The 57,671-nt window shown below is 47.8% G+C and carries 49 protein-coding genes (2 of these 49 only partly in view); 21 read left to right on the top strand and 28 right to left on the bottom strand.

Annotated features, from left to right (window positions below; all coding sequences use genetic code 11):
• Nucleotides 1-2,681, top strand: partial view of a TonB-dependent receptor domain-containing protein gene (locus F569_RS0103725; RefSeq protein WP_233353584.1) — the 3' portion only. 160 nt of this gene lie to the left of the window's left edge; the window shows 2,681 of its 2,841 coding nt (coding positions 161-2,841); its start codon lies off the left edge, out of view; it ends in the stop codon at nt 2,679-2,681.
• A gap of 143 nt (nt 2,682-2,824) precedes the next feature.
• On the opposite strand, the gene F569_RS0103720 is transcribed toward F569_RS0103725, so the two are convergent.
• Nucleotides 2,825-3,823, bottom strand: coding sequence for a class I SAM-dependent methyltransferase (locus F569_RS0103720; protein ID WP_162143736.1), 999 nt, complete (start codon nt 3,821-3,823; stop codon nt 2,825-2,827).
• 100 nt (nt 3,824-3,923) lie between these two features.
• Nucleotides 3,924-4,478, bottom strand: a complete 555-nt coding sequence (locus tag F569_RS0103715; protein WP_026941102.1) for a hypothetical protein — start codon at nt 4,476-4,478, stop codon at nt 3,924-3,926.
• A gap of 306 nt (nt 4,479-4,784) precedes the next feature.
• On the opposite strand from F569_RS0103715, the gene F569_RS0103710 reads away from it, so the two are divergent.
• From F569_RS0103710 to F569_RS0103675, 7 genes are all read left to right on the top strand, one after another.
• Nucleotides 4,785-5,342 (top strand): F0F1 ATP synthase subunit delta, encoded by a 558-nt coding sequence (locus F569_RS0103710; protein ID WP_162143735.1) that lies wholly within the window; start codon nt 4,785-4,787, stop codon nt 5,340-5,342.
• Nucleotides 5,343-5,354: 12 nt separating this feature from the next.
• Nucleotides 5,355-6,887, top strand: a complete 1,533-nt coding sequence (atpA, locus tag F569_RS0103705; protein WP_026941100.1) for a F0F1 ATP synthase subunit alpha — start codon at nt 5,355-5,357, stop codon at nt 6,885-6,887.
• A 12-nt stretch (nt 6,888-6,899) separates the two neighbouring features.
• The gene (locus F569_RS0103700; protein ID WP_026941099.1) at nt 6,900-7,820 is read left to right on the top strand and encodes a F0F1 ATP synthase subunit gamma; all 921 of its coding nucleotides are present in this window, start codon (nt 6,900-6,902) and stop codon (nt 7,818-7,820) included.
• Between the two features lie 416 nt (nt 7,821-8,236).
• Nucleotides 8,237-9,751, top strand: coding sequence for a F0F1 ATP synthase subunit beta (gene atpD, locus F569_RS0103690; protein ID WP_026941097.1), 1,515 nt, complete (start codon nt 8,237-8,239; stop codon nt 9,749-9,751).
• On the top strand, nt 9,752-9,940 hold the full coding sequence (locus F569_RS0103685) for a hypothetical protein (RefSeq protein WP_026941096.1): 189 nt from the start codon (nt 9,752-9,754) through the stop codon (nt 9,938-9,940).
• Entirely contained in the window at nt 9,933-10,322 is a 390-nt protein-coding gene (locus tag F569_RS0103680) for an ATP synthase F1 subunit epsilon (protein WP_026941095.1), read from the top strand. Before F569_RS0103685 ends, F569_RS0103680 begins: the two co-directional genes overlap by 8 nt.
• Before the next feature lie 2 nt (nt 10,323-10,324).
• Complete coding sequence (locus F569_RS0103675) at nt 10,325-10,870, top strand: MOSC domain-containing protein (RefSeq protein WP_026941094.1); 546 nt, start codon at nt 10,325-10,327, stop codon at nt 10,868-10,870.
• Here the strand turns inward: F569_RS0103675 and F569_RS0103670 are convergent, their stop codons facing one another.
• From F569_RS0103670 to F569_RS0103585, 18 genes are all read right to left on the bottom strand, one after another.
• Nucleotides 10,871-11,572 carry a hypothetical protein gene (locus tag F569_RS0103670; protein ID WP_026941093.1) on the bottom strand — a complete coding sequence of 234 codons (702 nt, stop codon included), beginning with the start codon at nt 11,570-11,572 and terminating at the stop codon, nt 10,871-10,873.
• Between the two features lie 58 nt (nt 11,573-11,630).
• Nucleotides 11,631-12,965 (bottom strand): TCR/Tet family MFS transporter, encoded by a 1,335-nt coding sequence (locus F569_RS16325; protein WP_051279233.1) that lies wholly within the window; start codon nt 12,963-12,965, stop codon nt 11,631-11,633.
• A gap of 13 nt (nt 12,966-12,978) precedes the next feature.
• Nucleotides 12,979-13,479, bottom strand: coding sequence for an RNA pyrophosphohydrolase (locus F569_RS0103660; protein ID WP_026941092.1), 501 nt, complete (start codon nt 13,477-13,479; stop codon nt 12,979-12,981).
• Entirely contained in the window at nt 13,479-14,705 is a 1,227-nt protein-coding gene (locus F569_RS18730) for a divergent polysaccharide deacetylase family protein (RefSeq protein ID WP_051279231.1), read from the bottom strand. Before F569_RS18730 ends, F569_RS0103660 begins: the two co-directional genes overlap by 1 nt.
• Nucleotides 14,706-14,758: 53 nt before the next feature.
• Complete coding sequence (locus F569_RS16315; protein WP_051279229.1) at nt 14,759-16,099, bottom strand: S41 family peptidase; 1,341 nt, start codon at nt 16,097-16,099, stop codon at nt 14,759-14,761.
• 7 nt (nt 16,100-16,106) lie between these two features.
• Entirely contained in the window at nt 16,107-17,432 is a 1,326-nt protein-coding gene (locus F569_RS0103645; RefSeq protein ID WP_026941091.1) for a S41 family peptidase, read from the bottom strand.
• A gap of 139 nt (nt 17,433-17,571) precedes the next feature.
• Nucleotides 17,572-18,750: a murein hydrolase activator EnvC family protein gene (locus F569_RS0103640; protein ID WP_026941090.1), complete on the bottom strand. Its 1,179-nt coding sequence runs from the start codon at nt 18,748-18,750 to the stop codon at nt 17,572-17,574.
• Between the two features lie 20 nt (nt 18,751-18,770).
• Entirely contained in the window at nt 18,771-19,241 is a 471-nt protein-coding gene (locus F569_RS0103635) for a 23S rRNA (pseudouridine(1915)-N(3))-methyltransferase RlmH (protein WP_026941089.1), read from the bottom strand.
• Entirely contained in the window at nt 19,242-19,670 is a 429-nt protein-coding gene (rsfS, locus tag F569_RS16310) for a ribosome silencing factor (RefSeq protein ID WP_154813628.1), read from the bottom strand. It abuts the gene before it with no gap.
• Nucleotides 19,671-19,698: 28 nt separating this feature from the next.
• Nucleotides 19,699-20,286 (bottom strand): nicotinate-nucleotide adenylyltransferase, encoded by a 588-nt coding sequence (locus tag F569_RS0103625; RefSeq protein ID WP_034387157.1) that lies wholly within the window; start codon nt 20,284-20,286, stop codon nt 19,699-19,701.
• A complete protein-coding gene (locus tag F569_RS0103620) occupies nt 20,286-21,575 on the bottom strand; it encodes a glutamate-5-semialdehyde dehydrogenase (protein ID WP_026941087.1) in 1,290 nt (429 codons plus the stop codon). The genes F569_RS0103625 and F569_RS0103620 overlap by 1 nt, the downstream gene beginning before the upstream one ends.
• A complete protein-coding gene (proB, locus tag F569_RS0103615; RefSeq protein WP_026941086.1) occupies nt 21,575-22,693 on the bottom strand; it encodes a glutamate 5-kinase in 1,119 nt (372 codons plus the stop codon). Before proB ends, F569_RS0103620 begins: the two co-directional genes overlap by 1 nt.
• On the bottom strand, nt 22,681-23,763 hold the full coding sequence (obgE, locus tag F569_RS0103610; RefSeq protein WP_026941085.1) for a GTPase ObgE: 1,083 nt from the start codon (nt 23,761-23,763) through the stop codon (nt 22,681-22,683). The genes proB and obgE overlap by 13 nt, the downstream gene beginning before the upstream one ends.
• A gap of 16 nt (nt 23,764-23,779) precedes the next feature.
• The gene (locus F569_RS16305; RefSeq protein ID WP_162143734.1) at nt 23,780-24,361 is read right to left on the bottom strand and encodes a GNAT family N-acetyltransferase; all 582 of its coding nucleotides are present in this window, start codon (nt 24,359-24,361) and stop codon (nt 23,780-23,782) included.
• A 125-nt stretch (nt 24,362-24,486) separates the two neighbouring features.
• The gene (rpmA, locus tag F569_RS0103600; protein ID WP_026941084.1) at nt 24,487-24,756 is read right to left on the bottom strand and encodes a 50S ribosomal protein L27; all 270 of its coding nucleotides are present in this window, start codon (nt 24,754-24,756) and stop codon (nt 24,487-24,489) included.
• A 22-nt stretch (nt 24,757-24,778) separates the two neighbouring features.
• Nucleotides 24,779-25,090 carry a 50S ribosomal protein L21 gene (rplU, locus tag F569_RS0103595; protein ID WP_026941083.1) on the bottom strand — a complete coding sequence of 104 codons (312 nt, stop codon included), beginning with the start codon at nt 25,088-25,090 and terminating at the stop codon, nt 24,779-24,781.
• Between the two features lie 228 nt (nt 25,091-25,318).
• A complete protein-coding gene (locus tag F569_RS0103590) occupies nt 25,319-33,232 on the bottom strand; it encodes a peptidoglycan-binding protein (RefSeq protein WP_026941082.1) in 7,914 nt (2,637 codons plus the stop codon).
• A gap of 137 nt (nt 33,233-33,369) precedes the next feature.
• Nucleotides 33,370-33,984, bottom strand: a complete 615-nt coding sequence (locus F569_RS0103585) for an HAD-IB family phosphatase (RefSeq protein ID WP_026941081.1) — start codon at nt 33,982-33,984, stop codon at nt 33,370-33,372.
• A 323-nt stretch (nt 33,985-34,307) separates the two neighbouring features.
• On the opposite strand from F569_RS0103585, the gene F569_RS0103580 reads away from it, so the two are divergent.
• The 7 genes from F569_RS0103580 to F569_RS19465 all read left to right on the top strand — a co-directional run bounded on the left by F569_RS0103580 (nt 34,308) and on the right by F569_RS19465 (nt 43,565).
• On the top strand, nt 34,308-37,109 hold the full coding sequence (locus F569_RS0103580; protein WP_162143733.1) for a M16 family metallopeptidase: 2,802 nt from the start codon (nt 34,308-34,310) through the stop codon (nt 37,107-37,109).
• A gap of 182 nt (nt 37,110-37,291) precedes the next feature.
• Nucleotides 37,292-38,530, top strand: coding sequence for a vWA domain-containing protein (locus F569_RS0103575; RefSeq protein ID WP_026941079.1), 1,239 nt, complete (start codon nt 37,292-37,294; stop codon nt 38,528-38,530).
• A gap of 144 nt (nt 38,531-38,674) precedes the next feature.
• A complete protein-coding gene (locus F569_RS0103570; RefSeq protein ID WP_026941078.1) occupies nt 38,675-39,112 on the top strand; it encodes a hypothetical protein in 438 nt (145 codons plus the stop codon).
• A 74-nt stretch (nt 39,113-39,186) separates the two neighbouring features.
• Complete coding sequence (locus F569_RS0103565; RefSeq protein WP_026941077.1) at nt 39,187-39,510, top strand: hypothetical protein; 324 nt, start codon at nt 39,187-39,189, stop codon at nt 39,508-39,510.
• 230 nt (nt 39,511-39,740) lie between these two features.
• The gene (ettA, locus tag F569_RS0103555) at nt 39,741-41,399 is read left to right on the top strand and encodes an energy-dependent translational throttle protein EttA (protein ID WP_026941076.1); all 1,659 of its coding nucleotides are present in this window, start codon (nt 39,741-39,743) and stop codon (nt 41,397-41,399) included.
• 39 nt (nt 41,400-41,438) lie between these two features.
• Nucleotides 41,439-43,343, top strand: a complete 1,905-nt coding sequence (locus F569_RS16300) for a glycoside hydrolase family 9 protein (RefSeq protein WP_162143732.1) — start codon at nt 41,439-41,441, stop codon at nt 43,341-43,343.
• 75 nt (nt 43,344-43,418) lie between these two features.
• Nucleotides 43,419-43,565 carry a hypothetical protein gene (locus F569_RS19465; RefSeq protein ID WP_154813627.1) on the top strand — a complete coding sequence of 49 codons (147 nt, stop codon included), beginning with the start codon at nt 43,419-43,421 and terminating at the stop codon, nt 43,563-43,565.
• A gap of 347 nt (nt 43,566-43,912) precedes the next feature.
• On the opposite strand, the gene F569_RS0103545 is transcribed toward F569_RS19465, so the two are convergent.
• Nucleotides 43,913-44,986 (bottom strand): mandelate racemase/muconate lactonizing enzyme family protein, encoded by a 1,074-nt coding sequence (locus F569_RS0103545; RefSeq protein WP_026941075.1) that lies wholly within the window; start codon nt 44,984-44,986, stop codon nt 43,913-43,915.
• On the bottom strand, nt 44,983-45,837 hold the full coding sequence (locus tag F569_RS0103540) for a LysR family transcriptional regulator (RefSeq protein ID WP_026941074.1): 855 nt from the start codon (nt 45,835-45,837) through the stop codon (nt 44,983-44,985). Before F569_RS0103540 ends, F569_RS0103545 begins: the two co-directional genes overlap by 4 nt.
• 135 nt (nt 45,838-45,972) lie before the next feature.
• Between F569_RS0103540 and F569_RS0103535 the strand changes: the two genes are divergently transcribed.
• The 5 genes from F569_RS0103535 to F569_RS0103515 are packed head-to-tail and all read left to right on the top strand — an operon-like array spanning nt 45,973 to nt 50,590.
• On the top strand, nt 45,973-46,917 hold the full coding sequence (locus F569_RS0103535; protein WP_026941073.1) for a 2-hydroxyacid dehydrogenase: 945 nt from the start codon (nt 45,973-45,975) through the stop codon (nt 46,915-46,917).
• Entirely contained in the window at nt 46,914-48,020 is a 1,107-nt protein-coding gene (locus F569_RS0103530; RefSeq protein WP_026941072.1) for a mandelate racemase/muconate lactonizing enzyme family protein, read from the top strand. Before F569_RS0103535 ends, F569_RS0103530 begins: the two co-directional genes overlap by 4 nt.
• Nucleotides 48,021-48,031: 11 nt before the next feature.
• On the top strand, nt 48,032-48,763 hold the full coding sequence (locus tag F569_RS0103525) for a class II aldolase/adducin family protein (RefSeq protein WP_026941071.1): 732 nt from the start codon (nt 48,032-48,034) through the stop codon (nt 48,761-48,763).
• Nucleotides 48,764-48,776: 13 nt separating this feature from the next.
• On the top strand, nt 48,777-49,685 hold the full coding sequence (locus tag F569_RS0103520) for a HalD/BesD family halogenase (protein WP_051279221.1): 909 nt from the start codon (nt 48,777-48,779) through the stop codon (nt 49,683-49,685).
• Nucleotides 49,686-49,696: 11 nt separating this feature from the next.
• On the top strand, nt 49,697-50,590 hold the full coding sequence (locus F569_RS0103515) for an NAD(P)-dependent oxidoreductase (RefSeq protein WP_026941069.1): 894 nt from the start codon (nt 49,697-49,699) through the stop codon (nt 50,588-50,590).
• A 37-nt stretch (nt 50,591-50,627) separates the two neighbouring features.
• Here the strand turns inward: F569_RS0103515 and F569_RS18725 are convergent, their stop codons facing one another.
• Nucleotides 50,628-52,007 (bottom strand): DUF3363 domain-containing protein, encoded by a 1,380-nt coding sequence (locus tag F569_RS18725; protein ID WP_051279219.1) that lies wholly within the window; start codon nt 52,005-52,007, stop codon nt 50,628-50,630.
• A gap of 305 nt (nt 52,008-52,312) precedes the next feature.
• Here F569_RS18725 and F569_RS0103505 point away from each other — a divergent pair, with 305 nt between their 5' ends.
• Nucleotides 52,313-53,518 (top strand): tyrosine-type recombinase/integrase, encoded by a 1,206-nt coding sequence (locus F569_RS0103505; protein ID WP_026941068.1) that lies wholly within the window; start codon nt 52,313-52,315, stop codon nt 53,516-53,518.
• A gap of 370 nt (nt 53,519-53,888) precedes the next feature.
• Here F569_RS0103505 and F569_RS0103500 read toward each other — a convergent pair whose 3' ends face one another.
• The 5 genes in view from F569_RS0103500 to F569_RS0103480 are tightly spaced (at most 51 nt apart) and all read right to left on the bottom strand, a layout consistent with a single transcriptional unit that may run on beyond the window.
• Complete coding sequence (locus F569_RS0103500; protein ID WP_026941067.1) at nt 53,889-54,308, bottom strand: PaaI family thioesterase; 420 nt, start codon at nt 54,306-54,308, stop codon at nt 53,889-53,891.
• A gap of 12 nt (nt 54,309-54,320) precedes the next feature.
• Nucleotides 54,321-54,725 carry a carboxymuconolactone decarboxylase family protein gene (locus F569_RS16290; RefSeq protein ID WP_051279217.1) on the bottom strand — a complete coding sequence of 135 codons (405 nt, stop codon included), beginning with the start codon at nt 54,723-54,725 and terminating at the stop codon, nt 54,321-54,323.
• Between the two features lie 51 nt (nt 54,726-54,776).
• A complete protein-coding gene (locus F569_RS0103490) occupies nt 54,777-57,023 on the bottom strand; it encodes a TonB-dependent receptor (RefSeq protein ID WP_026941066.1) in 2,247 nt (748 codons plus the stop codon).
• 45 nt (nt 57,024-57,068) lie between these two features.
• A complete protein-coding gene (gene rraA, locus F569_RS0103485; protein ID WP_026941065.1) occupies nt 57,069-57,545 on the bottom strand; it encodes a ribonuclease E activity regulator RraA in 477 nt (158 codons plus the stop codon).
• A gap of 7 nt (nt 57,546-57,552) precedes the next feature.
• Nucleotides 57,553-57,671, bottom strand: the 3' portion of a protein-coding gene (locus F569_RS0103480) for a hypothetical protein (RefSeq protein ID WP_026941064.1). Its footprint extends 115 nt past the window's final position; 119 of the gene's 234 nt are visible here — the last part of the coding sequence; its start codon lies beyond the right edge, outside the window — the gene reads right to left on this strand; it ends in the stop codon at nt 57,553-57,555.

Here is a 57,671-nt window from a genome sequence, read left to right as displayed (position 1 = left end):
ACTTGCTTAACACGCTTCCGCAAACAGTACCAGGTCTTGACAGAACATCTAACAACCCTGGTAACGGTACAGCAACTGTTGATCTCCGTGGTTTAGGTCCGAACCGTACTCTCGTCCTCGTAAATGGACGTCGCGCTATGCCAAACGGTCAGGCTGGTATCGTTGATATCAATACGATTGCTCCTGCAATGATTAAAAATGTTGAAGTTCTTACTGGTGGTGCATCATCGGTTTATGGTGCTGATGCTGTTGCGGGTGTTGTTAACTTCATTCTTAAAGATGATTTTGAGGGTGTTGAAGCTAACGTTGGTTACTCATCTACTCAAAAAGGCGATGCAGAAACAATTAACGCTAATGTAACACTTGGTGCCAACACATCTGATGGCCGCGGTAATGCGACAGTCAACGTTGGTTGGACGGATCGTAGTGCACTGTTCCAAGGTGATCGTGATTTCTCAGAAACGGCGTTCTTTGATAATATTGATAACACAGGCCTAGAACCTGGCGGTTCATCAGGCGTACCGGGAACTTCTATATTCGCTGGTGGTCTTGGTTCGTTCTCTGATAGCTTTGGTGTTGTTTTTGAGCCAAATGGAGCGGCACGTCCGTTCGTAACAAGCGGTGATGTTAACGACTTTTATAACTATGCGCCTGTTAACTTTATTCAATTGCCTCAAGAACGCTTCACAATAAGTGGCTCAGCGCATTATGAAATTAGTGATCATTTTGAAATCTATGGTGAAGGTCGTTTCGCTAATAACACTGTGTCTTCGCAGCTTGCTCCGACTCCGATTTTCCAAACACCTGCAAATGGTTTCTCGCTTGATGGAAACCCTTTTATCCCCGTTGAAACTCAGCGTGTTTTGTCTGATGCAATAGGATCTGGTGTAGATACAGATGGAGATGGGATCGATGATACAGCAAGTGCCCTTCTTCGTCGCCGTCTCGTCGAAGTTGGTCCACGTTTCAACTCAGATTCACGCAACACATTCCAGATTGTGACGGGGCTTCGTGGCGATTTGTTTGAAAGTGGTTGGAATTATGACTTGTCTTATTCAGAAGGTCGTACGCAATCTTCTACATTCCAGAATGGTAACGTAAACCGTGGACGCTTCGACCAAGCCCTGCTTCTCGCTGATGCTGACGGTGACGGAAATGTTGATCTTGATGCTAATGGTAACCCGAGCTGTGCTGATCCGTCTGCAAACGGTTCTACGGTAGGATGTTCTCCGTTAAACCTTTTTGGTGCCGGTAACATTTCAGCTGAGGCGGCTGCATTCCTTCAAACAGCAGCGTCTACGACTGACGAGACTGTGCAGCGTGTTTTACAAGCTAACTTTTCAGGTGATTTAGGGAATTTGAAGATTTCTGAAGATCCGATTGGCGTTGCTGTTGGTGCTGAATATATCGAAAATGGATTTGTATTCCGTCCGTCACAAGATGTCGCCGCGAGTACAATCGCAGGCTTCAACGGTGCAGCGGCGCTACAAGGTGATTATGATGTATACTCAGCATATGGTGAGGCTTCAATTCCTGTTGGTTTTGGCATCACACTTGACGTTGCGGGCCGTGTCTCTGATTTCAGCACCGCCGGAACACATTACAACTATAAAATTGGTGGTGACTGGGCGATAAACGACCAAATTCGTATTCGTGGTAACTATAACACAGCGGTTCGTGCTCCTAATATTGGTGAGCTTTTCTCACCAGTTAATGAGGGTTTCCCTGGTGGTCAGGACCCATGTTCTGCTGCATATGCAAGTCAGTTCGGCGCTATTGACAGTACGGCAGTCTCGATTTGTCAGGCAACTGGAGCTCCGGCAGGTGTGATTGGTACGGCTGCTCTTGATACGGCTTCAGGACAAGTTCGCGCTCTTAGCGGTGGTAACGATGCTTTGAATGTTGAGAAAGCAGACACCTTTACAATTGGTGCCGTTCTGAACCCAAGCTTTATTGAGGGATTGACTCTTTCTGTTGACTACTTCGATATCTCGATTGAAGACGCTATCGGAGCAATTGGTGCCCAGACAATCCTAAATAATTGTTACATCACTGCGGACACACGTGGTGCGGGAAGTAATTTCTGTGGCGCTGTAGTTCGTCGTGCAGATGGAACAATCTTGTCTGTATCAACACAATCAGCTAACTTGTCTGCATTAGACAATGAAGGTATCGACATTGCTGCACAATACAGCTTCGATACATCTGATCTTGGTTTTGATATAGGACAACTCTCTTTGAACTATCTTGGTACTTATACTATCGCTAACGATTTCCAAGTTTCCGCAGATGCGCCTGTTCTAGGCTGTGCTGGCTACTTTAGTGGTTGTGGCGAACCAGATCCGACATATCGTCACCGCGTAACGGCTGGTCTTGCTAAGAATGAGTGGAATGGTCAGCTTACATGGCAGTTAATCGGCTCTGTAAGAAACGGAAACGAAGTTGATGGTGAGTATACAGCACCTGGTAACTTTGTTGATGAAATCGGAACGAAGCATTACTTCAATGGTTCTGTCTCTCGTTCATTCAATGATAATTTGACCCTAACATTAGGTGCCAACAATCTCTTGAACTCAGGACCACCCGTAATTGGTGATAATGATGAACAGGCGAACACATATCCTGCTACATATGATGTCTTTGGACGTACATTCTTTGCAAACGCGAAGATCAACTTCTAAAAACAAACTTGAATTCACTAAGGAACCGACCCTATTTGGGGTCGGTTTTTTTATGGAAATTTGATGTGTGTCTTAAATGACACTTGATATAGCATTTAACTTTAAAAAAGAGTTTTTACTCGCGAATCAAATTCATTAAATTGCTAAGGCTTAGAAGCGCGAATAACCCAGGCCGCCGGTTTTGTATTTGAATTAAAATGCAGTGTTTTTAATTCCTCAAAGTCTAATTTCGAAGGGCCGTATTCTGCGGCAAGCTTTTCTTTCAAGTCTGAAATATCCTGAGATGAAAGCGCAGCTTTTGTCATGCTTAACATGCGGCCCTTATATGCTTCTAATTCTTCTTTCATGCCCTCGAACCAATTCAGCGCATCTGTTTCTGAATAATTTGTATGATGTGTTATAAGGCGATGCGAAGATTCTAGAAGGTGATAAGCAAACCTCATGAATTCGTTCTTTGTTTTTTCAGCCTCTAATTCTGGGTATGACTTAAGCCATTCCATAATAGGTTGTGCAGTATCGTTAAGTTTTTGGGTGAGCTCATAAAATGCTTCACCATTAGTTTTTTCGGATGGTTCTTTAAGTGCTGTGAAGACCTGCTGCGATCTTTCTATAAACCCACTTTCTTTAATCAAATTGATTTGCTTTAAGGAAGCAAGGCACCCTTCCATAATTACGCCATCTGTTGTGTGCGCAATTATAACAATTTTGCCTCCAAACCTTAATGTTCGATATATTTCTTTGAAAGCTTTGAAAAGGCTATCTTTGTCACCCGCATACTCAATTCCGAATTGACTCACTGCCAAATCATATGCCTCTGATTCCAGACCTGTCAGGTTGACAGGAGCACATATTGTCTTGGCACCTGCAATTTTTTGACTCATCACCTCTAAGGCTTTTTCCGAAACATCTAAGCCTGACAAATCTGAAAACCCAAGATTATTTGCGTGTTCCAAAACCGACCCTGCGCCGCAGGCAAAGTCTATTACCTTGGTTGATTTAACTTCATTTGAGAATACTTTGGTCCAGAATTTTTTTAATTCGTGATTGCGCTCAATGCCGACTTCAATAAGTGCATTGCCGCTTTGTTGAGAAGCACGGCCTTGCCAATAATTATCCCAATTTTTTGCATTTGTATTCGTCACAAAAGACACATCCTATTTTGTGATTGTGAAGTTGTTCACCATATCTCTCAAGCAGATGTTTTACTAAAGTAAATCTATATGATGTTTGCCGAGGAATATGTTATTTGATACGCCTTACGCGTATCATTTTTGACCTTGCTTTATCAGTGGAAAGTTTCATTAAAAAACTTCCAAATGCAGCGGTTTTTATTCTGGCTTCAATAGTGCCCTTTTTCGGTATGTAACCGTAATTTGAATCTAGGGATTGCCATATTTGACCATTTTCCATAACTACTGTTAACTTTCTCCCTGAAGTTTTAATTGATTTTACGGTTAGTAAAACGTTCTTAGTTTCATCAGAGGGGTTCGCTGAGCCTAACAAGTCGATTTTTGGAAGCGAAAGCCCAAAAGATTTTCTCTTAAAATCTTTGGCGGATTTTTCATCAAAAACGACAAGTGATTTTGACTCAGTGGCATCTTTAAGTTTTAAAATTTCAGCATCTTGGCAGGTAAGTCGTTCCGCATCTAATATGATATCAGTGCAATTAAAAAGGGCAGACAGACTCTCGTTAGCTGTACTCGACATTTCATCATTCTGAGCAAAAGAGACTGAGGGAGCACAAAAAAGTGACGCCAAAACCACAGTAATGCAGGTTGTTTTTAGATTACGTTTCATGACTACCTCTATTTATATCATAATGATAAGATGTTTTTGTTTACTTTGAAAGTCTGCAACAGTTTAACATGCATAACTATTCGAAACTGTAAAGTTATTCATAGCTATAGTGTTGTGGTATGACGGGCTTTTTTGGTTCGAAATCACCTTGCCACATTGCCGCAGTCTATTGAGGCTTGGCTTTTGAAAATGCGCGTGTTAAAGCCCGCGGGAATTGGCGGAAATAGACCTGTGTCTGCTTTCGCTTTCTGCATGTTTAAGCGGCTATTTTTCAAAATTAGTCTGCGCAAATACGGGCTCTATATAGTGTCAAAACCAGACGTCATTACCGGTGAAGCGCCAAAGCGTTATGCGCAGGCCCTGCTTGAGCTTGCGGAAGGGGCTAAATCTCTGAAAACAGTCGAAAAAGACGTGAAAACCCTTAAGAGCATTTTCGCAAAAACAGACGATATGGACCGCATGGTCAGCAGCCCTGTGATTTCTCTGGAAGACAAAGTTGCAGCGCTTACGGCGGTTGCGACAAAGGCTAAAGTCAGCAAGCTTTCGACTCAGTTCATCGGCACGGTGGCGCAGAATCGCCGTGCCCATGAAATTCCGGCAATGCTCGCCTCATTTGAAGGTATGGTCGCGCGACGTAAAGGCTCTCAGGTCGCGAGGGTCACAAGTGCGAAAAAGCTCACAGCGGCGCAGTTGGCCTCGCTGAAATCAAATTTAAAGAAAAATCTCGGCCGTCCGGTCGATGTTGAAACAAGTGTCGATCCTGACCTGCTCGGTGGCTTCATCGTGCGTATCGGGTCCCGACTTTATGATAGCTCCCTCAAGACCAAACTTGAGGATCTTAAAATAGCGCTCAAAGAAGCATAGAAGGAACATCTCATGGATATTCGTGCTGCGGAAATTTCCAATATTCTCAAGAAGCAGATCAAAGGCTTTGGCACCGAAGCCAAGGTCTCCGATGTCGGCCAGGTTTTGTCCGTTGGTGACGGTATCGCCCGTATTTACGGTCTCGACAATGTCGGCGCTGGTGAAATGGTTGAATTCCCGGGCGGCATCAAAGGCATGGCGCTGAACCTTGAGAGCGATAATGTCGGTGCCGTTATCTTTGGTGATGACCGCGGCATTAAAGAAGGCGACACCGTTAAGCGTCTTGGTGAAATCGTTGACGTGCCTGTTGGCAAAGGTCTTCTGGGCCGCGTTGTAAACCCGCTGGGCGAGCCGATTGACGGGAAGGGGCCGATTAAGTCCTCTGAGCGCCGCCGCGTTGACGTGAAAGCGCCAGGCATCATGCCGCGTAAAGGCGTTCACGAGCCTGTGCAGACCGGTATCAAAGCGATTGATGCGCTTATCCCTGTAGGCCGTGGTCAGCGTGAGCTTATCATTGGTGACCGCCAAACAGGTAAAACAGCCGTCGCCGTTGATGCGATCCTGAACCAAAAAGCGGCTTTCGACGAAGATCGTGAAAACGACAAATTATACTGTATTTATGTTGTTGTCGGCCAAAAGCGCTCAACTGTGGCGCAGCTTGTTAAGACACTCGAAGAAAATGGCGCGATGGACTATTCCATCATTGTCGCCGCGACAGCTTCAGAACCTGCGCCTCTTCAGTTCTTAGCCCCGTTTGCAGGTTGCGCAATGGGTGAGTACTTCCGCGACAATGGCATGCACGGCCTGATCATATATGATGACTTGTCTAAGCAAGCTGTGGCTTATCGCCAAATGTCACTGTTGTTGCGTCGTCCTCCGGGCCGCGAAGCTTATCCAGGTGATGTTTTCTATCTTCACTCTCGTTTGCTCGAACGCGCGGCGAAACTCAATGAAGAGAATGGCAGCGGATCGCTAACAGCGCTTCCGATTATTGAAACCCAAGGCAATGACGTGTCGGCCTTTATTCCGACCAACGTTATTTCGATTACAGATGGCCAAATTTTCTTGGAAACTGATTTGTTCTTCCAGGGTATTCGTCCTGCTCTAAACGTTGGCCTCTCAGTGTCACGTGTTGGGTCATCTGCTCAAATTAAAGCGATGAAACAGGTTGCGGGCCCGATTAAAGGAGAATTGGCTCAATATCGCGAAATGGCGGCCTTTGCGCAGTTCGGTTCAGATCTTGACGCATCAACACAAGCACTTCTAGCGCGTGGTGAGCGCCTCACAGAACTTCTTAAGCAACCACAATTCTCTCCGCTACAAGTGGAAGAGCAAGTAGCCGTTATCTATGCCGGTACGCGCGGCTATCTTGATGGCGTAGACGTCAAAGCGGTTCAGAAATATGAGAAAGAATTTCTCGCGCATCTTCACGCCGATCACAGCTCTATCCTCTCTGACATCGCGTCTGAAAAGAAGTTGACAGACGACATTGAAGGCCGCTTGAAATCTGCGCTGGATAATTTCACGAAGAATTTCGCGGCTTAAGGATTTAGACCGATGGCGTCTTTAAAAGAGCTCCAGAACAGGATCAAAAGCGTTAAAAATACGCAGAAGATCACCAAAGCCATGCAGATGGTGGCAGCGGCTAAATTGCGTAAGGCGCAAGAAGCAGCTGAAAAGTCACGTCCTTATTCCGACCGTATTGGCGCGGTGATTCAGAACCTCGCCAATTCAATGTCAGGCGCGGGTGATGCGCCTGAGCTCTTGGTGGGTAATGGCAAGTCCGACACAGTCTTACTCGTAGTAGCAACTGCAGATCGTGGTCTTTGCGGCGGTTTTAATACCAATATCGTCCGTAAAGCGCGTGAAGAAATTGTAGCGCTCGAAAAAGCCGGTAAGACAGTCAAACTCTTCCTGATCGGGAAGAAGGGCTATGATCAGCTGAACCGACTTTATGATGATCAGGTTGTTGAATATATCTCGCTCAAAGAAGAGCGTAAGCTTCACGCGGGTATCGCGCAACGCATTGGTGAGCAAATCACAGGCATGTTTGAGCGCGGCGAATTTGACGTTTGCAAGCTGGTCTTTTCAGAATTTGAAAATGTTATGACGCAAAATGCCGTCTCTCGCACGCTTATTCCTGCCATTGCAGGTATGGGCGTCGAAGACGATACGCCGGGCGAACACGCTGCTGATAAAGTTTTTGCACCAGACTTAAATGGCGCGATTTACACTTATGAGCCAGATGAGGCGGGTATTCTGCGAGTGCTCCTTCCGCGCAATATCAATACTCAAGTCTTCACCGCTCTGCTTGAAAATCAAGCAGGCGAGATGGGTTCTAAAATGACAGCGATGGATAACGCCACACGAAATGCTGGCGATATGATTGATAAGCTAACACTCACATTTAACAGAACACGTCAGGCGCAGATTACATCTGAACTGATTGAAATTATTTCAGGCGCGGAAGCGCTTTAGTGCGCAGGGTAATGGTAATAGTGGCATTAACTTCAATCATATCCGGTTGCTCAGACGCAGGCATCAATTACGAAACGCCTGAATATACATTTGAGAAGCCTAATCAAAAACCTGTGAGCGGGTGCGATATGATTAATCGTAGGGAATATGCCAAGTCTAGGTTGAGAATGGAAGCAATTCACCTGAATAAGCGAACTGTATATTATAAGTCCAAAAGCGTTCTGGCCGCTGTTGATGGTGCGAGTTGTTCCTTAAAGAAATGCTCCGTAATTTTCAATGAGCCTGTCATGGCTCACCTTTGGGACTTAAGTGGCTCGTACTATATTAAAACTGAAACTAAAACTCGGATAGATATGAATAACCGAGAAATAACTTGTAAAGCGGCCTAAGGGCCAAGAAGCTAGAGGAAAACACCCATGGCTAAAGCAGCAGTAAAAAAGAAGGCTCCTGTCAAAAAGACAGTCGCCAAAAAGCCAGCCGCCAAGCGCGCGCCAGCAAAGAAAAAAGTCGTTGCCTCAAAAGCAACAGGCCGTATCAGCCAAGTCATCGGCGCGGTTGTTGATGTGGAATTTGAGGGCGCATTGCCATCAATCCTAAACGCGCTGGAAACAGATAACCAAGGCAATCGTCTGGTTCTCGAAGTCGCTCAGCATTTGGGACAAAACACAGTTCGTACCATCGCGATGGACGCCACAGAAGGCCTCGTGCGCGGACAGGCTGTGACTGACCTTAAAGCGCCGATCACAGTACCTGTTGGTCCTGAAACACTTGGCCGTATCATGAACGTCATTGGTGAGCCGATTGACGAGCGCGGCCCACTTAAGACCAAAGCGTCAGCCTCTATCCATAAAGAAGCTCCGCCCTTCGTCGATCAGTCCACAGAAACTGAAGTTCTCGCGACAGGTATTAAAGTTATCGACCTTCTTTGCCCCTATTCAAAAGGTGGTAAAATTGGCCTCTTTGGCGGTGCCGGTGTTGGAAAAACAGTTCTCATCATGGAACTCATCAACAATATCGCTAAGCTTTTCGGGGGTTACTCTGTTTTCGCGGGTGTCGGTGAGCGGACACGTGAAGGCAATGACCTTTACCACGAAATGATCGAATCCAACGTGATCAATCTTGAGGGTGAATCTCGTGCGACCCTCGTTTATGGACAAATGAATGAGCCTCCTGGAGCCCGTGCGCGTGTGGCTTTGACAGGTCTGTCACAAGCTGAATATTTCCGTGATGAAGAAGGTAAGGACGTGTTATTCTTCGTCGATAACATCTTCCGCTTCACACAAGCGGGTTCCGAAGTGTCAGCGCTTCTTGGCCGAATTCCGTCTGCTGTGGGTTATCAGCCTACATTGGCGACAGAAATGGGCGCTATGCAGGAACGTATTACCTCAACAAATAAAGGCTCTATTACCTCTGTTCAGGCGATTTACGTGCCAGCCGATGACTTGACGGATCCAGCGCCAGCGACATCATTTGCCCATTTGGACGCGACAACAGTTCTGAACCGCGCGATTTCCGAAAAAGGTATTTACCCTGCGGTTGACCCGCTTGACTCCACATCTCGTATCCTCGAGCCACGCACTGTTGGTGTCGAGCATTACGAAGTGGCGCGTCAGGTGCAAGAAATCCTACAGCGTTATAAGTCACTCCAAGACATCATCGCCATTCTCGGTATGGATGAGCTTTCTGAAGAGGACAAAACGACTGTTGCGCGTGCGCGCAAAGTTGAGAAGTTCCTTTCGCAGCCATTCGACGTTGCTGAAATCTTCACGGGTTCTCCAGGCATTCAGGTGCCGCTCGAAGACACTGTCCGCTCCTTTAAAGGCCTTGTCGAAGGTGAATATGACCACCTGCCAGAACAAGCCTTCTACATGGTCGGCGGTATTGAAGATGTGATTGAAAAAGCCGCCAAAATGGCAGCTGAGGCAGCTTAATTGGTTAGTACACTTGATATCAAGGACTGTATCAATGATATATGTCCTTGGTCGGGTGATGCGGTTAGTGCAGATGCGCTAACGATTTATAACGGAAATGTTGTTGGCTTCTGTAATACAGGCTGTCGCGACAAGTTTGAAAAAGCGACGAAGCTTTTTGAAAAGAGTTTAGGAGCCTCTCATGGCTGATAAATTACAGTTTTCACTCGTGTCTCCCGAAGTTGAACTCTTCACGGGTGAAGTTGATCAAGTTGATATTCCGGGTTCAGAAGGTGATTTAGGTATTTTGCCAAACCACAGCCCGCTTATGGCGGCTATACGCACAGGCGCAATTACGGTCTATGCTGATGGTGCCGAGACACAATATTTCGTTCAAGGCGGTTTTGCAGATGTGACACCTGCTGGCCTAACAGTATTGGCGGAAAGGGCGGCTTTATTATCTGAGGTGACGCCAGATGCGCTGCAAGGTGACATTGACGCTGCAACACAAGCCCTTGAAAGCTTAGAAGGCGAAGCGGCTCTAGCGATGCAACAAAATCTAGACGGCCTTAAAGCCGTAGCAGGCGCTTAGAAATGAGCACAGCAACCGTCATCGCGGTTGCTTCAGACTCCAATCATAATTTTTCTAAAATAACTCGACCCGTAATCACTTTGATTGCGGATTTTGGTGTTGAGGGTGACGCGCATGGCGGTAAAACCGTGCAGCATCTTTCTGACAAAAAGAAAAACCCAAAAGCTCTAAATCTACGCCAAGTCCATCTTATGCATGCTGAGCTATTTGATGAACTCGGTGAGCAGGGTATTAATGTACTCGCGGGTCAAATGGGTGAGAATATTGTGACGCGCGGTATTGATGTTTTGAATTTACCTCATGGCGCGGAATTTCATTTCCCGAGCGGTGCGATTATTCAAATTACAGGTCTGCGGAGTCCCTGCAAGAAGCTCAATACTATTCACCCTGACCTTCTAAAAGCGGTTGTTGAAAAGCGAGCTGATGGCAGCGTGAATAAGAAGACAGGTGTTATGTCAATAGTCCTTGCCGGAGGCGGGGTTTATGAAGGCGATAACATTAAAGTTGTTCTGCCCCAAGGTGCACATAAACCTCTGGAATGTGTTTGATTATTCTTTCGGTGCGCTATCGATTTTCGCATGAGGTTGTTTTGAGTCTATTTTCGGACGATATTTATTTTTGTCTCTATAAACAATGTCCCACCAGCGCGGAAATGTTTCTCTTTCAATAACTCTCGAAATATCAATCATAGTTTCTTCTTCAGCATAAAGAAAATCCATGAAGGATACTGATAGAAATCTTGCAAATTTTTTATCACCCATGTTGTCATCAAGAACAGCAGTGAAAGCTGTGGAAGAGTATCGACGATGCAAGTCTTCAAGTCCTTTAAGAGAAGTGTAAGCAGAGACAATTTTTTTAGCATCATTAAGCGGTATATCTGATAGAACAGCACGCTGAATTCCTATCTCGTATGCAGCTGTTTGAATTTGTGGGGGGCGAGTGCCTCGAAATTTTTTCTGCTGGAATTCACCCATGTCACCCTCATCTTTTAAAATCGCTTGGATGTCCGGATATAGGTCCAAATGGTAATTGCGAGCTGTCATTACCCTTTCATAATTTTCACGCAGTTCATCTTGAATGGAGACCAAGCTTTTTTCTATGAATGTATTTTGTTTAACAGTGAGTCGCCATTCATTCAGAAGAAAGGCTAAAAGTACTCCAAAAGTTACGGCGAAAATCTCAAAGAAAGTTTTCTTCCAACTAATTGTGTTAGAATTTTGTTCTGATTTCAACGAAGTTTCCTGAGGCATTGCTAATTATAAACTCCGAATTTGTAAAATAACAAGAGACTCTCTATTTAAGTCAGATCTAGCCACTATCATTTTCAGCCCTATATCTAGCCTGTCTATCAACTTTATTAGTGATCAAGAGAAATGTAACAAAAGCGATGGTTGCTAATAATGACGCCATCAAGAATGGCGCACCAGGAATATAAGGAATTGTGACCTTCGTGAAAATATGCTCAGCTATTCGCACAATATTGCCTGGAAACGTCTCAAGGCCATTTGCTAATTTATTGTCCTCACTACCGAAGTACCAAAACATACCTGCCATTAAGAAAGGGCCAATCATTAATGCGAGCCCTTGAGCGGCCCCAATAGCGCCTTGAAGTTCACCTTGTTCAGACTCAGATACGCGGCTGCTCATCATATTCGTTAGGGCAGGGCCGTAGAGACCTGCAAAGGCTGCAAAGGGACCAGCGGCGTAGATAATCCACCCCTTATCAGCGCTGCCCATCATTGTGTATGCAATAATAGCGGAGACCATTCCAATTGTTCCGGCCCAGAAAAGGCCAACTTTAGGAATAATAATGCGTATAAGTCCGCCTTGCACAATCATACTGGCTATCCCAAATGCCCCGAGTGAATAGCCAATATCTCCTGGCGTCCATCCAAGGCCCTCTTGCGTTGAGAAGGCAAATGTTGTCGGATAAACAGTGTGAGCTGTTGCCAATAGAAACAATACAAAGATAAGGCTCTTGACCCCTTTAATACGGCCTAACGATTTCAACGACCCGAGCGGGTTCGCGCGCCGCCAATCAAAAGGACGGCGTTTATCTTTAGAGAGTGTTTCGGGAAGAAATATTATCCCGTAAACCACATTGAGCAGTGATAGGATACCCGCAGCTATGAAAGGGGCGCGCGGCCCAAGGCTATCTCCAATAAGTCCGCCAACTACGGGGCCGAGCATAAAGCCGACACCAAAGGAGGCCCCGACTAGACCAAAGTTCTGTGCGCGTGTCTCAGGAGGGCTTATATCCGCGATATAAGCGTTTGCAGTGGAAAATGTGGCACCGAATGCACCAGCAATTATCCGTCCTAAAAAGAGAAAGGCGACGGTCGGTGCGAAACCCATAATAAAATAATCTATACCCAAACCAAAGAGCGATAATAGCATGATAGGTCTGCGTCCAAACCGATCAGATAGGCCGCCGACAATCGGCATGCAGATAAATTGGAAGAGCGCAAAGACAAAAGTCAGCCACATACCATAAAGCGCGGCTTCATTATTCGGAAGGTTCGTGAGTTCCTTAAGCAAATCCGGCAAAACCGGGATCATAATGCCAAAGCCGATTGAGTTGATCATCACAGTGATCAAAACAAAGAGCATTGCATTTTTGCCATTTTTGGGGAGCTCAGCCATAGCTTCGCTTACGCTATCTTATGGGCCGCGCAAAGTGTTCAAATTCGGATACTAGCCGTTCATAGACTTTACGTTTAAAAGGAACAATCAGAGACGGGGCTTCGGAAAGCTCTGCCCATTTCCATTTTGAAAACTCTTGGGGGCCATGCGACTTAAGGTCAATTGTCTTTTCATTACCATGAAAGCGAAATGCATACCATTTTTGGCGTTGCCCCGACCACCCCTTGGTCGCTTTTGCACCTCGATATTCAAGCGGAAAATCATAAAAAAGCCAATCTTGAACCTCTCCAAGGGGGGTCACATCGTGAAGGCGTATACCTGTTTCTTCCCATAATTCCCGTGCCGCTGCGGTCTCAGTAGCTTCGCCTTTATCAATGCCTCCTTGGGGCATTTGCCATGTGTGCGGGCCTTTTTCACCAAAGCGTTTGCCAAGCCAGACTTGGCCCTGCGAATTAAAAACGGCAATACCCACAGCAGGGCGGTAGTTTGAAATCTTTGTTGTTGGCCGCGGCATTAACGTAATGCACTCGACGCAGGTGCAAGTGTAAGCCCTTGGGCTCCCAAACCAAGGGTCCATCTATTAACGGCTGTGATGGTTTCAGGATAAGCAAAACCGACACCTATGGTGCCATTTGCGGATTTGGCTTGTGTTGCTAGACGGGAAAGTTCGCTTTCTATCAAGGCCGTATTCTGCTGCGGGTCAATAATGTTATATCCTCGGGCAAATGGTAGCTTCGCACTTGTTGAAAGAGCCGACAAGCTTGGGGCATTTATAGAACCGTCAAAGACAAAGCCTAACCCAGACTTTGAAATCTTATCCAATATAGGCGCCGCTACATCCATACGGGTTAGGAAAATGTCACCATTATAATTTGTAACGCCAAAATATCCTTGGGCACGTGATAATAGCCAGTCCAGATTGCGGATATTCGAGGCGCTGTTGCGGCTCGCCATCAAAGCCCTGTCCGCGCCGGGTTCTGCTGGGTTGAATTCAGCCGACTCCATTGGAAGCTCAATGAGAACTTCATGTCCTTTGGCGCGAGCTTGATTGATCCAGTTTTGTAATCCGGGTGCGTGGGCCGCAAAGGCAAGGGTCACTTCGGCCGGCAGCTCATTAATGGCTTGGCGTGTCAGGCTGCGATTAACGCCTAAGCCGCCAATAATTAACGAAACAGAGCGTTGGCTAGATATTGCATTGTAAGGTCTTTTATAGGCTGACAGAGGAGTTATTCCTGTAGAGCTAATTGCGGGTATGCGGCCATAAGTGCCGGGTGTTGTAAGTCCTGAAATAGGGGCCGGAACCAGAGGAGACCTATCGCCATTAATGGGCGCACCATCAATGGTGATTGTGCGAAGTCCTGTTCTAGATGGATTTTGAGGCGTAGCTGAAATGGGCGCCGTGTTTTGGGAAAAAGAGCTTCCTACAGGGTTCCCTAATGCATCAACAGAAGGGGTGATAATCGCCGTTGGATTTACATTTTCGGGAACTTCACCGGCCAAGAGATCAGGAAGTGTATCACTCTCACCACCAAGCGTATCAGATGAGGGTGGAAGCGGCATAGGTGTAATAGAAACTGTGCCTTTCACTTTTGCATCATTGGCGTTTCCGACAAAGCTCGTTAGAAAGTAACCCAGTGCGATAATGACCGTAAGAAAAGAGATTACGAGCAAAGCATGCTTCTTGCGTGAAGGAAGGGGCTCCATCACACGACGTCTTGTATTAGGCGAAAAACCACTCATGGTTTCGCGTCTAAGGCAATTCGGTCTGCAGGTCTATGGGGCGATGTATTGCTTTAAGGAAATTTATAACGTGCTGATTGTTCGGCCAACAATGTCTTATGTTTCGAGGTTTTTAAAACTTCTATAGCTTTTTCTAGTTGGAAGTCTTTTGTCTCGGCCCAATCTTCTGGCGGGTAAATTACCTCGTCGTGATCTTCTTCGTAATCTGTATCATCCGGATTTAAAAGCGAGTTAGGTAGGCTGTCTTCGCGGAAGCGTTTGCGAATTTCGCCCGTATCTGGCGCAACAGCCACCAACATGTCTGGCATAATACCACGGCCTTGAATAGAGGAGCCAGAAGGCGTGTAGTAGCGTTGAGTCGTCATGCGAAGCGCGCCGCCATGTTTGACGAGCGGTATAACGGATTGAACAGATCCTTTGCCGAAAGTCCGTCGTCCAATAACAACAGCGCGGCCTCGGTCTTGCAAAGCTCCTGCGAGAATTTCAGCAGCTGATGCCGAGCCGGAATTCACTAAGACCACTATAGGCATGTTTGGATATAGTTCAGTCGGTTCTGCATGATAGCGTTCCGTGTCCTCGGCTGTGCGGCCTCGGGAGGACAGCACTTCTCCGCCATCTAAAAACAAGCCTGATACACTTACGGACTGATCCAGAAGTCCGCCGCGATTACTGCGCACATCAATAACAAGGCCTGGCAACTTGCCGCCTAAGTCTCTTTCAAGAGACTTTAGGGCTTTTGTCAAATCTTCTGTTAGTCGTGTGTTGTTGAAGGTTTCGATGAAAACATAACCAAGGCCGCTTTCGATGCGGTGACGTACCGCGCGTCCGCGCACAACCTCTCGGACAACAACAACATCACGCGGAGCCATATTTGGGCTCAAGACCGTTACAGTGATGGGATCCCCTGCCAAACCTCTCATGCCCTTGACGGCGTCATCCAAAGTTTTACCCCTTGTCTTCTCACCGGCAACAGCGGTTATATAATCTCCGCCTCTGATGCCTGCCGCATAAGCGGGGCCGTCCTCTATCGCGTGATTGACTTTTACAAGTCCCGCCTCAGATGTAACTTCGATGCCTAATCCGCCATATTCCCGTTTGACAGCTTCGCGCTGTTCTTCAAATTCAGCCGGTGGACTATATGATGAATGCGGGTCAAGTGCAGATAACGCGCCGTTGAGGGCGGCTTCTATAAGCTCTTTATCACTGACATCTTCAACGTAATTATCCCGTACCCGCGCAAAAATATCAGCGAAAAGCTCCAACTTTTCAAGAGCGGCTTTATCTTCTTCGGGCTGGCTTTTGGCAGACAGGGTCGGTGACCATAAGGCAAAGCCCGAAGCCAGAAGTGCAATTGTTATGCCGCGCTTCAAATATGATGTCAGAGCTGAATTCATTTAACCTTTAACCTGCCTCGGCGAGTTTTTGCGAATAATTTCCATTCTTCAAAAGCTCAATAGCCTTTTGCAGTTGGTAATCATCTTCAATTTCAAAGCCTTCGGGTGGGTAATCCATTACGATTTCAGCTTTTGTGTCTTCAGAAGCGTCCTCACCATCCTCATTTTCGTTGGGGATTGTGTTTGGTAAATCTGCCTCGCGGCGCATCTTTTGCTCTTTTCCATCATCAGGGACAGCCGAGACATAAATGTCAGGGTCGATACCAGTACCCTGTATGGAACGACCAGAAGGTGTATAATAGCGTTGCGTCGTGAGACGAAGAGCTCCATCTCGGCCTCCGCGCAAAGGAATAACGGATTGGACAGAGCCCTTACCAAATGAAGTCATGCCCATAACCAAGCCGCGGCCACGATCCTGTACCGCACCTGCCACAATTTCAGAGGCTGAGGCAGAGGCGCCGTCAATCAAAACGATAAGAGGAATGCCTTTAGCCAGTTCGCCGCGCTCGCCATTATAGCGCTCTGTGTCAGATGACGTGCGGCCACGCGTTGAGACGACTTCGCCGCCATCCAGAAAAGCTGAACTCACTTTGATAGATTGATCAAGTAACCCGCCGGGATTGCCGCGTAAGTCGAGAACTATACCAGGGATTTTTCCGCCAATTTCTTTTTTAAGGCCGGCCACAGCTTCGGCTAGGCCTTCACTGGCTTTTTCATTGAACTGTGAAATTCTGATATAGCCGATGCCGTCCTTGATTTCATATTTGACGACTTGGCGTTTGATGACTTCACGTACCATAGTGATTTCAAGCGGCTCTTCATTTTCTCTGGCCACAGTAATTGTGATGGGCTCGCCAGGCTTACCCCTCATACGCTTCACTGCATCATTCAGGGAGACACCCATAATCGTTTCGCCCTCGATTTCAGTAATGTAATCGCCAGCTTTAACACCAGCCCGTTTCGCGGGCGTATCGTCAATAGGCGCGATAACTTTTACAAAGCCCTCTTCTGTCGTAACTTCCATGCCAAGGCCGCCATATTCACCGGATGTTGAGACTTGTAGGTCTCTAAAATCATCAGGGCTGACATAGGAGGAGTGAGGGTCAAGAGATTGCAACATGCCGTTAATCGCATCTTCTATAAGTTCACCGTCATTGACATCGACAACATAGTCACTGCGTACTCGTGCCAGAACATCAGCAAATAATTCTAATTGTTGGAAGGTTTCGTCATATGAGGGGCGCTCAACAGCGATGGCTGTTTGGTTTGAGCTGGAAAAGGCAAAGAGCGAGATTGCAGCAATTGTGCCTAAGGTGGGAAGTACATATTTCATTCGGCTCTCCGGTCCATTCCATTTCCCCGTATTGGGTCTGATATTTTACTATCGCGGCTTTTACAGGCTTACTAGCTTAAAAATGTATAAATCCAGCGGCAAGTAACATCTTCTCACAGCAGCGTTGCAAACTTTGTTCCTAACCATAAGCTTTTCCCAACCAAGGTTTTGGATTTATAGTGCCGCCATTCTTTCTAAGTTCTATATATAGCTTGTTGCTGTCTTTTGCATTAAAAGGCATTAAGCCTAACGGCTCCCCAATACGTACATTTTCTCCTGTTTCGACATAAGTCTCTCCCATCCCTGTCATGAGGATAAAATAACCATCACCCACGTTTAAAATCACAACATTATCGTAGTTTTTAAACGCGCCCGCAAATTCGATTCGTCCAGCATAGGGTGCAATGACCGACGCCTTTGAACGGGCTGCGACTGTCATACCTTTTTCTCCGCTTCCGTAATTTCGGGTCATGCGCCCTGGCACTGGGGCCCGTAGTGTCCCTTTTGCACTTGCAAATCTTTTCACGCCTTTGGGTAATTTTACTGGCTTGGTTGAAATGGATTTTTTGGGTTTAGTCGCGTTTTTTCCCGGTTTAATTCGGGGGCCGATATTTGCTGTAGCGGCTTCGAAAGATTCTATGAGCTCTCGCAGGGATTTAGCCTCAGAGGCTAATTTGGAGACTTCTTGCAAAGCAGCCTCTCTGTCTTTTGTGACAGACTCTTTGAGATCAGATTTTTGTCCGACCAGTTTATTAATATTAGAGCGGCGCTTCTTAAGTCTTGTCTCGTTAGCGGATAACTTGGTTCGTTTGTCCTTGATATCTTCACGGAGTGTCTGAGAGATTTCTAGTTGTGATGTTAATAGTTCAGCGCGTTTTCTTAAATCCGCACTCAGTGATGACATCAGGCGTGCCGCTCTCGCGGCTTCGGCAGCATCTTTAGGTTGGCTTGCCAAGGCTGGAGGAGGGTTGCTCTCAATACGTTGGAGCGCTGCCAGTAATTGTGTCAGCTTTTGCCTGTCGCCATAGATAGCCTGATTTAAAGCGGCGGCATCTGTGTCCAGTTCCGAGAGTTGGGATTCTAATGAGCGCCCTTGACGCTCATATTTTTCCGCTTCTGTGGCCGTGCGAACAAGATCTTTCTTTAATTTTGAAAGTTCAGCAGCGATAGTCTTTTGTTTCTTGGTAAGCTCAGCTTCTTTTTTTCGGGCGTCCTCTTCCGCCTTTGTGAGGCTTTCAAGTTTTTGCGGATCAGCCGTCTGTGCATGGGGATGAGCTGTAGCCAATCCCAGAATCAGAGCTATGAATAGAGCGCGCATGTAAAGACTCTAAAACAGCTTTAATCGCGGTGATAGGGGGTACGGGCCAAAATTGACAGTGCGCGGTAAATCTGTTCTGCTGCCATCAGGCGTACCATTTTATGTGGCCAGGTCTGCGGGCCAAAGGCCCATTTCGTAGCGCCAGAAGGGATAGCAGAAGGTTCGAACCCGTCCGCACCGCCTATGGTCAATATCAGTTGAGGGATAGCTTCATTGCGCCAGTTTTCAAAGCGCTCGGAGATTTGACGCGATGTTGGTGTTTTTCCGCGCTCGTCAAAGATAATCAATTTGGCTCCTGCGGGACTGTCTTTTAAAAGCATCTGCGTTTCGCGCTCGCGGGATTTTGCATTTCTTAAATCGACTTGCTGTTCTTCAATCCCTAGAAATCCGGTGCCGCGCGCTAATCCCTGTGCCCGGCGCATATAGTCATCAATCATCTCACGTTCGGGACCGGAGCGGATAATACCGCCTGCACGCAGAATAATTTTCACTTAGCTGTCGGAGTCTTCAGGGGCCATTTCAGCAATGCCCTGCAAACCCTCGGGCAGGGGGACTGACCAAATTTTCTCTAAATTGTAAAAAACGCGAACTTCAGGACGGAAGAGATGGATAATAACATCACCCGCATCAACCAACACCCAGTCACAGCTCTCCAAGCCTTCCACGCCTATATCTTTTAAGCCGCGTTCTTTAAGAGACCGCAATACGTAATCGGCTAAGGCGCCTACATGGCGATTTGAACGCCCCGACGTCACGATCATATAATCCGCAACAGAGGATTTTCCGCGAATATCAATTTCTATTGTATCTTGGGCGGAATGTTCATCAAGCACGGCCAAGACATGATCTGACAGGGCGCGGGAGTCTTGTGCGTCTTCGGGTGAGGGCATGCTCACAGGTGCTGCTTCAGTCAGTTTCATCTCCTATGGGGCTAACGATTACTCTTTATCACGTTTTTCGCGAATAGGCCATGTCTTTGCGAATAGCCGTAGAAGATAGGTTATTTAGCGGCGGCGTGAGGAATGTCCATAGCGGGGGCTGTAAATACTGCAATATATGTGACCGTTCTTCGGGAAGGCGCTTATCTGCAAAAAAACGGGCCGTTTTTGATAAGCGCGGTTTTACACCATCACCCGGTCTTGCAATCACTGCTATTGGGACACGCGCAGCAATTTCCTGCCAGTTTTTCCATTTTGGGAATTGAGAAAAATTATCCGCTCCCATCAAAAAAACGAAGCGCGTGCGAGGATGGCGCGTCTGAGCCATACGGATCATATCTATGGTATATTGAGTTCCAAAATCTCTCTCCATATGACTAATATCCATACGGTTATTTAAACCTAATGCTTCAACAGTTTGGACGCGGCTGTCATAGCTTGGCTGTTTTGGCTTTAATGGGTTTTGCGGACTTACCATCCACCAGACTCTGTCAAGAGCGAGTTCCCTAAGACCGCACTGAGCGACATGTAGATGCCCCGCGTGAGCGGGGTTAAAAGACCCGCCAAAAAGTCCTACCGAAAGACCGTCATAAAGCATTATAGGGGCCGAACCTGTCCGTCACCTTCGACGCAATATTTATAGGTTGTCAAATGCTGCGCCCCGACAGGTCCGCGGGCATGTAACCGTCCTGTCGCGATTCCGATTTCAGCGCCAAATCCAAATTGGCCACCATCCGCAAATTGAGTTGAGGTGTTATGCATACAAATTGCGCTATCGACATCTTTGAGAAAACGGGCGGCAGCGTCTTTGTCTTCTGTCACGATACTATCTGTATGACCGCTCCCATAATGGGCAATATGGGTGAGGGCCATATCTATATTTTTAACGATCCGAATATTTAGAACTGGTGCAAGATGTTCCGTAAAATAGTCATTATCTGCAGCAGGTTTAATCTCGGGGTGTAATAACTGACTGGCCTTATCGCCTCGTAATTCGCAACCTTTTTTCAACAAAGCCCCAGCTAATTTCGGGAGCGCCGTTGAAGCTATGGCACCATCCAAAAGCATCGTCTCAGTAGAGCCGCAAACGCCAGTTCTGCGCAGTTTTGCGTTTAATATGATCGCCTCAGCTTTCTGTAAATCAGCACCCTGATGAATATAGGTATGACACAATCCTTCGAGATGGGCGAGAACAGGTATGCGGGCATCTGATTGAACGCGCGAAATCAGACTTTTACCGCCGCGCGGAATAATTAAATCGACGCTTCCATTTAAGCCGCCCAAAAGATGCCCTACAGCCGCACGGTCCGTTGTCGCGATAAGCTGTATCGCAGTTGCAGGTAATCCTGCGGCGTCCAATCCTTTTATCAGGGCTAGGTGTATGGCGCGGCTTGATTGGGCGCTCTCAGACCCGCCCCGCAGAATACAGGCATTACCGGATTTCACGCAAAGCGCTCCGGCATCAGCGGTCACATTGGGCCTGCTTTCATATATCATACCGATAACGCCAATGGGCACCCGGACCTTGGAGAACTTTAGGCCATTGGGCTGTGTCCATGTTTCATCAACAGAGCCGACAGGATCGGGCAGGGCGGCTATCTCTTCGAGGCCTATGGCCATAGCTTCGATACGGCTTTCATTTAACTTTAATCGGTCGAGAAAAGAGCCAGATATACCTTTACGTTCTGCGGCTTCCATATCTTGTGTATTTGCACCCAGAATATCAGATTGCGCCATCCGAATTTCTGCAGCCATATTTTTTAAGGCCTGAGTTTTTTGATCTGTTGAGGCGAGACGCAAACTTGCGGCGGCTTCGCGGGCATTATGGCCAAGCTGCTCCATATAAGCTGTCAGGTCATTTTCGGGGGTTTGTGTTTGGGTGTGCATTACATCATTACCAAATTATCGCGGTGAATAAGCGCCGCGCCATTATCATATCCTAATATAGATGAAATATCGCGTGAGTTTAAACCTAGTATTTTTGAGGCGTCCGCCGCATCATATGAGACTAAGCCTCGCGCGATTTCCATTCCAATTTCATCACAAACAGCGACAGCATCACCTTTATTGAAGTTACCTGACAGCGTTTTTACACCGGCTGCAAGTAAGCTTTTTCCTTCGCGAAGAGCACTTGCGGCTCCTGCATCAACTGTCAATCTACCGCTTGGCTGTAGAGCTCCACCAATCCATTGCTGGCGTGCCTTTTTAGGATTGCTTCCTGCTGAAAACCAAGAGCATCTCTCGCCTTCTTGTAAACGTCTCAAAGGGCTTTCATCGCGTCCGTCCATGATACACATGCGGCAGCCAGCTTGCATGGCGATCTTAGCGGCTGCCAGCTTAGTTGCCATCCCACCTGACCCCATTGCAGCGTCACTATTGGCACCGCCCCCCATCGCCATAATCTCATCCGTAAGCAGAGTGATTTCCGACAGGTGTTTAGCTTTCTTATCGGTGCGGGGGTCTGCCGTATAGAGACCATCAATGTCAGATAATAAAATAAGCGTATCCGCGCCTAACATCTGAGCCGTACGTGCCGCGAGACGGTCATTATCACCATAGCGGATTTCATCTGTCGCGACGGTGTCATTTTCATTGATAATTGGCACGGCTCCTAATGTAAGGATTGTTTGTAGTGTTGATCGCGCATTGAGCCATCGCCGCCTGTCTTCGGTGTCATTTAAAGTTAGTAAGGCTTGTGCTGTGACGATCTTATGCTCGCCAAGCGCATGTTCATAAGCACGGGTTAGTAGTGATTGTCCTGCCGCGGCACAGGCCTGTTTTTCTGCCAGTGATAACTTTCGACCCAAAAGACTCAGCCGCGCTCGCCCCAATGCAATGGCCCCTGAAGATACGATGACAACATCTTTACCGTTGGTTTTTAAGGCCGAGATATCTTGGCTGAGGCTGCTGAGCCAATCGCGTCTTAAGGTTCCTGTTTTGCTATCAATCAGAATAGCAGAGCCAATTTTAACGACGAGGCGTTTTGCTGTCTCTAAGGTTGCCATCCGACAGTCTCTTCAATTTCGCCTTTGGCAATGGCGGCTTTGCGTTCCTTTTCCGCGCGCATGGCTTCTTCTTTATCACGTCTTGTCTTCACGTGTTCATAGACCTGAAACAAAACGGGTTTTAGGCCTTGATTTGCAACAGAAGAAATAAGGAATGGTTTTACACTACAGGCAGCTTCCAGTTCCGTTTGAACAAGTTCAATCGTGTCACCATCCAAAGCATCGCATTTTGTGAGTACAACGATTTCTGGTTTGTCTTCTATCCCGCCATTATAGTCGATCAATTCTTTTCGAATTGTTTTGTAATTCCCGATAGGATCGTCGGCAGAAGCATCAACGAGGTGCAGAACAGCTGCACAGCGTTCAACATGCCCCAGAAAACGGTGTCCTAATCCCGCGCCTTCACTCGCACCTTCAATCAAGCCGGGAAGGTCTGCTAAAACAAAGCGTTCAGCTGTTCCTAATTCCACAACACCCAAATGTGGATGCAGCGTCGTGAATGGATAATCGGCCGTCTTTGGAGACGCCGCAGTCACCGTTGAGAGAAAAGTTGATTTCCCTGCATTAGGTAACCCGACAAGGCCCGCATCCGCTAATAGCTTCAATCGAAGCCATATCCAACGCTCCTCTCCGGGTTCGCCTGGGTTTGCTGTGCGGGGGGCTTGGTTTGTAGAGGATTTAAAACGAGCATTTCCCCAACCTCCATTTCCGCCCTGAGCGAGGAGAGCGCGTTGCCCGTCCTCGGTTAAGTCGATTAAAATTTCGCCATTCTCGGCATCCACAATCTGGGTGCCAACAGGCACTGTGATTTCGACATTTTCGCCCGCAGCGCCAGCTCGGTCTCTTCCCATCCCGTGAACGCCTGTGCCAGCTTTAAAGTGTTGTTTAAACCGATAATCAATAAGAGTATTTAAGCTGCGCGTTGCTGTGACCCAAACATCTCCGCCTTTACCGCCATCGCCACCATTGGGACCGCCAAAGGCTATATATTTCTCACGCCGGAATGAGACGCAGCCTGCACCGCCATTTCCGGATTTGATAAATATTTTGGCTTGGTCGAGAAATTTCATGAACTTGCTTTATATTTTAAGCACTCATGACCAGTTTTAGGTCTGACTGCAAGGGTAGGGCACGTTCTGCGGTTTGAAAATCAAGCCGAAAACTTATACTTCGTGCTTTTTTCATACGGCCCATTGAAAAATACATTTCTTCTTCGCCTGTGGGCTTAAAGCCAAGTTTCTCTAAAACACGCAGACTGGCTGGGTTATCGGCAAAAGCTCCAGCCATAAGGGCTTTCACGCCGAGGGTTTTCCGCGCTTCCGTTATTATAGCCTTGGCTGCCTCTGTTGAGTAGCCTCGGCCCCAATAAGGTTTTCCGATCCAATACCCTAATTCAAGCGCTGCATCAGGGGCGCTACGGAAAAGATCCATCACGCCTATAAGCTCTCCACCATCTATTGTAATGGCATAAGGATAGGCTAGGCCGCGCTGTTTTTGACGACGCAGAGACATAATTTTAAACTCAGCTGAATAGAGAGGTATAGGGTGAGGGAGAGAGCCCGTCATTTTGGCAATGTCGTAATCACCTGCAAGCGTTGAAAAGGCTTGTGCGTCTTCCAATTGTAGCTCTCGAAGAACCAGGCTTTTTGTTTCAATTTTATCTCTCATATTCGCCTCCATCTAATGGGCGGCAGGGCTGTAATTATCCCAATAAAAAAGGGAAAGCGGCGAACCGATTTCCCTGCATTTATCGGGTCGCCTTGATTAAGGGGCGACCATTTATTTGATGGTCGCTATTCTGCGGCTTTCGCCATCGGCTCTACAGAGACGAAGGTGCGCTGATTGCGTTTTGTTGTGAACTCTACGCGGCCTTCAGTAAGAGCGAATAACGTATGATCTTTACCCATACCAACATTCGTGCCGGGATAATATTTGGTGCCGCGCTGACGAATGATGATGTTACCAGGGATGACAGCTTGGCCGCCTGATTTTTTCACGCCAAGACGACGGCCCGCACTATCGCGACCGTTATTGGATGAACCACCTGCTTTTTTATGTGCCATGAGAGTCTCCCGGGCCTTACAATTATGCTTTGATGGACGTGATTTTCACGACCGTTTCGTTTTGACGATGACCGCGCTTGCGGCGGTAAGTCTGGCGACGTTTTTTCTTGAATACCAGAACTTTAGCAGCTTTGCGCTGCTCTAAAACTTCAGCTTCAACCTTAGCACCTTTAAGGAGAGGCTCTCCGACTTTGATATCGCCGTCTTTACCCGCAAGCAAAACGTCGTCAAATGAGACTTTTTTTCCGGCTTCAGCGTCGAGTTTTTCAACGATAATAATATCGTCTTTAGCAACTTTATACTGCTTACCGCCTGTCTTTATGACTGCAAACATGATCTTAATCCTTAAATTGAACGGCTTAACTGAAGTCGCGCCGTCCCTAAAATAATCGAGGCCGCACTGTCCTTAAGACTCACGGCCATTTTGTGGCTCTATATACAGGCGCTTGGCCCGGTGTCAACGCGGTTTTCCGTAATAAGGAAAGCTGACTGACTGAGGTTTATCCCCAAAAGAAAAGCCCCGCTACGAAAGCGGGGCTGATCAAACTTTATAGGTTTAGGCTTAGCCGCGAGTTGCGCGGCCAATGACGCGGCCAGCCGCATCAATGATGTTACCATTCGCATCGACGCGTCCAATTACAACACCTGAGGCGTTAGTCACTGAACCGTCAGCGCGAACTGTAAAGCCGCCTGCGGAAGCTCCGCCTACAGAACCGCCAGACATTGAGCCTGCAGCGCCGCTGATAGCAGAACCGACTGAACCACCGGACATTGAACCTGCTGCACCGCTTACCGCGCCGCCCACAGATGAGCCTGATACGCCGCGCATGATGATCTGGCCTGCTGAGTTCACAACATTGCCTGAGGCATCAACACGGCCAATCATAGCACCGGACGCATCGCGGACAGAACCGTCTGCTCCGACTGTGTAACCACTAGCCGCACCGCCGCTTATCGCGCCTGATGAGAAGCCAGTTGAACCGCTAACAGACGTACCGGTTGTGAAGCCGGTCGATCCACCGGAAACAGTTCCGCCAGACGTAAAGCCGCCAGTAGTCACGCCTGATGTACCAGAGACCATTGAGCGCCAGTTTACACCAAGGGCTTCAACTGTTGTTAGCGTTAGGCCGCCTGTTGAAAGACCTTTTTGTGTCTGGAATTGCTCAACCGCTGCGTAAGTAGCACGGCCTAAGCGTCCGTCTATGGCACCTGTATAGTAACCCTGAGTTTTCAGAGCCCGCTGGATAGCGGAGATAACAGTGCTGTTCGCGTTCGCTTCGCAGAGAACCTGACGCCACTCAGCACGCTCAGGAGAGGTCTGTGTGCGACGTTCGATTGTGCCGTACTGAGCCGGAATGACGCGTGTCTCTGTCCGGGCTGGTTCAGCCACTCTTTGAACAGTGATAGTGTCATAACGGGCCGGGATTACGCGGCGCTCTACACGAGGTGCTGCATTTGGCACGCGGCGTGTAATCGTTTTCGTCACAGCCGGGATAACGCGCTCTTGCGTTGTGGCTGGTGTCTTAACGACGCGGCGTGTCACTTGCTTCGTCACAGCCGGGATACGACGCTCTTGCGTTGCAGCCGGAGTTTTGATGCGGCGACGTGTTTCCGTTTTCGTCACAGCCGGGATAACCCGCTCTTGTGTCGAGGCTGGTGTGCGCATGACACGGCGTGTCACCTGCTTAGACACAGCCGGGATGACCCGCTCTTGTGTCCGGGCTGGTGTTTTAACGACGCGGCGTGAAACAGTCTTCGTGATTGCCGGGATGGCACGTTCAACAGTTGACGCTGGTGTTTTAACGACGCGGCGTGTTTCTGTTTTCGTGACAGCCGGAATAACGCGCTCTTGTGTACGGGCCGGTGTCTTAACGACCTGACGAGTTACAGGCTTAACAACAGCCGGGATAACGCGCTCAGTAGTTGACGCTGGTGTACGCATGACGCGGCGCTGAACCTGCTTGGACACGGCCGGGATAACCCGCTCTTGTGTACGAGCCGGTGTCTTAACGACGCGGCGAGAGACCGTTTTCGTGACAGCCGGTACCGCACGTTCGATAGTCGCAGCCGGTGTCTTAATGACACGGCGTGTTTCCATCTTAGTAACGGCAGGGATGACGCGCTCTTGTGTTGACGCTGGCGTCTTCACAACACGGCGTGTTTCCTGCTTTGTGATAGCCGGAACAGCACGCTCAACTGAACGGGCCGGTGTCTTAACGACACGGCGTGTCACTTGTTCCGTACGAGCCGGAATAGTGCGTTCTTGTGTTGAAGCCGGAGTTTTAACGACGCGACGAGACACAGTCTTTGTGACCGCAGGAATTGTCCGCTCGACAGTGCGAGCCGGAGTTTTGATGCGGCGACGTGTTTCTTGCTTCGTGATAGCCGGTACAACACGCTCTTGTGTTTGAGCCGGTGTCTTAACAACACGGCGCGTAAGAGTCTTCGTGACGGCCGGTATGACCTTCTCGACTGTTTGTGCCGGAGTTTTAACGATACGACGTGCTTCCATTTTAGTGATAGCCGGAATGACACGTTCTTGTGTTGACGCTGGCGTCTTCACAACACGGCGGGACACTTGCTTCGTTATCGCTGGGACAGTCCGCTCGACAGTAGACGCAGGTGTCTTCACAACGCGGCGTGTTTCCATCTTAGTAACAGCCGGAATAACGCGCTCTTGTGTTTGAGCAGGTGTTTTGACGACGCGGCGGGACACAGTCTTTGTCACAGCCGGAGTAGCACGTTCGATAGTTGACGCGGGTGTTTTAACAACACGGCGTGTTTCCATCTTCGTGATAGCCGGAATGACACGTTCTTGTGTCGCAGCAGGTGTCTTCACAACACGGCGAGACAATGTTTTTGTTACAGCCGGGATAACACGTTCGACAGTTGACGCGGGTGTCTTAATGACACGGCGTGTTTCCATCTTCGTGACAGCCGGAATAACGCGCTCTTGTGTGCGGGCCGGTGTTTTAACAACACGGCGTGTGACCTGCTTTGTAACTGCCGGGATAACGCGCTCAGATGTCGCAGCCGGTGTCTTAACGACGCGGCGAGTTTCCATCTTCGTGATAGCCGGAACAACACGCTCTTGTGTGCGGGCCGGTGTCTTAACGACGCGGCGAGACACAGTCTTCGTAACAGCCGGCGTAGCACGTTCGATTGTGCTTGCTGGTGTCTTGATGACGCGGCGAGTTTCCTGCTTTGTGACAGCTGGGATAGAACGCTCAGTGACACGAGCCGGAGTTTTCACAACACGGCGTGACACTTGCTTCGTTACAGCGGGAACAACACGTTCGACAGTTGACGCGGGTGTCTTAATGACACGGCGTGTTTCCATCTTCGTGATAGCCGGAACAACACGTTCCTGCGTAGCCGCCGGTGTTTTGACAACGCGGCGAGACACAGTTTTTGTCACTGCTGGAACAGCACGTTCAACAGTCGCAGCCGGTGTCTTGATAACACGACGTGTTTCCATCTTAGTGACAGCTGGAATAACACGCTCTTGCGTAGACGCAGGGCGGTCAACAACACGGCGAGTAACTTGCTTCGTTACAGCTGGAATTGTCCGCTCTTGAGTCGCAGCAGGTGTCTTAACAACACGGCGAGTGCGTGTTTTTGTGACAGCCGGAATGACACGTTCCTGTGTGCGAGCCGGTGTCTTAACGACACGGCGAGACACAGTCTTAGTTACAGCGGGGATAACTCTCTCAGCTGTAGACGCAGGTGTCTTAATGCGGCGACGTGTTTCCATCTTGGTGATAGCCGGAATAACGCGCTCTTGCGTTGATGCCGGAGTTTTCACAACGCGGCGTGTAACCTGTTGTGTACGAGCTGGAATAACACGCTCTTGTGTTGAAGCCGGAGTTTTCACAACGCGGCGCGTCTGTGTCTTAGTGACAGCAGGAATGACGCGCTCTTGTGTTGACGCAGGACGGTCAACAACACGGCGAGATACAGTTTTCGTGATGGCCGGAATGACCTTCTCAGCTGTGCGGGCCGGATTTTTGACGCGGCGACGTGTTTCGACTTTTGTGACAGCCGGGATGACACGTTCTTGCGTAGATGCAGGACGGTCAACAACGCGGCGCGTTACAGTTGATGTTTTCGCTGGGATGACACGCTCTTGTGTGCGGGCTGGAGTTTTCACAACACGGCGCGACACTGTTTTCGTGACAGCTGGAATACGGCGTTCAACAACTTTAGCTTCTTCAGCAACAACACGTGTTGAAACTGTGCCCATTCTCTGGCTGAAGTTTCCGCCTTGAGCGTTAGCATTAAGGCCTGAACCACCGCCGCGGCGTCCACCGCCGGCACGATCCGCAGCTGCAGCTGCTGTACGTGAGAGACCGTCACGGTCATCACGGCCATCGCTATTGCTATCGACAAAACCGGAATAACTTCCGCCGCCAAATGAACCTGTAGATCCGCCATCAACAACACGGGCCGGTGTCTTAACGATGCGGCGCGTTACTGTTTGTGTCTGTGCAGGAACAGGGATTTCACGAGTCGTCGCTTCACGGTCAACAACACGCTTCGTGATCTGCTTCGTTACAGCCGGAATAGTACGTTCGACTGTACGGGCCGGAGACACAACAACCTGCTTAGTGATTGTTTTGTATTTCGCAGGGATCAAGACACGACAGAGAATTTCACCTGTCTGTGACACGATTGTTTGTGTGGATTGAACAACTTGCTCAGAGACGCCGTTAAAGACAGTAAACTGGCCTTGTGTGTTCGTATTAATACGACCACCCGCACCAAGTTGACCTGCATTGATAGCTTGGCTACCTGGCTTCCACTCTTCACGAGCAGGTTCAATGAGAACGCGCTCGGAGCGTGTTTCATATTTCGCCGGAATAACGTCAATATCAACACGTGCTGGTTGAACAACAACTGTTTCAGTCACTGTTTTATAAGTCGCAGGAACGACTTCAAGACGTGTGGTGGCTTCTTGAACAACAATTGTCTCTGTAACTGTTTCATAAGTTGCAGGGATGATTCTTAGCTGATTAGCTGCTTCTTGCTGAACGTATGTTTGTTGCTCTGTGCGGAATTTCGCCGGAACAGCAACATATTCGACTGTTTCAGGCTGAACAACGATTGTTTCAGTGACAGTCTCAAAAGTGGCCGGAATAGTCACAAGCTCAGTTGAGGCTTCTTGAACAACGACAGTCTCTGTAACATTTTTAAATGTTGCAGGAATTGTTACGAGCTCAGTTGACGCTTCTTGGACAACAATTGTCTCTTGATAAGTTTCATATTCGGCAGGGATAGATACATATTCCACTGTTTGCGGCTGAACTACGACAGTGTCAGTGACAGTTTTAAATGTAGCAGGAATAGTCACAAGCTCTGTCGTCGCTTCTCTGGCGACAACTGTTTCAGAAACAGTCTCGTAAGTTGCCGGAATAGTGACAAGCTCAGTTGAAGCTTCTTGAACAACAACAGTCTCAGTAACCGTTTCAAAAGTCGCGGGGATTGTTACGAGCTCAGTCGAGGCTTCTTGGACCACAACAGCTTCCTGATATGTTTCGTATTGAGCTGGAACAGAGACGTAATCCACAGATTGCGGCTGAACCACAACAGTCTCAGTGACTGTTTCGAACGTCGCTGGGATTGTGACCATTTCACTAGCTGCTTCTTGAACAACATATGTCTCAGAAACAGTCTCATAAGTTGCCGGGATAGTGACAAGCTCAGTTGAGGCTTCTTGAACAACAACAGTTTCTGTAACAGTTTTGAATGTTGCAGGGATCGTTACAAGCTCAGTTGACGCTTCTTGAACAACAACAGGCTCTTGAATTGTCTCATAAACAGCTGGAACTGTCTCGTAAGTGACAGAAGCAGGCGTTACGACGACAGTTTCAGAGACTGTTTCGAACGTAGCTGGAATTGTCACAAGTTCAGTTGAGGCTTCTTGAACCACAACGGCTTCGGATACTGTTTCATAGACAGCCGGAACAGACTGATACGTTACAGTTTGCGGCGTTACGACAACAGTTTCAGTAACTGTTTCGAATGTTGCCGGGATAGTGACAAGCTCAGTTGAGGCTTCTTGAACAACAACTGTTTCAGTAACTGTTTCATAAACGGCCGGAACAGAGACGTATTCAACGCCAGAAGGCTGAACAACGACTGTTTCAGTCACTGTTTCAAATGTTGCCGGGATAGTGACAAGCTCAGTTGAGGCTTCTTGAACAACGACAGCTTCTTGAACAGTCTCATAAGTCGCTGGAATGCTGACATAGTCAACAGTTTGCGGCGTTACGACAACAGTTTCAGTCACTGTTTCGAATGTTGCAGGGATTGTCACCATTTCGGTCGACGCTTCCTGAACAACAACAGGCTCTTGGATTGTTTCATAAACAGCAGGAACGCTGACATATTCGACAGATTGCGGCTGAACAACAACGGTCTCAGTAACTGTTTCGAATGTCGCCGGAATAGAGACCATCTCTGTTGACGCTTCTTGAACAACAACAGATTCTTGAACTGTTTCATATGTCGCCGGAACGGTCACATATTCAACGCCAGCAGGTTGAACAACGACTGTTTCAGTCACTGTTTCAAATGTTGCCGGGATAGTGACAAGCTCTGTTGATGCTTCTTGAACAACGACAGGCTCTTGGATTGTTTCATATACAGCAGGAACGCTGACATACTCAACAGATGCAGGCTGAACGACGACCGTGTCAGTCACTGTTTCATATGTTGCCGGTATTGTGACAAGCTCAGTTGAGGCTTCCTGAACCACTACAGGTTCTTGGATTGTTTCATATTGCGGAGGAACCACAACATATTCAACGGATTGCGGCTGAACGACAACAGTTTCTGAAACTGTTTCGAATGTTGCCGGTATTGTCACGAGCTCAGTTGACGCTTCCTGTACGACCACTGTATCTGTGTATGTTTCATACTCAGCAGGCACAACTGCATAATCAACAGATGCTGGCTGCACAACGACAACGTCAGTTACTGTTTCGTATGTGGCGGGAATAGTCACAAGCTCGGTTGTTGCGTCTTGAACAACAACAGTTTCAGTTACAGTCCCAAACTCAGCAGGAATAGTCACAAGCTCAGTTGAAGCTTCTTGAACAACAACAGTTTCAGTCACTGTTTCATAAGTCGCTGGGATAGAAATCATTTCTGTTGACGCTTCTTGAACAACAACAGGCTCAGATACTGTTTCGTAAACAGCAGGAACAGTTTCATATGTAGATGAAGCTGGCGTTACGACAACAGTTTCAGAAACACTCTCAAACGTTGCCGGGATAGTGACAAGCTCAGTTGACGCTTCTTGAACCACAACAGTGTCAGTAACTGTCTCAAAAACAGGCGGTGACGTAACAAGCTCAGTTGACGCTTCCTGAACAACAACGTTTTCAGTAACGGTCTCGAATGTTGCCGGAATAGTGACAAGCTCTGTTGAGGCCTCTTGGACCACAACTGTTTCAGAGACTGTTTCATATGTTGCAGGAACAGAAACATATTCGACGCCAGCAGGCTGGACGACGACGGTTTCAGAGACGGTTTCGAAAGTTGCAGGAATTGTTACCAGTTCTGTTGAAGCTTCTTGAACCACAACAGTGTCTGTGACTGTCTCGAACACTGGGGGAATTGTTACGAGCTCAGTCGAGGCTTCTTGCACAACGACTGTGTCTGTATAATTTTCATAAACCGCAGGGACAGTCACATATTCAACCGACTCAGGCTGAACAACAACTGTTTCAGTAACTGTTTCATAAACAGGCGGGATAGAAACGAGTTCTGTTGAGGCCTCTTGAACAACAACAGTTTCAGTCACTGTGCTGAAGCTTGGCTGACCTGAACGTGTACCAGTGCTAGCGCCATAGGAATTAACAGCATTTCTGACGAGTACACTTCCATTTGAACGCATAATGCTACCATTCGCGCCGAGGCTTCCGATTGCAGAACCTGAAGCATTGCGAACAGTTCCGTCTGAAGCGACACGATAAGTTGTTCCGCCTACACGAAGTGACGTGGCGTTGGAGCCTCTGCCGATGAGCGTTAGTGGGTTGACAGCGTTAGCGGCTAAAACGGAACCGTTTGTACCAACGATGTTTCCGTCGCTATCGACAGTACCAATTCTACGGCCGTTTGAGTCTGTGACAGTTCTTGCAGAGTCAATGTTGTATGACGTTCCGCCGACTGTGACAGTAACCGCGCCGCGGCCAGGAACAATACCGCCGCCTGAACCAGCGATGACAAGCTCATAGCTTTCTTCTTGAACAAGAACACGCTCTGTTACGGTTTCCATGCGACCAGGGATCTTAACGATCTCCTCGCCAGCTTGGCGCAGAACAACCTGTTCCGTTGACGTTTCATAAGTTGCCGGCACGATGACACGTGCGAAGCATTCGCCCGGAAGTGGGTTACCTGGCGGTAACTCCTGAGCTATAGTTGGTGCGGCTAATACCGCGGCCGATGCGGCCAATAATAGAGTGCGTTTCATTTTATAAAACCCCCAAACTCTTAGTAACAATTACCTGCGACATGCAGATACCTCATAGCTTAACCAATCCTTGACGGACTGATCAGGCGTTAATCCCCTCTTAATAGGTTGAGAGGGAAATTCAATGGCTAAAATGGTCATAGGCGAAAAGGTCGGAAGTAAGACGCTTCTGCGGCGTGTAACATCTCTCGATCTCCTCTGCTGTCACCATAAGCTTCAATAATTTTTACAGGGTGTGGCGCAAATTCGGCCAAAATACGGCGAACTTTGCCTTCTCCCCAAATATTCCATCCTTTTATCTCGCCAGTATAGCGATTGCCGTCCGTTTCAAGCTCGGTGGCTAGGATGTTGTGAATGTTTTGCGACTCACCCCAAGCCCGCAAATAAGGGGCAATAGATGCGCTGCATATATATAATGACTCTAAGTCGCTTTTTTTGTCGTCCAAACAGCTCTGTGCTTGAGGGCGAATCAAGCTTGGAATAATCTCTTCGGCAAATGATGCTGCGCGCGCATTCAGGCGTTCAACAGGCGCGTTCTTGAAGAACCTGCGGATCACATAGATTTTTGCTTGATTGCGATCCACAATTTTTAGTGCATAGCCAACAAAAACGGGCAGCAATAACAATATGTTAAGGGCCCATTTGGCAACTCCTGCATAGTAACGCAAAAAGAGGCGAAATGTATCATCTGTTGTAATTGTGCCATCAAAATCAAAGACGACAATCTCAACAGGTGAGGGACTCACGGTCATTAAGTTCATTCCTACGTTTTCGGGACGAATCTCCCGATTTTGCGCGTATTGAGCCAAAGATAACAACAATGCAAGAGCTCCCTGCGACTAAGTTAACGGTGGGTTAGTGTAGCGGAACTGAATGCAATATGAATGATGGTTTTAAGCCTAAGTGGACGCCTAGCTAGTATTTACGCAAACTGCAGTATTTATGACAAAAACAGTGCTCTCTTTGACGCATATCGTATAAAAATCTTGCCTGTTGAGGCGAATACCCACAGCTATAAATCGATAGCTTTGAAAATGCGACTTTAGAGGTTCTTATGCTTGGAAAGCACTTATTCATGTCCGCCGCAACGGCAATATTACTTATCTCATGCGGAGAAGCTCCTGGCGAAACATATTTTGAGCATGAGCGTAGCGACCTGACCGCTGAAGCTAAGATTGAGTATGGGCGCCTGCAAAATGGTCTACGTTATGCTGTTATGGCCAATGAGACTCCCTCAAACACAGCGTCATTATTAATGCGCTTTGATACGGGTTCCATAAACGAACCAGATGGCCAGGAAGGACTGGCGCACTTCCTTGAGCATATGGCGTTTAACGGATCCAAAAACATAGCTGAGGGCGAGATGATCAAGCGGCTCGAAAAATACGGGTTAGCTTTTGGCGCGGACACCAATGCCTCTACAAGTTTTGACGAAACGATTTATCAGCTTGAGCTTCCAGAAGTGAATGATGATATTTTGAACGAGACACTCATGATAATGCGGGAAACTGCAAGTAATCTCACGCTTGACCCGGATGCAATTGACCGAGAGCGCGGCGTTATTCTGGCAGAAAAGCGCGCACGCATTAGTCCCGCTTATAAAGCATCGATTGCGTCACTGAAATTTTACTTAGACGGTTCTCCTTATCCAAACCGTATTCCAATTGGAACTGAAGAGGCTATCCGGTCAGTAACGCCTGAGAATTTTCGTGAATTTTATCAAGGATATTACAGACCTGAAGATACTTTCATTGTCTTGGTGGGGGATTTTGAAACTGACTATGCGTCTGAAAAGATAGAAGAGTTTTTCGGCGACTGGGCGTCTGTCGGTGAAAGCAAATCTGACGTCGATATTAAACCGCTCGGCGAGCGTGGTATCGAAGCGGAATATTATGTAGATCCAGAGATTCAAACCTCAATTTCTTTAACTGTGATGGGGCCCCCGGATTTGCGCAAAGATACGGCGGAAAATCGCAAGGCGGCTTTTATTGAGAGTCTGGGTAACAGAATCCTGTCCCGACGACTTGCTAAAATAGCGCGAAGCGATGAGGCGGCTTTTATAAATGCCTCTGCTTCGAGTTCCTCTATTTATGATGTTCGTGGATTATCTTCATTATCTATGAGCACGCAAGCTGAAACATGGGATAAGGCCTTGGCGCAAGGTGAGCAGGCTTTGCGCCAAGCCTATGAGTTTGGATTCTCCCAAGATGAGCTGAGCGAACAAATTGCCAATACGCGCAAAGCATTAGAGGTTGCCGTGCAGACATCTCCGACCCGCCGTACATCTTCTTTGGCGCGTCAGATCATGAGCAGCTTTTCGTCAAATCAAGTGCTGACCGATGCGAAGGCCAATCTGGAGCGCTTTGAAGCTTACGCGGACACTATCACGCCCGAACAAGTGCATCAGGCCTTTAAAGCAAAATGGGAGGGGTTGGACACGGCTCAACTTTATCTCTCCACGAATAGAGTTATCGAAGACGCTGAAAACGTAATGCTAAAGGCACTGGAAGATAGCCGCGCTGTGAAAGTCCAGCCTTTGGCCGAGACGAAGAAGACAGAATTTGCTTACACGGAATTTGGTGTTCCCGGTAAAGTGGTCTCCAGAAAAACAGTTGAGGATATCGAATTTGAGCAAATCATTTTCGAAAATAATGTGCGCTTAAATATAAAGAAGACGCCTTATCAGAAAGACGTCATATCAATTAGCGTCGCGCTCGGTAAGGGAGAGCTTTTTTTTCCAGAAGAATATCCAGGATTTAAGTGGTTTGCCCCGAATATGCTCAGCTTGGCCGGGCTCAAGGCGCATAGCGCTGATGATATTCAGACATTGATGGCTGGGAAAACAGTTGGCGCATCAATTAATTTTGGATCCCGGCGTATGTATATGTCAGGTGCGACTGTACCTGATAATATAAGCGATCAACTCAATCTTATGGCCGCTTATGCCACAGCTCCAGGATATCGCGCTGAAGTTAAGTCACGTTATGATAATTACATACAGTCTTTTTATCCCACGCTAGACAGTACACCCGGAGGGGTGGCCGCACGTGATGTCGAGCGCTTGCTTCGGTCCGGAGACAGACGTTTTGGAATTCCTGATGAAGATGAGTTAATTGAAATTGAGATGTCTGAATTACAAAAATGGCTCGATCCAAAGTTGACATCGGAAGCCGTTGAAATTGGGGTTGTCGGAGATGTTGATGTTGAGGCTGTTATAGACCAAGTGGCTCGAACTTTCGGAGCTCTGCCAAAGTTTAAAGCCGATATTCCATCGCTCGAAAGCGTTGATACAGAGCTGAAATTTGCCAAAGGGTCCCCGCGCCCTATAAAATTGTCTCATGCTGGCGAGGCGGAGACAGCTCTTTTGCGAAGCTATTGGCCTGCGCCCGACGGTACTAATATTACGACCTCAAGACGCGTGAGTATGATTTCAGAAATGTTTCAATTACGGCTGACAGAGGTTATGCGAGAAGAGGAGGGGGCAAGTTATTCACCATCCGCCTTTTCCTACAACCCGCGCATTTATCCCGGCTTTGGCTATATAGGTGCATCTTTAGAGCTAAACCCCAATGATATTGATCGTATCAGTGCGAAAGTTGATGAGATCGCCGCAGAATTCCGTGCGGGAGACTTTGACGCGGCATTATTTGAACGGGCCATAAAGCCCGCACGTGAGCGTATCGAAACAAGCCTTGAGAGTAATGGCTATTGGATGAACATCATTTCTGAGTCTCAATCCGACCCGGAAAGTCTTGAGCGCCACCGCAGCCGGTTCGAGGCGTATCAAAACATGACAGTGGATGATCTAAAACCGCTCGCCAAGACACTCTTTGATCCAAAACAAGCTTACCGCATTCAAGTCTTACCTGAGAGGTAACTTTGTTTCTTGACCTATTGTTATCTTAGATGGGTCGTGAAAACCTAAGATTTAACGGTTTGTTTACCATAATTTAGCTCGGCTGAGTTATTTTCGAACAAAATTCCCCTATTGGCAGAGTGTCTGCAACGCTTCTCGCAAATCCCGAACATGTGGGTTCGGATATTGTGAGGAATAAGACTATGTTAAATGCAACTAAGACACTTAAGACAAAATTAGCCAATACAGCGGCGCAATTTAAAAAAGATGAAAAAGGCAATTTCGCCGTTATGGCAGCTGTCTCGATAGCTATCTTAATCGGCGGATTGGCTGTTTCTGTTGATGCGTCTAACGGTTATTTTGCTAAACAGCGCTTGCAAGATACAACGGATGCGATTGCGCTTATGGCGGCGAAAGGTCAGTTCAAGACGCAAGCTGAGCTTGACCAAGCGGCGAATGAGTATTTGCAGTCAGTTTATCCAGGCTCTGAGGGGGTTAATATCAAACTCGAAGATATCAGACGCGATGGCGATCTTGTTACTGTTGAAGCGAAAAATAAAATCCCAACATATTTTACGGGTATCTTCGGAAAATCCGGTCTTGATATTGGCGCAACATCACAAGCTCTATATGCTGATACGAAGCTTGAGATCGCTTTAGTCCTCGATACAACAGGGTCTATGAGAGGCAATAAAATGGCGACGCTTAAGATTGCGGGTAATAATCTTGTTGACCAACTTGCGTCTAATAATGATCGCGGCAACATCAAAATGTCCGTTGTGCCATTTGCGCAATATGTCAATGTTGGCCCTAATAATGTAAATGCCAATTGGCTTGACGTTATGCCGGCGCGAGGCCAATCCGTAAATGATTGGAATGGCTGCGTTGGGTCGCGTACTGGAAGACTAGAGCAGCGCGTGGATGTTGTTGGTGGTTCTGCGGTTCCTGCGACAACAAATATTAATTGCGGCACGCCTATTTCGTCTCTTACAAATAATCTGAACGAAACAAAGTCAGCCATCTCTGGATTGAATGCTGCGGGGTGGACTTATCTCCCATCAGGTTTGATGTGGGGGTGGAGAACTCTAGACAGCCGCGCACCTTTTCAGGAAGCAGCTGCGAAAAGTGATACCAAAACAGATAAGGTTATGATTGTGATGACAGATGGCGCGAATACGCGTTCCAAGAATGGACAGTTCCACGAAGCTTGGTCACAAGCAAATGCGGATAATACAGCTGAGGATATCTGCTTGAAAATCAAAGACGAAGACATCACAGTTTACACAATTGCTTATGAAGTCGGTGATACAAAGACTGAAAACCTCTTGCGTGATTGTGCCTCTGATACGGATAAGTATTTCGATGCAACAAATTCTGCAGACCTAAAAGCAGCTTTTGATGTCATCGCTGCGAGCCTAACTGAGTTGCGCCTAACAGCTTAGTCAGTTTACAAAATACAATTTTAGCCTCGCTCTTGCGTTTTGAAGAAAACGCTCGGTGCGGGGCTTTTTTGTTCATTGTTAGGACCAATGTCGTCGGAAAACTCTTTAGTGGCCAAATTATAGAGAATCTGTCTATGGAAAGTTATGACAAGGCATCAAAATAGAATTCATCATATATTACTGGGGCTGACATTTGGGGGTGTTTTACTTGCGGCATGTTCGACTCAGGGGGCGTCTCGTTACGGTGATGAGACCGCCGTAAATCATGGAGAAGTTTGCGGCACAGTTATGGTGCCTTGCGGACCGATTCTGCAATATCCTGCCGTTCCTGTTTCATCGCCCATATATTCAGCCCCAGTGCCTTGTTTTCCTGGGGCATGCGAAACGCTGCCTATTCCTACTATTACCAAACCTGTGGAGCCTTCGCCTCCGATCGTCACAGACCCGCCATACGTGCCGCCTGTAATATCCGAGCCTTATCCTACTATGCCCTCAAACCCTGACCCGATCGCTTGTCCAGAAGGTAGTATTTTGGGCTATGGCGGAGATAGTTGTATTCCGATTGCTGTGCCGCGCAAATAGACTCATTAGCTAAGATATGGTGAAGTAGATGACATCTCTAACTTTTCCTGTTAGGGTAGTACTAGAGGCCAGTAATGAAAACGTCTGTTAATCATGACATTATGACGCTCTGGGACGTGACGGGTGATGATGGCACGTCTCGCTTTAGCCTTATATTATTACGGATAATGACGACCGCGTTTTTTATAGGGACTGCATATTTTGTCTTACTTCTGACAGGTTTGTTTGATGTATTCAGTTGGCCCATGCCATTGCAGAAGTTGCAAATGGTTACGGGTATAGTCATTGTGTTTATTTTATTTGGTTTGTGGGGTGCCATCAGCATTCACCCCCTTTGTGGTGCTCCACCGAAGGCATTGAAGCTCGTGGTGCTTTTAGGGTACTTTTTTTGTTCCTAATCGGATTTGATTATCTAGAAACGGTTTCTGATGCTGTGTCTGATTGGGCGGTTAACCCCGTCCTGCTCTCTTTCGGCTTACCACTTATTATAGCAGCGATAGGCTTAATCCCCATCACCCGTACGGCATGGACAATGACGCCGCCGTCCAGCGCAGACTAACCCTTGCAAAACAGGCTTTCCCGTTCCATATCGCGCTCTTGAAATCACCCCTCGACTCAGGAGCGCCCCGTGGCCCGTCAATTCTGTTATCATATGCAAGGTCTGACGAAGAAATTCGGCAATAAGACTATCCTCGATAATGTGCATCTGTCCTTTTATCCTGATGCCAAAATTGGTCTCATCGGGGTCAACGGCGCGGGTAAATCGACCCTGATGAAAGTTATGGCGGGCGTTGATACCGAAGTGACCGGCGAGCATTGGGCCGCTGAAGGCACGCGCGTTGGCTATCTTCCGCAAGAGCCTAAGCTGGATAATGACAAAGACGTTTGGGGAAATGTCATTGAGGGCTGTGAAGATAAGCAGATCTTTGACCGATATAACGAAGTCGCCATGAAAATGGCCGAAGATTATTCTGACGAAATCATGGAAGAGATGACCAAGCTTCAGGACGAAGTTGATGGACGTGATGCGTGGGACATTGACTCCAAAATTGAAATGGCCATGCAGGCGCTGCGCTGCCCGCCCAAAGATAGCCCGGTCAATAATCTCTCAGGCGGTGAGGCGCGACGCGTTGCGCTCTGCCGCTTGCTCTTGTCAAAGCCTGACCTACTACTTCTCGATGAACCGACCAACCATTTGGATGCGGAAACTGTGAATTGGCTAGAGAATTACCTCGTCAAATATTCAGGCGCGATTATCCTCATTACCCATGATCGCTACTTTCTCGATAATATCACAAATTGGACGCTCGAAATTGATCGCGGCAAAGCCTATCCGCATGAAGGCAATTACTCGTCATGGCTAGAAGCTAAAGACAAACGCAACATGCAAGAGGGCCGTGAGAGCGATAGTAAATCCAAAGCGTTGAAACGCGAATTAGAATGGATCCGCTCTAATCCCAAAGCGCGTCAAACCAAATCTAAGGCGCGTTTGTCGGCTTATGAAAAGTTGCGCGATGAAGCGTCTGCCGAGGTTGTGTCTCATGCGGATATACGTATCCCGATGGGTGAGCGTCTTGGAAATGTTGTGGTGGAAGCCAATAATGTGAGTAAAGGTTTCGGTGATAAGCTCTTGATTAAAGATTTGTCATTCCGCTTGCCGCGCGGCGGTATTGTCGGCGTTATCGGCCCGAACGGCGCTGGTAAGACAACGCTGTTTAAGATGATTACAGGTCAAGAACAGCCCGATGAAGGCACGTTTAAAGTCGGCGAAACAGTTGAGCTTGGCTATGTCGATCAGAACCGTGACGCGCTGGATAACAGCCTCAACGTCTGGGAAGCTGTTTCGGATAAATTAGATATTCTTGTTCTGGGCAAACGTGAGGTTCCGTCCCGTGCTTATCTTGGGGCTTTTAACTTTAAAGGCACGGATCAGCAGAAAAATGTCGGACAACTTTCGGGTGGTGAGCGTAACCGCGTCAATCTCGCTAAGATGCTGACGCGTCCCGCCAACTTGCTTTTGCTCGATGAACCGACCAACGATTTGGACCGCGAAACACTGGCCTCACTTGAAGTCGCCCTAGAGAAATTCCCAGGCTGCGCCGTGGTCATTTCCCATGATAGATTCTTCCTCGACCGCGTCGCCACACACATCCTCGCCTATGAAGGCGATAGCCATGTTGAATGGTTTGAAGGTAACTTCGCGGATTATATAGAAGATAAAAAACGCCGCTTAGGTGACGATGCCGACATGCCAAAGAAGCTGAAATTTGTGAAATTTGAGAGATAGTCCTCTTTTATCCTAATGCTGAACATGCCTATAGTGGGCATGTTTCGGATTTTGGTCTTCAGCTTTGCTCTTTGTCTTCTAGCCTGTAGCTCTCAAACTGAGACTGCAAGTGATCGTGCACCCCAGATAGTCATCGACCAATTCGGCTATCTGCCCGAGCTTGAAAAGCGCGCGGTCATTCGTAGCCCTGAAACTGGCTATGATGCGGGTGAAAGCTTCACTCCCAGTTCGCGCTATGCTGTTATCAACACCGCGACAGATGAGGCCGTCTTTGAGGGCGCCCCTGACATTTGGAACGAAGGCCGCGTTCATGAGCAATCAGGCGATAAGATCTGGTGGTTTGATTTTAGCGCCGTATCAGAGGAGGGCACTTACCTCATCCGCGATATGGAGCGCAGAGTGGACAGCCACCCTTTCGACATTGCTCTCGATGTTTATACCCCGGTTCTGAAAGCCGCTTTTAAGACTCTCTATTATCAACGCGCAGGCTTTGAAAAGCGCGCGCCCTATGCCTTGCCGGGTTACGCGGATGGAGCGAGCCATTTGGGGTCGGGGCAAGACCCACAGGCGCGTTTATTCAGCGCCAAAGAGGATGCCAGCACCGAGCGTGATTTGCGCGGCGGATGGTATGATGCGGGAGATTATAATAAATATACGAGCTGGACGGCGAATTACATTCGAACGCTTCTGCATAGCTATATTGAAAATCCTAGCGTCTGGACAGATGATTTTGGTATCCCTGAGAGCGGAAATGGCGTTCCCGATATCCTCGACGAAGTGAAATGGGGCTTGGACTGGCTTGAGCGGATGCAAAATGAAGACGGCTCTACGCTCTCCGTCATGAGCCTGTCCGAAGCCTCGCCGCCTTCCGCCGCTGACGGGCCGAGCTATTACGGGCCGGCTAATACCTCTGCCAGTTACAGTTCCGCAGGCGCTTTTGCGATGGCGGCAGATGTTTATGCGAAAACGCCCACATACCGCGAAGACGCTATGCGCTACAAGTCCCGCGCCGCCCGCGCGTGGAATTGGGCCGAAGCTAACCCCAATGTTGTCTTTAAAAATAACGATGCGGAATATGGGTCGGAAGGCCTCGCAGCAGGGCAGCAGGAAGTGGAGGGCGAGCGCCTGCAAAAGAAAATTCTGATCTCCGCCATTTACATGTTCAAAATCACAGGCGAGCGAAAATATGCGCGGCAAGTGGAGGCGATCTATAAGCAGATCAATCCCATCACGCCTTGGGCCGGAGATGGCTTTGAGGGCGATATCGCGCCAACGCTTCTCTATTTTTCGCGGATGCGAGGCGTGCCGTCCGCGTTCAAAACACGCATTCGCCGTGATTACCAAAACGCACTTACAGGAGAGAATGGAGTGCTTATTAGCGTGAAAGAGAAATCCCATGCCTATGCTGCGCCGATGGGCGGTTATTATTGGGGCTCTAACGCCGCCGCCGCCCGCCGCGGTTCGGTCTTCACCCAAGCTGCCCAAGCCCAAATGCGCGGCGCGTCAGAGGCGGAGTTTAAAAATGCAGGGTTAGGCTATCTCAACTATCTCCACGGCGTTAATCCGCAAGGCCTTGTCTATCTGTCCAATATGGAGCGCTACGGCGCGGAAAGCTCTGTCAGCGAGTTTTATCATAACTGGTTCGTCAATGGCAGCGCCGATTATGACAGCACAAAGACGTCCACCTACGGCCCTGCACCCGGCTTTCTCGTAGGCGGCCCTAATCCTGGTTATGAACGCGCTGAATGTTGTAAGACGACATGCGGAGGATATGGCGCAAAAATGTGTAAACGTCCTGTTTTGTCCCCCCCAACAGGGCAGCCCCCTATGAAATCTTATGCCGAGTTTAATGACGGGTGGCCGATCAATAGCTGGTCCGTCACAGAGAACAGCAATAGCTATCAGACCGCTTATATCAGGCTGCTCTCTAAATATGCGCGATAGCTCTGCATGTGTGATTACGCCGCCTGTCTGAATCATAAGTTACACCACCCCTGCCGCTTGACTCGGCTTTTTTAAATGAAAGCCACTAAACATATCCCACTTTATCCGAATGGATGTGCGCCACATAAAGTGGACGGCCCGCAGGGTGATGCCCTGATGGACACCAAAGTATTTTTTAAAGTTTTACAGAACATCAGCCCTGCGGCAGTGATTTTTCTGTAACGGCATTGTAATCGCGAAGTCATAGCCTGTACGATAGCTGTCGCTACCAGACTACGCCGCTTGGGCATCTTATCTTCGCCTCCACAGAGGCCCGGCACAGTCGGGCGCGTAACACGTAATGCACAACCTCACTGTCCCGCTAATAACAAAGCTACGCGTTTTGCCTGTCCTAGTGTGAATTTGCGTCAGCAAAATCACACGAATTAGCGAGAACAGGTGCAATATAGCACAGATTGAAGGATAATGAGGATTGAGGTTTTTAAATGAGCGATAAGAGCGGGAAAATAGCGGTTTTTAGTAAGGATTGATTTTGGTGTGTAACTCCTCTTAGCGGACATAAGAAGTTTTTAAAACTTTGCCAAATCAGCTCGAAATGAAAACCCTGTTCCGGGTCTTTGCGGTATCAATATCTCGCCTTTAGAAATTTCGAGGGGTTCATTAAATAACGGCGCGAACCAGTCAATATGCTCTACGCTCATACAATTGGCAGCGGACCCTGCGATGGTGAGACTTTCATGGGTGAAAAAATGTGTTGATATGGGAAGGTTGTGAGCGTGCGCCAGAGCCGCAACGCGGCGCATCTCTGTCAGTCCGCCTATACGCTGCAAATCCGGCATGAGAATGTCACAGGCTTTTTTCTCAATCATAGCCTGTATCCCAAAGCGGGTATACTCTGTCTCGCCAGAGGCTATCGGCGTATCCAGGGCGGCCGTGACGCGTGCGTGACCTGCCAGATCATAGGCCGCAACCGGTTCTTCAATCCAAATGAGGTTAAACGGTTCGAGTTCACGGCCTAATCGAATAGCGTCTTTGGGCGTAAGGCCCTGATTGATATCTACAAGTAGCCCTGTCTCTGGACCCACTACATCTCGCACGGCTTGCACCCGCACTATATCGTCGGAAGGCTTCTGCGAGCCCAAACGAATTTTCATGGCGGTGAAACCTTGACCGAGAAAACTTTGAGCCTCGGCTTGTAATTTATCCAGAGAATAAGATAGCCAAAGGCCACTACTGGCATATGTCGAGATTTTCTCGCGGCAGGCACCGAAAATGTGATGAAGGGGTTTCTCTGCAGCCTTGCCAATTAAATCCCAACACGCCGTATCAATCGTTGAGAGCGCGGAAATAGTAACGCCCTTATGTCCTGTTGGATTTATTTCGGCCCATATATCCTCCCATATGGCTGTGACATGATGAGGGTCTTGTCCAACGACTAAACCTTCAAAGCCTCTTACCATTTCGTCAAAGGCTTTGAGCCGAACGCCGTTTAGCGTGAAGAGATAGGCTTCACCTGTTAGGCCTTGATCAGTGCGCAAACGCAGAAGGACACAGCCTACTGAGCGCATATCATGAATAGCCGTTTTTATCGGTCTGGGCAGCGGTAAATTCACCAGCTGTGTTTCTAACTTTGTAATCTTCATGATTGCGCGTCCTTAATAGCCCTGAGGCCGTCTATGGCCTTGTTTAATACATCTTGACGCTCGGGCTCATCAACATGAACCATATATGTAGAAATCATCATTTCGGGAGCATTCTCAACCAAGAACAGTTCCTTCTTTGCCAATTTATCTTCAATTGAAGACTGCAACAAATAAGCGGACCCACCATGAGATTGGATATGCCCTAATCCAACATCGGCCAAGCCTACCGTAATTCGGTGTGTCGCAATACCCGGGAAGAGGCGGCTATGGGCTATGCGAAAACTTTGCCCCCAATCGACGAAAATATATCCGGATACGGCGTCATCCTCTACATGTCTGGGCTTACTAGAGACCAGAACCAATTGTTCATCAGAAAACTTCTCTATGGTAACACCGGGTATCTGTTGCGGCTCGTAAAGAATAGCCACATCAATAGCTCCGTCCCTTAGAAGTTCCATTAAACGGCTACTATAGTCAGATTGTATATGGGTCGCGAGGTCAGGATTGCGGTCTTCCATCCATTGTAACCAAGGTGTAACAACGGAATGCCAATGATTTAACTGAACACCAAGGCCGACGACTGAATTAAAGTCCTCGGATAATGCACTTTCCTGCCGCGCTAATTCCCAGTTTCGGATAAGAGATGTTGCGTGTCTGAAAAATCTCTGCCCGCCAGGTGTTAAGACAGTGCCATTACGCCTGCGCAGGAATAAAATTCGATTAAGTCCATTCTCTAGCGCTTTGATACGCGCACTCATGGCCGATTGCGTAATATTAAGATTACGGGCCGCTTGCTGAAAACTCCCTGTCTGGCTGACCTCTAAAAAGGCTCTTATGTTTTCGATATTCATATTGCATGTAATCCCATTATATCGATTTATTTGATATTAATGTCAAATTATATTCGCTTTATTTAATTAAAGAACTTTGCGATATTCGAGTCAATACGGAGATTTTCATGTCCAAAAGACAAGCAAAGTTGTTGAATGACGATCTTACTTAATAATGATGGGCATTGGCATGCGCGTTGGCGTGCGGCGATAGAGACTCATATGCCAGGCCGTGCCGTCGTTGAGTTTCCAGACATTACAAATCGAGCCTCGATTGACTATGCTTTGATTTGGAAACATCCCCCCGGCGATCTGGAGAAATATCCAAATTTGAAAGCGGTTTTTTCTCTGGGCTCAGGGGTCGATTACCTTGATGCATTCCCAACCCTGCCAGAGGCCCCAATATTTCGCCTTATTGATACAAATATGGCAGAAGATATGGCGCTCTATACGCTCTATTGGACAATCCATTTTCAGCGTTTATTTGGCACTTATCAGACGCAACAAAAACAAGCTAAATGGGCGCGCTATCCAACACCTCTCGCGCCAGATTTTAAAGTTTCCATTTTAGGACTTGGCGCGATTGGCTCACATATCGCAAAGGCGTTAGCTAGAAATGGATTTGACGTTTCGGGCTGGGCCCGTAGCCCTAAAGATATTACTGGCGTAAAGTGCGTCTACGGCAAAGACGCGCTGGAGACAATATTGCCAAAAGCTGATGTACTTATCTGCTGCCTGCCTTTTACAAAAGCGACCTATATGTCGCTTGATCTTGCTGTTTTATCCAAGATGAAAAAGGGGGGAGCTTTTATAAATATTAGTCGCGGCGCTGTTGTTAATGAAGCCGACCTGCTCACTCTTCTTGATAGCGGCCATATTGGCGGCGCAGCACTTGACGTTTTCCACGCAGAACCTCTACCGGAAAACTCACCCTTTTGGAGCCATCCAGATGTCCACGTTACGCCACATATGTCCGGGGCAACTAATCCGGATACGGCGGTGCAAATTATCTCCAAAGAAATAACTGATTTTGAAAACGGCATTATGCCGCCTTACCCCTATATGCGTGAGGCCACATGTTCGCGTGAGGTGAAGGCATGAAAATTAAACGCGTTTCGCTATGGAAGCTGCCACTGATCAGCCATGAACCCTATCATATGGCCGAAGGTAAAAGTTGTGTCAGTACTGATAGTATGATTGCGCGGGTCGAAACCGATACAGGGCTTAGCGGTTGGGGCGAGAACTGCCCTATCCCCCATTACCTGCCAGCCTATGCTAGCGGAGTAGAGGCCGCATTGGATTATATGATGCCACAGATATTAGGTGCTAACCCTATCGGCGCAGAAGCGTTAATGGCGGCTTTGGATCGGTTTTTACTTGGCCATAATTACGCGAAATCTATCCTCGATATGGCGTTTTGGGACTTAACGGCAAAAGCTTCAGGCCAAGCGCTTTATAACTTACTAGGCGGTCGCCGTTCAAAGGCTATGCCAGTCTATCATTCCATTACATGCGTCGAGCCGAATGAGATGGCCGTTATAGCAAAAGATGCCATGGAACGCGGGGTGACCCAATTTCAAGTTAAACTGGGCGCTGATAAAAATTGGGAAGCGGATGTTGCTCGCATGCGCCTTGTTCGAGAAACTGTAGAGACTGCACATTTTGTTTATGCTGACTGGAATTGCGGATCTAGCAAACTGGACGCTATTAGAACGGCGCGGGCAGTAGCAGATATTGATATTATGTTAGAGCAACCTTGCGAAACAATTGCCGACTGCGCGACGGTGAAACGCTCCACAGGGCTGCCGATGAAATTAGACGAAAGCACTAAGACTCCCGCTGATGTACTCGAAGCCTATGAAGCCGACTGTCTCGATGCGACAGCGTTAAAGATTTCAAAATTTGGCGGGCTCTCGGCGGCAAGGAGGGCTCGGGATCTTTGCGTCACGCTTGGCGTAAAAATGTGTGTCGAAGATACATGGGGCGGCGACATTGTTACTGCGGCTGCGCTCCATCTGGCAGCCTCGACAGAGCCTAAGTTTTTACTCAATGTATGTGACCTTTCAAACTATGTCGGGCCAAGACTCGACCCGAATAGCCCATCACGCCATGATGGGTATATAGAACCCAGTGATGCCGTTGGTCTCGGCGTATCACCAAATCTTGATATATTAGGAACACCTCAACGCGTTTGGGAAAATTAGGGAATTTATTTATGAGTAATCTAACACTTGAGCAACAACAGGAACAGGTTCGCATAGACCTTGCCGCCATGTTCCGTCTGACCGCGCATTTCGGATGGGACGACACGGTTTGGAACCATATTACGGCGCGCGTACCGGGCAGTGAACATCATTTCTATATGCATCGTTTCGGCTTACACTATTCGGAAGTATCAGCGTCGAACCTCATCAAGGTAGATGAAGAGGGCAAAGTTATCGAAGGCCCGGAAGATGTGAATACGGCGGGATTTATCATCCACAGCGCCGTTCATCTAAATCACGCTGACAGTAAATTCGTTTTTCACGCACATCCGCCGACAGCCATAGCTGCGACAGCTTTTGAGGAAATACCCTTCCTTGTACAAGACAGCTCCATGCTTTACGGCAAAGTCGGCTATCATGACTGGGAAGGGCTGTCTGTTGATCCCGACGAAAGACACAGAATTGCAGAGCGTCTTGAGGGTAATAGCTGTCTCGTTATGCGCAATCATGGTTTCCTGACGGTCGGAGCGACGGCGGGTGAGTGTTTCATGAATATGTATTATCTTATTCGCATGTGCGAGGTGGCCATTCAGGTCGGGGCCAGCGGGCTCAAAACCTGCAACCAACCCGCCGCTATGTGGCAGAAAGCCTCCGACCAATATGCGGCCTTCCCACCCGGCAAGTATGAATGGCCGGCGCTGAAGCGGCAAATTGACCGACTAGACCCCTCGTATAAGCACTAACTGGAAGGTAGCCATGTCCTCTCTTGCAATCGACCCTCATGACAAACCCTCTGGTCCCAGCGCTTATGCGGCCGCCGAAATCGACCTTCATGAATGTATAGATTTGGTTGAGTTTCCTATTCATGAAATCGGCAATCCCAAGCGCCAAGCCTTAATCAAGCATGCCAGAGAAGGTCTTGAAGCTTTTGGCTGTGCGCATGTGCCAAATTTTCTGACTCCCGCAGCTGTTAAAGCTATGCGAGAGGAAGCGACGCGCATCATAGACAAAGCCCGTCCTGCGGATGCCAAAATCAATCCCTATCTAACAGCAGATGATGAAACCTTAGCCGAAGATCATCCTAAAAGGATTTTCTCTCGCCGAACCAGTTCTTTTATCAATTCAGATGAGCTTGAAGCCGACTCACTTTTGCGGAAAATTTATGACTCGGATATTATGGTGCATTTCATCAGCGAGTGCCTAAATGTTGGGCCTATCTATAGATGGGCAGACCCTTTGGGACGCAACCCCTATAGCGTTATGAAGAATGGAGATTACTTTCCGTGGCACTTTGACGGCAATGATTTTACTGTCAGCCTGTTGGTTCAAGAAGCAGAAACGGGGGGTGACTTTGAATATTGCCCGAATATCCGCACCGCCGCAAATGAGAACTTTGATGATGTGAAGGCTGCCCTCAAAGGGGACCGCTCCCAAGTCAAAGTCCTTAAGCTTAAAGAAGGTGATCTTCAAATTTTTCGAGGCCGTAATTCCCTGCACCGTGTAACGCCGACAGGCGGTAATACCCCCCGGATCATTGCGCTGCCGACTTATGTCACCGACCCTTATCATGTGAACCGTCCGCACCACGCCAAAGCCTTTTATGGCCGCGCTATGCCCATTCATGTCGAACGGGAACGCACACGCCTTGACGGTTTAACAGATTAAAGTAGCGGCCTATGCGCGTTGGGTTTATCGGACTTGGGAATATGGGTAACGGCATGGCGGCGAATTTGCATCGATATTGCACGGCTAATAAGATTAACTTTAGCGTTTTCGATATTAACAAGGACGCTGTTCAGTCCTTCGCCGACGATGGCGCTATGGCCGCAGAGACAATCTCTGAAATTGCCAAACAGTCAGATATAATCTTCACCTCACTTCCAAGCTCAAAACAAGTGAATGAGATAGCCTTGGGTGAAGACGGTTTGTTAAAAAACCTGCCCGAAGGCGCTATATGGTTTGAAACAAGCACAAGCGATTTATCGGAATGGCAAAAGGTTCGCGAGGCCGCGCCTGATTATCTCACCTTAATTGACGCCCCTGTCACAGGCGGAACAGAAGGGGCTGCTGCGGGCACATTGACGATGCTTCTAGGGCTGGATAATCCACTTTCTGATACTCACTCCAACTTACTAAATGCTGTCGCAAAAAAAGTTATAATCATGGGCCCTTCAGGCGCGGGTTATATTACTAAACTCAGTCAGCTTCACCTTAATTACCTTGTGGCGCAAGGCATTGGCGAAGCTCTGATGTTGGGCGCAAAAGGCGGATTAGACCTGACCATATTAAGCGACGTTTTAAGCCATAGCTGTGCGCAAAGTTATGTCGTCGATAATTACATTCCGAAAGTCTTGGACGGCAGCTATGACAACAGCTTTGCTTTAGGGCTTGCCAGAAAAGATATGCGGCTAGTCAAGCAACTCGGAGATCATCTCGATATTGAAATGCCACTGGCAGATAATGTTGTGGCTAGCTATGAAGACGCCGTCTCAAACTATGGCCCTGATGCACCACATCTTTCAATCGTACGACTAATTGAAGACAGAACCGGCAAAAACTTTCGTTCTTAACGCCAATTCCAATGTCTCCTTTGCCCCCAAGCTAAAGTCACCGTCCAATCCCTCGGCTGCGCCCGGCGTCCCAATCAATGCCGCCGCCGCTAAGCACGCGGCCTTTAATGCGCTTGCCCCACTTCTGCGCGTGAGTGCTTTCCCACGGCACGAGGTAGAAAGCCCGCTGCGTCTCAATCATCGCGTGGGGGCCGTGGGGGAGTTCATATTTCTGTGAGACGGTGCCCTCAATCAACCGTCCTGACTGCGCCGCAACATGCGCCTTGCCCGTCATGCTCTCTAGCTTCTCCGTTGCGGCGTTGAACCCTTCCGTCTCTAGGGCTTTCAAATAGCCGCGCTTATAGATGATAGAGGTCTTCTGCTCGTCTTGGCGTAGCTCTGCATAGCCCCGCTCAATGAGCCATGTGCGGCGCTGCTGGAAAGCCGTGTCCAATTCTTTTGCGAAGGCGCTAGATTTTACGCTTATTCCTCCTAGTCCACCTCTACCCCAACTCACCTGTGCGCGGTCAAGCCAAGTCGCACCGGGACTCTCAAGCTGTGCATTCAAGTCTTGGCGCGAAAGTAACTTCACGCCTGACGCGCGGCCTTGTTTCAAATCTAACGAGATAGCCCGTTCTTCAAAATCCTCTGGCACCCGCCACTCCAAGGGATTACCGTCCTTATCCTTGCTCGCGACTTGCACCACAGCCGCTTTTGCGAGTGTGGCAAGCCGCAATCTGTGCGCCCGCATATAGGCCGCACTTCTACTGCCGCTCATAGGCTTGGAGCCGTCCTTTGGGTGGATGCGCTCATGCCAGAATTTACGCACGGTGTGAGCATGTTCGCGGGTAATGCACCGCATATCGATATCGCCGTTTAGATTGACGAAGTTGGAAACAGCGCGGCGCTTAATCTTAGAGAAGTTCTGTATTTGCTCCGGTGATTTACCGGCGAGTTCGTCCGCGACGATCTCGGAGAGATATAAGTCCATTGCCTCGGTGATGGTCGCGGAGGGCGTTTTAACACTCCCAAGCAGAGCAACTGCGTCTAGCTCTTCCTTGCGCTGAGGGCTGTCTTTTAATGGTTCCAAAGCGATTAGGCGGTGCAGTAAATTCGTAACAGTGTTTTGCGAAACCAAGCTTTCCATCGGCTTATAGTTAAACCCTTGAGAGCGTGCTCGATGACTTGCATCGCGATAACTCGCGTGTTTCGAGGAAGATTGAAAACGGCTTGGCGTTATTTCGTTCCAACGTTGGTTGTCTTCGTCGGCGCAAATATCCCGTCGTTGGCGCGCAATCTTGCGGCTATCGGTATCAAGAGAGCGGTATATCACAGTTCTGTCATCAATATGTCTGACCGCTTTGGGAACGCGCCGCACATAGTGCCATGTATCACCGCGTAAACGTAAGTATTGGTCGAGCCGTCTTATCGCTTTCATTTCGCCATCTCCGTGCAGCCCATTGTAAGGCAAAAAGTGAAGCAAATTGCGCGAGTTACCGTATGGAAAGTAAAGGAAAGAGGGATTTCCCGAGACTTTTCAGAGGCTTACGCAACTTACTTTATCAGGGAAATGGTGCCCGAACCTGAACAATAACTAATGTTTCCTTGCGTTTCCTAATGTTCAAAATACTTATATAATACAATAACATATGAAATTACTTGTATGGCGATGTATTTTAGTGTTTCCTACAGTTGCCTTCGAAATGAGGGAGCAAATGAGGGAGCAGTGTAGGGCGAATTTATATGAGTGGTGGTAAGCATAAGTTAAATCGAGCAGTAGTTAAGGCCCTTGATGCACCTGGTCGTTATGGTGATGGGCGTGGTTTATACCTATTGATTGGCAAGACAGGTGTCAAATCTTGGGTCTACCGTTATCAGATATTTGACCGAAGGCGTGATATGGGGTTGGGTCCGGTATCACGAACTAATCATATCGAAGTAGCGCGTACAAATGCCGGAAAGGCCAGATCTCTTGTCAAAAGCGGTATCGATCCACTTGAGCAACGAGATTTAGATGAGGGGCTGGTTGTAGAAAAGCGTGAAGCCAAACTAACCTTTTCAGAAATCATTGTTAAATTCTTTGAATCTAAAGACCAATCAAAATACTTTAGGACTGAGCAAACCAGAAGGCGATGGTACTTTTGCCTGACGACTCATGCTGCTGCGTTGCACAAGCATGAAATAAAGAAAATATCGACGCGCGATGTGTACGAAACCCTGATTCCTATATGGGGAACAAAGACTGAAACGGCTAGCCGAACACGCTTATATACAGAAGCTGTGTTTGCTTGGGCTATCGCGATGCAGTTTCGGGATGGGCCTAACCCTGCAACTTGGCGGGGGAATTTGGATCAACTACTCACGGCTAAGGAGAGGGTGAAACCTTCAAAAAATCATGCTGCATTGCCTTGGCAGGATGTACCTGAGCTGATGAGAAAGCTCCGTACTATGAAAACACCTGCTTCATATCTGACTGAGTTTATAATTTTAACAGCCAGCAGATCTGGTGAGGCGAGGGGGGCTTTATGGGAAGAAGTGAACTTAGAAGATAAAATTTGGTCGATCTCTGCTGAGAGAATGAAGATGAAAAGGCCGCATATTGTTCCTCTAGTGGGGGTCGCAAAATCTATGGTTATAGAAAAATCTGAATTTCAAGATCGAGCATTGGTTTTTCAAAACCCAAGTAACAAAAAGGCATTTAGTTACAATGCGCCAATGGTGACTTTAAGGAAATTAGGGTATGATAACATTACCACTCATGGATTTAGGTCATCATTTAAAACTTGGGCCCTTGAAGCCACAAACTTCCCGACTCAGGCCGTTGAGTTTGCTCTCGCCCATGAAACAAAGAACACTGTAGAGAGAGCTTATATACGCGGTAATAAAATGTTGGATAAGCGTCGTGAAATAATGACTTCTTGGGACAATTTTTGTAGTGGCCGCTCTTAATTTTATAACATCATTACCAATGATGCGCTCTACCCCTGAGCTACCGCGGCTTTTCAATAACTTAGCCCTCAAGGGCATCGACATATATCACCAAAAGCAGTCGCTACAACCATCTGATTCAATAGATTTGTGCCAAATACACTAATTTGGAATCTACAAGCAACAAAAAACAGCTAAATAGGGATAATTTCCAACTAATTTTTGTTCTTTGAAAATGGCAGCTACAGAGGTACTTGAAAACCGTCATATAGAACCTTGTATTGAGTGATGAAATTCTAAAAATGGTTCACCCACACACATTTATAATTTTTCTAGCTCCGATTAGGTATTTTTTTTAACCGCTAATCACTAATTTCAGATTAGGGATATACTAAATTTTCTTTATAGCTCCTGAAAAATTTAAACAAACTTCTTTATCAGCTGTAATCATACCTCTCACAAAGATAATAGACCGACCCGCCCGTAATACCTCACCACTACCCTCCATAAGTTGACCGACCTTTGATCCTGCTAAGAACTCACAATTGAAGGCAACTGTCACGGCTTGATTGTCCTGAATGTGATCTGATGCAATTGCAAAGAGAGAAAAATCTGCAAACGACATAAGGCATCCGCCGTGAGTATAGCCACCGGCATTCATATGTTTTTCAATAGATCGGTATCTTGAGATATAAGATCCGTCTTTTGATTTTTTGAAATAGAACGGACCGACGGTTTCACATTCGAATGTTTCTGAGGGCCAAAAGCTCCAGCCTTTAAACTCACCTTCTGATTCTATTTTTAGTGACATAGGCTTACCCTTTCATTCCTTTATGCAATCAAGTTCTTGCAATGTTGCTGAAACAACTTTCATAGCACTTAGGGCTGCTGGAGCGCCTGCATAGAGACATGTATGAATTATAACTTCTCTAATCTCTTCGGGAGTGCATCCGTTATTGATTGCGCCTCGTGTATGGCCTTTCAACTCATTTGTTTGCCTCATCGCCGTTAGCAAAGCAACATTTAACAAACTACGAGTTTTGTCAGATAGGCCTTCTCGTGTCCAAATATCACCCCATCCATATGTTGTAATGATTTCTTGTAAAGGCTGGTTAAAGGGGTGTGCATTGGTCATGGCATTATCGACATGCGCATCTCCAAGAACTTTTCGTCGTTTCTTTTCACCGTCGGCAAGAAGGTCTGGTAGCGTTTTATGGGAGGGTTTCATACTAGTTCTCCAAGTAAAAGGTCATCAGGCCGCAACTATTTGCCGTTGATATTAATAAGAATATTTGACTGAGACGCCGTAACTTCGCGGTGCACCTCTGAACATGTTATATCCGATAAAGCCAAAACCTGAGACAGCGTAATCAGAATTGCTAAGGTTACGTCCCCAAATGCCGACATCAATGCCACTGTTGAAATGTAGATTGGCACTGCCGTCAATGATTTCATAGCCATGTTGGCGGCGGTCCTCGAGGCCTTCGGCGTCGAGGAAAAAGGCGCTTTGATATTTGCCATTGCCTTGAACCGAGGCGTTAAGGCCGTCGCTCAAAGCCCATTCATAACGAGCAGAGACAACGCCTGAAAATTTAGACGCAAAGGGCAGGGGGTTGCCGTCAAAGGTCGCTGCGTTTTGCGGAACGTTTGGGTTTTCTTCTTGGTTGATTTCTGTATCTAGCCAAGTTGCGCCTGCAAAGAGATCAAGCCCTTCAACCGGAGTCCAGCTTATATCGCCCTCAAGGCCATAGGATGTCGCTTCATCGAGATTGGAAAGCGAGTTAGACGTAAAAGATCCGCCATTTTCTGTCGCGAAAGGCACAAAGATACGCGCCTGCGGACGGTCATAAAATTGATAAAAGCCTGCAAGGTTAAAAGCGACATTCTCTCGCGAAAATTTAATTCCCGCTTCAAGCGCGTCCACAGTTTCTCCGCCAAATAGGCCTTCATCAGAAAAATGCGTTGCATTATTTATAACTTCGCCGTTAAAGCCGCCGCTCTTAAACCCATTTGAATAAGTGGCATAAAGAAGCGTGTTATCCATAAGGGTGTAATTCAAGCCGATATTACCAGAAAAACGTGTATCAGAGATTTTATTACTACCTTTCGCAAGACCAAGACCATCACGATTATTGAGCGCGATAATGCCGTCATCAAAATAATGCCGCCCTTCGCCGCGTCCTTTGATGATTTCATGGGTGAGACGTCCGCCGAGAACGACATCAAGCTGAGGGGCAATCTCGATCGTGTTGTAAGTAAACAAGGCTGCTGTCTTACGGGATTGCGTAATAAGAGATTGTAACGTTGTCGCTGTGCCAGTGGAGGCTGGTGTTGGGCCAGCACGGCCCGGCGCGCCGACATAGCGGCAAGTTCCCAATAATGTGTCGGGGTTTAACACGCCACACCAGATCAGGTACTCTTGGTCAAAGTCTTCGGCTTCTAAATAAAGCCCGCCCATAAGCTCTACTTTATCCGTGTTAAAGCTCAGGCGCAGTTCTTCACTGATTTGCGTAAAGTCTCTGTCATAAGCGAGATTGGCGTTCAGGCTACCGACATTAAAGGGGGCAGGAGTACCGTCAAAGTCAAAGCCATATTGTTGATTATAGCCCGTATAGGCGGTGTGCGAGACAAGGGCGAAATCACCAAAGTCATGAGTAACATTAACTGATGTGCCGTAAAATTCATTATCGGTATCTTGAATGCCATCTGGCCCGATAGAAATTTCATGCTTGTCAACGTCGCGGCTGCTATTGAGCGGCGCTTGATTAATTCCGTTATCTTCAGCGTAATGGGCGTTGAGGAAGACTTCGGTATTGGGCGAAGCTTGAAGGCGGCCAATGGCGCGTAGGCCAAATTCATCACGCTTGCCGCCGGCTTCTTTGGGTGCGGTTACAGTGTCATTCGTGACAACATTGTCCAAAGTCGCGTCTTGATTCAAATAGCGTCCTGAAAGGCGCAAAGAGAAAATATCGCTGACAGGTAAGGTCGCTGCGCCTACTATATTGATACGGTCAAATGTTCCATATTCTGCGCCGATATATCCGGTTTTCGTCTCGCCGGGCAAAACTGAATTAAAGTTGATGGCGCCGCTAGAAGAATTGCGACCATAAAGTGAGCCTTGCGGCCCCTTAAGGACTTCAGCGCGGTCTATATCAAAAAGGAGTGGGCTGGTTTGCACATTGGTCGCTTGATATGTGCCGTCAACATAGACGGCCGCCGCTGTTGGAGTAAGGGCTTGGTGATCGACCGCGCCGATACCACGAATTTGAAAGGCGACTTGACTACCATTGGCCACAGCTGCCTGTAGGCCCGAGACACGCTGGGTAAGGTCTTCTGCACCGTCAAATGTAGAGAGGACATCCCCCTCCACAACGCTAACTCTTAGGCCTAAATCTTGGATATCTTTTTCTATTTTTGTGGCCGTTACAATAATTGCGGAAGTGTCGTCCAGAGCAAAACTTGGCTGACTTAATGCCAGCGATGGAATAGCAAGAATGCCAAAAATTTTAGTCGGTCCGTAGGGCATGGAAAATCTATATTTTCTATTTGGGAGTTGTTCTTGAGAGTGTCTTTAGGCAAGAACATTGAATTTGGAGACCAGAATTCCGTCCTCGTCCACATAGACAAAATCATTGGGAGCAAATTCTACGCCGCCAAATTCGATTATAGTGCTGACAGTTCCATTGCCTAATTTGGCACTTTTCTTTGGCGACGTGCCTAAGCAGCGAATACCTATATCCATCTGGTTCAGCATCGCTACATCACGGACCGCCGCATTTAAAATCACGCCTGCCCAATGATTTTCGAGAGAAAGTCCAGCAATAACATCACCTAAAATTGCTAGTCGTGTGGAACCGCCACCGTCTACAATTAAGACGCGTCCTTTACCCGGCTTTTCCAGTTCAGCTTTTAGGAGAACATTATCTTCATAACACTTAACTGTTTGTACGGGGCCAAAAAAGGCGCGTTTTTTCCCAATTTTTAAAAAGGGGAGATGACAAAATTTTACATCCTGATCATACATATCTACAATATCAGCCGTTTTCATAGCATTCCTATTCTTCCGGAAGGTCATCAAAATATAACCCCTCAATTGGAATGAGTATTTTTTGACCATTCTTACCAAGAGAGACTTTCAATTTTTCAGCAAGATTAGGTTCCACAAATTGTATTG

It is taken from the genome of Hellea balneolensis DSM 19091, assembly GCF_000428525.1.
Lineage (GTDB): Bacteria > Pseudomonadota > Alphaproteobacteria > Caulobacterales > Maricaulaceae > Hellea > Hellea balneolensis.
This window is presented reverse-complemented; position numbering and strand designations above follow the sequence as displayed.

Bases quoted from the DNA above. Each gene is read 5' to 3' on its own strand.
- F569_RS0103565 (WP_026941077.1), top strand. From the start codon at position 39,187: ATGAAAACGTCTGTTAATCATGACATTATGACGCTCTGGGACGTGACG.
- F569_RS0103535 (WP_026941073.1), top strand. From the start codon at position 45,973: ATGACGATCTTACTTAATAATGATGGGCATTGGCATGCGCGTTGGCGT.
- F569_RS0103505 (WP_026941068.1), top strand. From the start codon at position 52,313: ATGAGTGGTGGTAAGCATAAGTTAAATCGAGCAGTAGTTAAGGCCCTT.
- F569_RS0103700 (WP_026941099.1), top strand. From the start codon at position 6,900: ATGGCGTCTTTAAAAGAGCTCCAGAACAGGATCAAAAGCGTTAAAAAT.
- F569_RS16300 (WP_162143732.1), top strand. From the start codon at position 41,439: ATGTTTCGGATTTTGGTCTTCAGCTTTGCTCTTTGTCTTCTAGCCTGT.
- F569_RS0103545 (WP_026941075.1), bottom strand. From the start codon at position 44,986: ATGAAGATTACAAAGTTAGAAACACAGCTGGTGAATTTACCGCTGCCC.
- F569_RS16305 (WP_162143734.1), bottom strand. From the start codon at position 24,361: ATGAGAGATAAAATTGAAACAAAAAGCCTGGTTCTTCGAGAGCTACAA.
- F569_RS0103520 (WP_051279221.1), top strand. From the start codon at position 48,777: ATGTCCTCTCTTGCAATCGACCCTCATGACAAACCCTCTGGTCCCAGC.
- rplU (WP_026941083.1), bottom strand. From the start codon at position 25,090: ATGTTTGCAGTCATAAAGACAGGCGGTAAGCAGTATAAAGTTGCTAAA.
- F569_RS0103680 (WP_026941095.1), top strand. From the start codon at position 9,933: ATGGCTGATAAATTACAGTTTTCACTCGTGTCTCCCGAAGTTGAACTC.
- F569_RS0103640 (WP_026941090.1), bottom strand. From the start codon at position 18,750: ATGCGCGCTCTATTCATAGCTCTGATTCTGGGATTGGCTACAGCTCAT.
- F569_RS0103490 (WP_026941066.1), bottom strand. From the start codon at position 57,023: ATGCCCTACGGACCGACTAAAATTTTTGGCATTCTTGCTATTCCATCG.
- F569_RS0103500 (WP_026941067.1), bottom strand. From the start codon at position 54,308: ATGTCACTAAAAATAGAATCAGAAGGTGAGTTTAAAGGCTGGAGCTTT.
- atpD (WP_026941097.1), top strand. From the start codon at position 8,237: ATGGCTAAAGCAGCAGTAAAAAAGAAGGCTCCTGTCAAAAAGACAGTC.
- rraA (WP_026941065.1), bottom strand. From the start codon at position 57,545: ATGAAAACGGCTGATATTGTAGATATGTATGATCAGGATGTAAAATTT.
- rsfS (WP_154813628.1), bottom strand. From the start codon at position 19,670: ATGAAACTGACTGAAGCAGCACCTGTGAGCATGCCCTCACCCGAAGAC.
- atpA (WP_026941100.1), top strand. From the start codon at position 5,355: ATGGATATTCGTGCTGCGGAAATTTCCAATATTCTCAAGAAGCAGATC.
- F569_RS19465 (WP_154813627.1), top strand. From the start codon at position 43,419: ATGAAAGCCACTAAACATATCCCACTTTATCCGAATGGATGTGCGCCA.
- F569_RS18725 (WP_051279219.1), bottom strand. From the start codon at position 52,007: ATGAAAGCGATAAGACGGCTCGACCAATACTTACGTTTACGCGGTGAT.
- F569_RS0103620 (WP_026941087.1), bottom strand. From the start codon at position 21,575: ATGCACACCCAAACACAAACCCCCGAAAATGACCTGACAGCTTATATG.
- F569_RS0103540 (WP_026941074.1), bottom strand. From the start codon at position 45,837: ATGAATATCGAAAACATAAGAGCCTTTTTAGAGGTCAGCCAGACAGGG.
- F569_RS0103625 (WP_034387157.1), bottom strand. From the start codon at position 20,286: ATGCTTTATGACGGTCTTTCGGTAGGACTTTTTGGCGGGTCTTTTAAC.
- F569_RS0103585 (WP_026941081.1), bottom strand. From the start codon at position 33,984: ATGACCGTGAGTCCCTCACCTGTTGAGATTGTCGTCTTTGATTTTGAT.
- F569_RS0103590 (WP_026941082.1), bottom strand. From the start codon at position 33,232: ATGAAACGCACTCTATTATTGGCCGCATCGGCCGCGGTATTAGCCGCA.
- rpmA (WP_026941084.1), bottom strand. From the start codon at position 24,756: ATGGCACATAAAAAAGCAGGTGGTTCATCCAATAACGGTCGCGATAGT.
- F569_RS0103570 (WP_026941078.1), top strand. From the start codon at position 38,675: ATGACAAGGCATCAAAATAGAATTCATCATATATTACTGGGGCTGACA.
- F569_RS0103515 (WP_026941069.1), top strand. From the start codon at position 49,697: ATGCGCGTTGGGTTTATCGGACTTGGGAATATGGGTAACGGCATGGCG.
- F569_RS0103660 (WP_026941092.1), bottom strand. From the start codon at position 13,479: ATGCCGCGGCCAACAACAAAGATTTCAAACTACCGCCCTGCTGTGGGT.
- F569_RS0103675 (WP_026941094.1), top strand. From the start codon at position 10,325: ATGAGCACAGCAACCGTCATCGCGGTTGCTTCAGACTCCAATCATAAT.
- F569_RS0103715 (WP_026941102.1), bottom strand. From the start codon at position 4,478: ATGAAACGTAATCTAAAAACAACCTGCATTACTGTGGTTTTGGCGTCA.
- F569_RS16315 (WP_051279229.1), bottom strand. From the start codon at position 16,099: ATGAATTCAGCTCTGACATCATATTTGAAGCGCGGCATAACAATTGCA.
- F569_RS0103575 (WP_026941079.1), top strand. From the start codon at position 37,292: ATGTTAAATGCAACTAAGACACTTAAGACAAAATTAGCCAATACAGCG.
- F569_RS0103670 (WP_026941093.1), bottom strand. From the start codon at position 11,572: ATGCCTCAGGAAACTTCGTTGAAATCAGAACAAAATTCTAACACAATT.
- obgE (WP_026941085.1), bottom strand. From the start codon at position 23,763: ATGAAATTTCTCGACCAAGCCAAAATATTTATCAAATCCGGAAATGGC.
- F569_RS18730 (WP_051279231.1), bottom strand. From the start codon at position 14,705: ATGAGTGGTTTTTCGCCTAATACAAGACGTCGTGTGATGGAGCCCCTT.
- F569_RS0103580 (WP_162143733.1), top strand. From the start codon at position 34,308: ATGTCCGCCGCAACGGCAATATTACTTATCTCATGCGGAGAAGCTCCT.
- proB (WP_026941086.1), bottom strand. From the start codon at position 22,693: ATGGCAACCTTAGAGACAGCAAAACGCCTCGTCGTTAAAATTGGCTCT.
- F569_RS0103645 (WP_026941091.1), bottom strand. From the start codon at position 17,432: ATGAAATATGTACTTCCCACCTTAGGCACAATTGCTGCAATCTCGCTC.
- F569_RS16290 (WP_051279217.1), bottom strand. From the start codon at position 54,725: ATGAAACCCTCCCATAAAACGCTACCAGACCTTCTTGCCGACGGTGAA.
- F569_RS0103530 (WP_026941072.1), top strand. From the start codon at position 46,914: ATGAAAATTAAACGCGTTTCGCTATGGAAGCTGCCACTGATCAGCCAT.
- F569_RS0103525 (WP_026941071.1), top strand. From the start codon at position 48,032: ATGAGTAATCTAACACTTGAGCAACAACAGGAACAGGTTCGCATAGAC.
- F569_RS16325 (WP_051279233.1), bottom strand. From the start codon at position 12,965: ATGGCTGAGCTCCCCAAAAATGGCAAAAATGCAATGCTCTTTGTTTTG.